General features: G+C 58.0%; 35 protein-coding genes and 1 pseudogene. 16 read left to right on the top strand and 20 right to left on the bottom strand.

Features of this window, described 5'->3' with window-relative positions; all coding sequences use genetic code 11:
- The first annotated feature begins 1,076 nt into the window (after positions 1-1,076).
- The 5 genes and pseudogenes from A3AS_RS0136335 to A3AS_RS0136320 all read left to right on the top strand — a co-directional run bounded on the left by A3AS_RS0136335 (position 1,077) and on the right by A3AS_RS0136320 (position 4,943).
- A complete protein-coding gene (locus A3AS_RS0136335; RefSeq protein WP_049815088.1) occupies positions 1,077-2,228 on the top strand; it encodes a TlpA disulfide reductase family protein in 1,152 nt (383 codons plus the stop codon).
- A gap of 539 nt (positions 2,229-2,767) precedes the next feature.
- Positions 2,768-2,842 (top strand): annotated as a pseudogene (locus A3AS_RS49550) (cobalt transporter); the annotation flags it as partial.
- A 54-nt stretch (positions 2,843-2,896) separates the two neighbouring features.
- Positions 2,897-3,094 carry a hypothetical protein gene (locus A3AS_RS0136330; protein ID WP_018322365.1) on the top strand — a complete coding sequence of 66 codons (198 nt, stop codon included), beginning with the start codon at positions 2,897-2,899 and terminating at the stop codon, positions 3,092-3,094.
- A 714-nt stretch (positions 3,095-3,808) separates the two neighbouring features.
- Positions 3,809-3,985: a hypothetical protein gene (locus A3AS_RS0136325; protein WP_018322364.1), complete on the top strand. Its 177-nt coding sequence runs from the start codon at positions 3,809-3,811 to the stop codon at positions 3,983-3,985.
- 754 nt (positions 3,986-4,739) lie between these two features.
- Complete coding sequence (locus tag A3AS_RS0136320) at positions 4,740-4,943, top strand: helix-turn-helix transcriptional regulator (RefSeq protein ID WP_018322363.1); 204 nt, start codon at positions 4,740-4,742, stop codon at positions 4,941-4,943.
- A 34-nt stretch (positions 4,944-4,977) separates the two neighbouring features.
- On the opposite strand, the gene A3AS_RS50195 is transcribed toward A3AS_RS0136320, so the two are convergent.
- The 17 genes from A3AS_RS50195 to A3AS_RS49540 all read right to left on the bottom strand — a co-directional run bounded on the left by A3AS_RS50195 (position 4,978) and on the right by A3AS_RS49540 (position 24,694).
- The gene (locus tag A3AS_RS50195) at positions 4,978-5,373 is read right to left on the bottom strand and encodes a Ulp1 family isopeptidase (protein WP_371260737.1); all 396 of its coding nucleotides are present in this window, start codon (positions 5,371-5,373) and stop codon (positions 4,978-4,980) included.
- A gap of 435 nt (positions 5,374-5,808) precedes the next feature.
- Positions 5,809-6,486 carry a 2OG-Fe(II) oxygenase gene (locus A3AS_RS0136305; protein WP_018322360.1) on the bottom strand — a complete coding sequence of 226 codons (678 nt, stop codon included), beginning with the start codon at positions 6,484-6,486 and terminating at the stop codon, positions 5,809-5,811.
- A complete protein-coding gene (locus tag A3AS_RS44255; RefSeq protein WP_245283357.1) occupies positions 6,464-7,543 on the bottom strand; it encodes a GFA family protein in 1,080 nt (359 codons plus the stop codon). Before A3AS_RS44255 ends, A3AS_RS0136305 begins: the two co-directional genes overlap by 23 nt.
- 1,381 nt (positions 7,544-8,924) lie before the next feature.
- Complete coding sequence (locus tag A3AS_RS0136295) at positions 8,925-9,767, bottom strand: electron transfer flavoprotein subunit beta/FixA family protein (protein WP_026202730.1); 843 nt, start codon at positions 9,765-9,767, stop codon at positions 8,925-8,927.
- Positions 9,768-10,290: 523 nt separating this feature from the next.
- Positions 10,291-12,114 (bottom strand): nif-specific transcriptional activator NifA, encoded by a 1,824-nt coding sequence (gene nifA, locus A3AS_RS0136290; protein ID WP_018322359.1) that lies wholly within the window; start codon positions 12,112-12,114, stop codon positions 10,291-10,293.
- A 186-nt stretch (positions 12,115-12,300) separates the two neighbouring features.
- A complete protein-coding gene (locus A3AS_RS0136285; protein ID WP_018322358.1) occupies positions 12,301-13,137 on the bottom strand; it encodes an SDR family NAD(P)-dependent oxidoreductase in 837 nt (278 codons plus the stop codon).
- 581 nt (positions 13,138-13,718) lie between these two features.
- Positions 13,719-13,925, bottom strand: coding sequence for a hypothetical protein (locus A3AS_RS0136280; protein ID WP_018322357.1), 207 nt, complete (start codon positions 13,923-13,925; stop codon positions 13,719-13,721).
- On the bottom strand, positions 13,922-15,034 hold the full coding sequence (locus A3AS_RS0136275; protein ID WP_018322356.1) for a nodulation protein NodZ: 1,113 nt from the start codon (positions 15,032-15,034) through the stop codon (positions 13,922-13,924). Before A3AS_RS0136275 ends, A3AS_RS0136280 begins: the two co-directional genes overlap by 4 nt.
- Before the next feature lie 166 nt (positions 15,035-15,200).
- A complete protein-coding gene (locus tag A3AS_RS0136270) occupies positions 15,201-17,228 on the bottom strand; it encodes a carbamoyltransferase (RefSeq protein WP_026202728.1) in 2,028 nt (675 codons plus the stop codon).
- Between the two features lie 319 nt (positions 17,229-17,547).
- A complete protein-coding gene (locus tag A3AS_RS0136265) occupies positions 17,548-18,336 on the bottom strand; it encodes an ABC transporter permease (RefSeq protein WP_018322355.1) in 789 nt (262 codons plus the stop codon).
- A 3-nt stretch (positions 18,337-18,339) separates the two neighbouring features.
- Entirely contained in the window at positions 18,340-19,260 is a 921-nt protein-coding gene (gene nodI / locus A3AS_RS0136260; protein WP_018322354.1) for a nodulation factor ABC transporter ATP-binding protein NodI, read from the bottom strand.
- 2 nt (positions 19,261-19,262) lie between these two features.
- Positions 19,263-20,972, bottom strand: coding sequence for a nodulation protein NodU (gene nodU, locus A3AS_RS0136255; RefSeq protein WP_018322353.1), 1,710 nt, complete (start codon positions 20,970-20,972; stop codon positions 19,263-19,265).
- 14 nt (positions 20,973-20,986) lie between these two features.
- A complete protein-coding gene (gene nodS, locus A3AS_RS0136250; RefSeq protein WP_026202727.1) occupies positions 20,987-21,616 on the bottom strand; it encodes a nodulation methyltransferase NodS in 630 nt (209 codons plus the stop codon).
- An 11-nt stretch (positions 21,617-21,627) separates the two neighbouring features.
- Positions 21,628-23,004, bottom strand: coding sequence for a chitooligosaccharide synthase NodC (gene nodC, locus A3AS_RS0136245; protein ID WP_026202726.1), 1,377 nt, complete (start codon positions 23,002-23,004; stop codon positions 21,628-21,630).
- Between the two features lie 17 nt (positions 23,005-23,021).
- Complete coding sequence (gene nodB, locus A3AS_RS46040) at positions 23,022-23,681, bottom strand: chitooligosaccharide deacetylase NodB (RefSeq protein WP_018322351.1); 660 nt, start codon at positions 23,679-23,681, stop codon at positions 23,022-23,024.
- Positions 23,678-24,310 (bottom strand): NodA family N-acyltransferase, encoded by a 633-nt coding sequence (locus A3AS_RS0136240; protein WP_018322350.1) that lies wholly within the window; start codon positions 24,308-24,310, stop codon positions 23,678-23,680. The genes nodB and A3AS_RS0136240 overlap by 4 nt, the downstream gene beginning before the upstream one ends.
- Before the next feature lie 54 nt (positions 24,311-24,364).
- Entirely contained in the window at positions 24,365-24,694 is a 330-nt protein-coding gene (locus A3AS_RS49540; RefSeq protein ID WP_245283356.1) for a hypothetical protein, read from the bottom strand.
- A gap of 451 nt (positions 24,695-25,145) precedes the next feature.
- On the opposite strand from A3AS_RS49540, the gene nodD1 reads away from it, so the two are divergent.
- From nodD1 to A3AS_RS0136200, 6 genes are all read left to right on the top strand, one after another.
- Positions 25,146-26,090, top strand: coding sequence for a transcriptional regulator NodD1 (nodD1, locus tag A3AS_RS0136230; protein WP_018322349.1), 945 nt, complete (start codon positions 25,146-25,148; stop codon positions 26,088-26,090).
- A 625-nt stretch (positions 26,091-26,715) separates the two neighbouring features.
- A complete protein-coding gene (nodD2, locus tag A3AS_RS0136225) occupies positions 26,716-27,705 on the top strand; it encodes a transcriptional regulator NodD2 (RefSeq protein WP_018322348.1) in 990 nt (329 codons plus the stop codon).
- A 602-nt stretch (positions 27,706-28,307) separates the two neighbouring features.
- Complete coding sequence (locus tag A3AS_RS48820) at positions 28,308-28,499, top strand: hypothetical protein (RefSeq protein WP_085964255.1); 192 nt, start codon at positions 28,308-28,310, stop codon at positions 28,497-28,499.
- A 121-nt stretch (positions 28,500-28,620) separates the two neighbouring features.
- Complete coding sequence (locus A3AS_RS0136220; protein ID WP_018322346.1) at positions 28,621-29,334, top strand: MerR family transcriptional regulator; 714 nt, start codon at positions 28,621-28,623, stop codon at positions 29,332-29,334.
- A 334-nt stretch (positions 29,335-29,668) separates the two neighbouring features.
- Entirely contained in the window at positions 29,669-30,781 is a 1,113-nt protein-coding gene (locus A3AS_RS0136215) for a branched-chain amino acid ABC transporter substrate-binding protein (RefSeq protein WP_018322345.1), read from the top strand.
- A 553-nt stretch (positions 30,782-31,334) separates the two neighbouring features.
- Entirely contained in the window at positions 31,335-32,366 is a 1,032-nt protein-coding gene (locus tag A3AS_RS0136200; protein WP_049815085.1) for an LLM class flavin-dependent oxidoreductase, read from the top strand.
- A 131-nt stretch (positions 32,367-32,497) separates the two neighbouring features.
- On the opposite strand, the gene A3AS_RS47920 is transcribed toward A3AS_RS0136200, so the two are convergent.
- A complete protein-coding gene (locus tag A3AS_RS47920; protein ID WP_018322340.1) occupies positions 32,498-32,659 on the bottom strand; it encodes a hypothetical protein in 162 nt (53 codons plus the stop codon).
- Positions 32,660-34,285: 1,626 nt separating this feature from the next.
- Between A3AS_RS47920 and A3AS_RS0136190 the strand changes: the two genes are divergently transcribed.
- The 4 genes from A3AS_RS0136190 (at position 34,286) to A3AS_RS0136180 (ending at position 37,582) form a co-directional block, all read left to right on the top strand.
- Positions 34,286-34,663 (top strand): hypothetical protein, encoded by a 378-nt coding sequence (locus A3AS_RS0136190; RefSeq protein ID WP_018322339.1) that lies wholly within the window; start codon positions 34,286-34,288, stop codon positions 34,661-34,663.
- A gap of 747 nt (positions 34,664-35,410) precedes the next feature.
- Positions 35,411-35,644 (top strand): hypothetical protein, encoded by a 234-nt coding sequence (locus A3AS_RS47910; RefSeq protein ID WP_157644482.1) that lies wholly within the window; start codon positions 35,411-35,413, stop codon positions 35,642-35,644.
- Positions 35,645-35,731: 87 nt separating this feature from the next.
- Entirely contained in the window at positions 35,732-35,977 is a 246-nt protein-coding gene (locus A3AS_RS44245) for a hypothetical protein (protein WP_018322338.1), read from the top strand.
- An 876-nt stretch (positions 35,978-36,853) separates the two neighbouring features.
- Entirely contained in the window at positions 36,854-37,582 is a 729-nt protein-coding gene (locus A3AS_RS0136180; protein ID WP_026202724.1) for an outer membrane protein, read from the top strand.
- 361 nt (positions 37,583-37,943) lie between these two features.
- On the opposite strand, the gene A3AS_RS46030 is transcribed toward A3AS_RS0136180, so the two are convergent.
- Together A3AS_RS46030 and A3AS_RS44670 are read right to left on the bottom strand one after the other, a co-directional pair.
- The gene (locus A3AS_RS46030; RefSeq protein WP_018322337.1) at positions 37,944-38,669 is read right to left on the bottom strand and encodes a LuxR family transcriptional regulator; all 726 of its coding nucleotides are present in this window, start codon (positions 38,667-38,669) and stop codon (positions 37,944-37,946) included.
- 398 nt (positions 38,670-39,067) lie between these two features.
- Positions 39,068-39,415 carry a hypothetical protein gene (locus A3AS_RS44670; protein ID WP_063707640.1) on the bottom strand — a complete coding sequence of 116 codons (348 nt, stop codon included), beginning with the start codon at positions 39,413-39,415 and terminating at the stop codon, positions 39,068-39,070.
- 674 nt (positions 39,416-40,089) lie between these two features.
- Here A3AS_RS44670 and A3AS_RS0136165 point away from each other — a divergent pair.
- On the top strand, positions 40,090-40,806 hold the full coding sequence (locus A3AS_RS0136165; RefSeq protein ID WP_018322336.1) for a sulfite exporter TauE/SafE family protein: 717 nt from the start codon (positions 40,090-40,092) through the stop codon (positions 40,804-40,806).
- The last annotated feature ends 195 nt before the right edge of the window (positions 40,807-41,001 follow it).

The following is a 41,001-nucleotide window of genomic DNA, read 5'->3' as shown; positions in this document are numbered from 1 at the left end:
TTAAGAAAGCAGCGCCAAGGCTCGCTCGCTGCGGCCCGTCCGTTGTCAAGCGACCTCGGCGACGCTGCTTAGGGCCACACTGTTTAGCTCCGCAGTACCGCGGTTATCGCATATTGCAGGGGCCGCCATCTGCCTATTCGATACCTGTCATCCAGCTGTAGCGCGATGGGTCTTGAAGGTCCGCAGCTTGCGCAAAGAGACGAGGAAGTGATGCGCGCCGCTAACGGGTGGGTCCAGCCGGCCTCCTGGTCAGAAACCTGGAGGTGAACGCCTGTATAAGCCTTCTCCATCGAGGCGATCGGCGGCATCTGTTTCGATCGAGGGCCAACGGTTTTCGAAGTCGATAGGGACGTCAGGGACCCCCTGGTACACGCGGCTGGACAGCAAACTAATCGAAGTACCAGTTTTTGGTGCAGGGACCGCTTGGCGTGATGGCGAGCACTGACAGTTTCAAAGCCTCCCCGATCCGCGGCATCATCTGCAGTGCCGCGAATGGTTCCATCGTCATCGACCAGAACACGTGTCCCCGGTCCACGGGCTTTGGCTCGTTCCAGTCCGATCTACATCGTCGCTCGCCTCTAATCCTATCTGCTAGGGACAGGGATTACCAAGTTTCGTTCGGCGGCTCACAACATCTCAGTTTTCTGGCGACGCGAAGTGCGCAATTCTTGTTCAAAGTCCGACAGCGGCACAAAGCCAGTCGGATTCAAAACACTGGTCGCCGTGAAGTGCCGTTGAGCTATTCATGCGCAATTGGGCACTTAATGCGCGCAGACGATGCTGGCACGGACGTTGCTACTAGGGTGTAGCAGTACTGAAAGTGCTGAGCGCACCCAGAGGCGAAACGAGCGATGCTATCCTTTCTTGAACCGATGTGGCCCGCTTGTGAGAGCAAGAGCTTGTTGCTTGCGAATTTGTGTGTCGTCACGCTTAGCGCGGCGACACCGACATTCGCTGCGGATCTCGCTCGGCAGCCCGCCTACACCAAGGCACCACCCCTCTCGGTCGCGGTCGCGATCGGAGATCAGCTAGCGCAAAACGTCGCGCAACCTCTGACAATAATTTTGGAGAGTAACATGGCGCTGGGCTTAGAATCTCCAGCTCCTCCGATCAAGGTGGAGAACTGGCTGCGTGGTCAGCCCCTCACGAGCTTCCAGCCCGGGAAAGTGTACATCGTCGAATTTTGGGCAACTTGGTGCGCCCCCTGTCTGGCGGCGCTGTCCGATCTGGTACAGCTGCAAGAGAAATACAGATATAGCGGAGTTGAGGTCCTCGGAATAGCAGCTCGTGAACGCGCTCAAACAGCGGACGAGGCCCGAAGTAAGTTGGACGCATGGTTGACCGAAAAGTTGCCGAATCTCAACTATCGGGTCGGGTTCGACTACACACGCGAAATGGACAAGCTTTGGATGGATTCCAGCTTTTCTGTCGGGATCCCCACATCGTTCGTCGTCGACCGTGACGGCCACATCGCCTTTATCGGTTCCCCGACGCAACTCGATGACGTTTTGCCGAAGATTCTGACCGGCAGCTGGCGCATCAGCGATGAAGCGAAAGCCGCCGATGCAGAGCGGATCGCCGAGGGCAAACTCACAATGCCGATCTTCGCCAAACTGACGCCGGCGCTGAAGGCGCAGGATTGGGCGAAGGCGCTTTCGGTGGTCGAAGAAGCCGTCGCTGTTCTGCCGGATGACGTGAACTTCCGCCTGCTCCATGCGGATCTGTTGCTTCACAAAATGCACGACTTGCAAGCCGGCCTGCCGGTGATGCGCCAATTGGTTCGTGACGCGATCAACAAAAACTCCGAGCTGTGGATGGTCGGGGCGATGCGCCAACTCTTTGATCCGGCGAATGACAACTCTCATTTGCCGCAGGCCGAGCGCTTTGCGATGGGCAATGAGTTATCCGAACACATTCTGGCAGTGAATCCTCCGCAACGCGGCGAGGCCCCAAAGTTCCGGTCCTATCCGGCGGTCGCTCAGTACCATTACGAGAGCGGCAACAAGGATCGCGCGATCGAGTTGATCGAGGTGACGCTGAAGTCGCTGGACGGCCCCGCAGCTATCCCGGACAAACTGAAACAGCCGGTTACATCGGTATTGGTCCAAACGTTGGCCAACTACAAGGCTCAAAAGGCTTGCTATGGGTCTCTTTGTGCGACTCCGCAACCCGGCGTCTCGCAAAGTATCAAAGGGCAAGCGCCGGAGAGAAAAGATGAAAAAGGGTAACGATCTGAGCTGCTCACCGGTCAATTCGTCCATTTATCCGGTGGGCCAGCGGCAATTAGCGATCAGCGTGCGCAGCGGTGGATCGTTTGTGGCACGTTGGAGGTTCGGACATGACCTCCGTCCGGATCGACGCGGAGGTGATCTTCCAGGTGAAGTCGCGGCGCGATCCCATAACGCAAAGTCTCTCGCGGTCAAATGCTGAACACTTTCTTGCAAAATGCACCTTTGCGTACAGCCATGGCCGAGGCCGGAGCTAGGTGGTCATCCCCACGATCTGCAGAGGGGCAAATATGAGTGACGGCGATCCCGCATACCTGGCTCACACAAGCTCGGATCGCGCAAGGCTGAGCCGATGTCTCAGATCGATGCTCTCAGCCCGAGGAGCCCGCAAAGCGTGAGGCGCTTCAGCTAAGCGCTTACGCGAAGAGCGGGTGAAATGGGTAGAAGATTTCGCCCGCACCCCCCAGACTCCGGGGCATTTATCGCATCCCTCGGACGGCGCGGCATTGGGCACATAGGGTCTGGATCGAACGGCGGCCGGGGTCTCCGAGGTACACTTCATCCTCGGCTCGACGTTGTTCCTGTTGTTCGGCGCGGCGCCAGCAGCGGCTGGCTCGCGCTCGGCCTCCTGCTGCTCCTCGTGACTGGCGTATCGTGCGGAGGCCCAGATGATGAGCTTCTACAAGAAGCTCGGCCTGCAGTTCGTGATCGGGGCGCCATACGAGAAGCGCGTCGCGGTGCTGGAGCACATGGACACGATCGTGGCTTCAATCAAAATCTGCGACGCCGTCACACAGGCGAGCCAGGAAGGCCTGCTACCTTGCGCTCAAGCTCACGCTGAGCATGTAGCCGAGTGCGTATCCTGAGACGAGTACGACGCCGCCGACCGCTATCGGCACGAACATCAGCAGGAGTGTTGTCTATGCCCGCCGGTTGAGGCGATCAACTTCGCGATTAACGAAAGGGCTTCTCCTAGGAAAACGCCCCTACTGCGACAATCTTCAACATTGAGCTCGTGGCCTAAGAGCGGAGGCTGAGTGGACACGCAACGCTAGAGCGGCATCGCGTCTGCGCGGTCTTTCGGACAGTCGCGATGGAGCATTCGACCCGCGACAGCTGGCAGGCCCCATGCTGAGCGATTTGATACGGCCGGAGACGATGGCGTTGGCTGCCCCTCGGAAACCCTGCCGGTGCGAGCCCAGATTGTCTTGGGCGCGGAGGTATTTCTGAAGGAGGTAGCAGCAAAGTTCGGATAGCCGCAACGACAGTGGCAAGTGGCGCAGGTGCTTTGTGCAGCAGTGGGATTGCGTGCGCGCACTTATCGGACAGGAGTCCTGTCAATTGTCACTACCAGATGTGGGCGTTTTGGAAGCAGTACTTCCATATAAGGTTACGGCAAGGTTGGATGCACATAGGCGAGTGCTCAACCAGCTTCAAAACGCGGAAAAGAATGCCATGGCGAACATCAGCTCCCAATGTATTGCAGATGCACGCGCCCGACAGCGAGCCATCACCGACCGAAACGCACTAAATGGAGAGCACTGGCCCCGAGACGTCGAGGTTTCCAGATGACACGTGGAATGAAGCCGATGGCGCGGATGGGTGTAGCAATAAAGCGCGCGCTCGCCATTTCCGATCTCGACCGGTGCTGCGCAATCTGGTGGCTCTACCGCCTCCATTTCGGAATCACCGGCAACGTGATGTTGGGCCTTACCGCGGTCACGGTCGCCCAGGAGAGATCCCGCTGCGCCATTTAGGAGTCGTGACATCGAGCGCCTTCCATACGGGCTCGGCGCAGCCCTAACGAACCTGCCACAGGTTGCGCGTTTGGCTGGCGGGCAAAAGTTTGAGGCCAACGCCAATCGCCTCAAGTCCCCCCAAGCCCACAAAGGCCGCAATCACATCTAGCACCGACGAACTTCCCGGGGCTGCACAAATGGCGCCGGCACATACGATCAGCAGACCGCAAAACTCGAACTAGAGCATGATCGCCTGAGGCTGAATCGACTGGGGATTCCCAAACCTCACTGCTCATACCTTTTTGTTGTGATGCCGATCAATGACCAGCGTTGGTAGTTGATTGGGACGTAAAAGCTTGCATTATCGCCATAGGATGGGCGCCGAACGCGGGGCTGTTGTGATGGATGGATCGGAGCCGACACGTTGGAAAGGAAAGCTTTGGTGCAAATGAAGGATCTCGGCTCGCGAGCCGGGTGCTACGGCTCTTCACAGAGCATTCACCCCTTGCGGGAGGAGCGCCTGGCCAAAGGGTGATATCCAGCTCACAGATGTTGAGCAAATATCGACTGCTACGGTTGTCGTAAATACTGCTGTTGCGTTTTCGACATATGTCGCAATCCCGTCGATAGGGCTGCAGTTGGATGGCAGTCTCTGGAGAAGTGAACCGGCAATCTCCCAAGATCTTGTCCTGCCGCGAGAGTTTGCGGTGCCACTGACTGGTATGGCATTTGCTGATCTCATTCCACGTGCTCTCGGCTCCAGGAGAAAGTCATGGCGGATGTGCAAGAGGTTGTGCTGTCGGAACGGGAAAGACAGTGCTTGCGATGGACTCAGGAGGGGAAGTCATCCTGCGTCATCGGCGTCATCCTGAAAGTGAGCGAGAACACCGTCAATTTTCACGTCAAGAATGCGATGCGAAAGCTGGAAATGACCAGCCGTACCCAGTGCGTCGTCAAGGCACGGCGTCTTATTTAGTAACTGCCGCGGTTCCGTTGCCGCTGATGCAGATCTAGCGAAATGTAAGGGGCAACTGTGGGTTGCTCCGGCGGAATGCGAAGCGAATTACGCGCCCGCAGCTGTATAGCCATAATACAGGCGCTGTGCCGGCCGATCGGCGATGAGGTGCTCGAGGTGCAGGCCGCTCGCCCTGCGCCAATCGTCCAATCAGCGCTCGCGTCGCGTCTACCACATAGACTCCGCAATCATGGCCGTTCTGCTGCCGGGCCATGCGGGCCGGTTGCAGACGGTAGCCCAGACGTGCTGCGAGCTGTTCTGCAACGGTGCTGTTGCGAGACCGGGCGGAGTCATAGTGATATGCAACCGGCGCGGTGGGCACGCGCCGATCAACCAGCAGAAGCGACCAGTGGGCGCCGCCGCCACTAACGCCACCATCGTTAACAGGCACGAACAGGAAGTTGGTGGTATCGTTGCCATCCTGATCATTGACGATCTGCCGGAAGGTTTGTACGCGATCGCTCTGGCTCGGGATCAAGCGCAGGAGCTGCGCTTGCGAGGGTTGAAGGAACCGGGTCTGGACGGCGAGATCCGGATCTTTCCTCCGCAACTCTTCTTCCACGAGCGCCTAGTCGGCCGTGCCCATCGCGCACGCGCCGACACGCCTCCCGGTTCGGGGCCGCGACGATGACTTGCCACAACTACCCTGAGCAACCTCTGCTCGGATTACGCGTAGTGGCCTTTAGGCATCAAGGCTAGCCGTTCCTTCCGACCGGCATTGTGGCAGCCTTTTGCGAGTGACAGTCTGACCGCGACGTGGCCAAGCTACCAACCTCCCCTGACCCGTTACCTAATTCATTCGAAAACGCATTTCAGCCACCCCACCTCATAGCCCTGCGGTAGAGCTTTCGATGATCCGGCGGTTCGCGCCGCTGCGTTTAGAACAGAAGTAGACCAGCGATCGGCGCTCACCGGTCAGCACAGGCTTCACCTCATGCCGGAGCTTACATGTGGTGACAAGCACGGCGCCAAATGGCGGTCGGAATACCTGGTGTTCGTACCCGCTTGGATATACGACGAACTCACCCCCCTCGAAGTCTCTCGCGAGCTGCACAATCACCGAGTACTCGAAATCCGGGTCGCTCGCAGCATCCAGATGGATGCCAACAAAGGAACCAGGAGGCATCCGATGCATTTGGCATCGACGAATCACGTAATCTGACGTGGCTCCCAAGATCTTTTTTAGCGCGAAGCTGCGGTCTTTCCTTTCAAGTAGTTCCATGATCTGCCCTGGAGCTGCACCACCCACGTTGCTAGGCGCGCGGCCGGGCGGGTCTACCCTCACGCGTTTGACAAAGACATTGTGCGAGTCGCCGGCATCTCCCTCCCTCACTTCTTCTTCGGCAATCTCGTCCTGCAGCTGATCGATCTTGGCCAAGTCATCTTGGGTGAACAATATCTGGGGGCCGATCACGACCGTCCCCTTCACCAACAGCTCTACGCGGTATTTTGTCAGAGCTTCTTCTGAAAGCAGACGGGATTTATCTTTCATTGCATGCGCCATTCGAGTTCACTCCAGGGTTTTGATCTTCGACGCAGGACTCCAGGTCCTGGTGCATCGAGCGGAATGCTTGCTCCCAATGCTCGCCATCGAACTCGCTTATTCTTAGGCCTTCGATGGTCCTTTTATCCAGGCATCGAACATTTACGCTGAATCCGGAGGGGTTCGACCGCGGCTTATAAAATGGCTTTACGCCACAAACCCGGCAAAACGTGTGCCGAGCGATGTTCTTGTTGAACTGGTACACCGTGAGGAATTCTTCGCCGCACTCAATGCCAAGCTTGTCGCCAGGTACGAGCAAGTGCAGAAATCCAGACATTTGGCAGATTGAGCAATTGCATCGAACTGCACAGAGCTCTCGCGGCGCTCGGACGTAGAACTTGACAGAACCACAATGACAACGGCCATGGTGTTCGATCTCCGAGTGACCATCTCCCTCACGTGAGACAATTCGGAGCAGATCGCGGCACCACTGTAAGCTGAGCCGATAGGCTCGATCGAATTCATCCAAAAAGCGACCATTACGGTCAGCCGGGACAAGTTTTTCAATCAGCCGGCTTGTCATTTCTCCATGATACTTCTCCGCGGGATCTTCTCCGCCGACATGGCTGCGGAAGTACTCAAGATCCTCGGACCGAGCCTTAAAGCTATTGACCAGAGTGGTCCATAGCGACTGGATCATGTCCGCAGCATGTAGCTCAAAAGCGACCATGTAGGCGCAACGCACCAAGGGATCTTTCGATGACAATCCGGCATAGAGAGAATGCAGGTAGCGCTGCGTCGTGGCGCTGTAGTTGGGCCGTATTGCTCTGCCGAGCAGTCGCGAAGCATCCTTTCTAAACAGGTTCGAGTGGAAGTTTTCAGTCAACAGAATATCGGGTAGCGCCGCCTTGCCGCCCTGGAGAATTCGGCCATGGCCACCCGTCTCATCCCAACAGATGAAATTTGCGACCACGCTGGTCAGTTCAATGTCCCTCGCAAGGTCTCGATTGTGATGCATTGCATCGAATATGAGATCCCTTTGCGATCCGGCCTGCAGGTACGGGAACGCCTGTGACATCGCCAGGTATTCAGGCAGGAGGCTAGCGACCTGGTCCTGGGACATCTCCGCAGCGAATGGGTGCGGGCCGAACAGGGCTCGCGCTTGCTCCGTCAAATAGTCGCAGGATATCTGCGGAGGCTGATCGGGTGTAAATCGAGACGCTTGAGATGTCATTTGACCCCTGGCATGAGGAGAGAACGGTCCTTGACGAAGCAACTTCGTGTCCGGCCCAACTATTGGCCGCTGCGAGTTCGTTGGTTTCGACGGGCTTATGATCGCGTTCACCATCCAGGCGACTTTCTTCGTGGCCACCTTCGCGGGTAGCAGGCAGCGGCATGCTCAGTCCTGCTCACGCGCATCGAAGGGAACGCGTTCATTAACTGAGCGGCGGCGATCCAGACGGATTCCAGTCCACGAGCAGTCCGATGCCGCGAATGCCCGGCACGGCCAAGATTCCCTTGCAGAGTCATGGTGAGATATTGCGCCGCGCACGCCATCGGGAGGCTAACGTCACATGCGCAAGTGGCGTGTCTGGTCGCCCGGGGCGCTTGCAGCTTTTGCGATCTGTCGTGAATGGATCAAGCCCTCGCGGCTGCTGCTCCTGCCAGTTGATCGAACCGCTATGAGCTTCGTACAGCATTGCAAGGACTATCCGCATCTACCTGGCTCTTGAGGCCTTCGGCCGCAAGCTGCGCAAAATGCCGGCTGCTGGCCGGCACGAGCTTCTCAAAGAGACCGCCGCTAGGTTTCGCGTTCGCGAGCGCCGCCACGCTGTCTTCTTGCACGTTTACGAGCAATCACCGTGCCAACTCGTGCACTCACTCCAGAGATTCTGAATACATTGCCAAAACGCTCGCGACCGCCTCCTCATTGCAAGTGTATTGAACCTGACAGCGCTTGTACGGCCGTCAGAAACCAAACGGGCGAAGAGCCAGCCGCCACTCACAATGGGTATAGGGCTGTCGAATCGCGGAAATTGGTCCAAAAGCCACATACGTGGGCTTCGCGCCCTGAACAGCCCGACAGCGCTTTGGGCGTTCGGGCGCTAACATGGTGATCCCGGTCGCTGACGTATTCCGTCTTCGCTCGTGACAACTACGCGCTAAGCACTGGCCTCAACGCGGTCGAACACGACCATACAGTGGGATCTGGACGCATGCGCAGCCCTTTGTCGATGCGCCTGACAATCACGGCCAACTCCGGGCATCGATCGAGCCATAACGTGGCCTACGAAACACCAGTCCCAGGTGATCGCGAGCAATCGAAGAACGCCATGGACCAGAATGCGCAGGTCGCGGGCTGAGATGCCTAGCTACATCTTGCGCGCTCACTCGACGCGGATGCCTCTTGGTGTTGGTACATCCTTGAACCGTTTCTACCGTTGCCAGGACTTTCCAGATCAAGCGTCACGGACAAGCGCCGCAAGATCGGCTTCGAGCTTCGGTTGATGCTTGAAAATAGCGTCTATCAACGCCTGCGCCGGTTGCTCGGCGGCCTCAACCAGCGCCGCCTTCTCGGCCCGCGCAGAGGGAGCGAACACTCGCTTGACGACGGTCGGCGAGCCCTTGAGGCCGCATTTGGAGACGTCTTCGACACCGGCATCGTGCGCGCTCCATTTCACGATTTGGGCACGCGCGGCACGCAAGGCATCCGCCATCGCGCCCCGCCGAATCTGATTCGTTGCCTCCAGCATGGTGATGAGACACGGCAGCCTCGTGTGCAGCACCTGGACACCACCTTCGGAGCGTCGTTCCGCTTCAATTGTATGGGCGGCGAGATCTAAGGATCTGACCTTCGCAACGTAGGTTAGCTGCAGTACGCCCAGCCGCTTTGCGATGCCGGGCCCAACCTGCGCCGTATCACCATCGATGGTCTGCTTTCCCGTGAAGATGAGGTTTGTCGGGCCATATTCCTTACCAATTTTTCGGATGGCTGTTGCAAGTGCGTACGTTGTGGCCAGGGTGTCGGAGCCCGCAAAGCAGCGATCGGTGAGTAGGACGGCGCGATCGGCGCCATAAGTTAGCGCCTTTCGCAAGGAATCTTCCGCCGATGGCGGTCCCATTGTAAGCACGGTAATTTCGCCGCCGAACCGATCGCGCAGCTCCAGCGCGGCCTCGAGCGCGAATAGGTCATATGGGTTGATGATGGTCGGCACTCCCTGACGCATAATTGTATTGGTCACGGGGTGCACGCGGATCTGCGCCGAGTCCGGAACCTGTTTGATGCAGACGACATTGTGCACGGTGTTGCTCCAAAAGTTGCGACAGCTGCGAAGAGCACAGCAAGTGTTGTACCATCGCCGCCCTTTTGGAATCGGCTTGACATCACAGAAGCTTAGACCGGATGATGCGCCCCTCTAGGCCGCTCTTGTTGACGAACGAATGCCGACACTAGTCAGGGCTGCGACAGCGCTGTTCCGCAAGGCACGCCAGCTGAGTGACGCCAGGAAGCTTGCGATAGATTACTGCCGCTGATCACGAGCGGGCGGTGGACCGGTTGCGGTCAAGAAGCATTGCCGCTCACGAGTCCGAGCGGACAGACATGATAGCTCGTTAGATCTTGAGCAACCGACGGTTCGCGCTTGCATGGCCCGCAGGTGACGATCAGTATGTCATGGCGCGCAAGTCCATCTCTCACCGAACCAGGTGAGCCCTCCTTTCGACCCCGAGGGCGAACCCATTCCCTCCAGATTGCGACGAGATTGCCTATCGGAAATCGTCCTCACATAGCTATTTGGCAGTAGCAGTTCCGACCGATGTCGTCGTTCAGAATCGCTTTATCTCGATTCCGTATTTCCTCAGCGCGTAGCCGATCTGGCGCGGCGTTAGTCCGAGCAGGCGCGCTGCCTTGGCCTGCACCCAGCCAGATTTTTCCATGGCCGCAATGACCCGTTCGCGATCGGCCATCTTCGCGCCACTAACGAGGACTGTGCCGGGAGGTGCCAGTGAGGCCAGTTCGCTGCTGACAGACTGGACCGGCGGGGTCGCTTCAGCTAGCGGAATGATGGACTTTGCGGGCACCGGTGGGATGGGTGCCGGCTGGTCTGTCCTCTCGTCCGATGTGCTTTTCCACAGCATCGCGGAAAGGCACTGGCCGTGGCAGCATGCAAAGTCACTTCTCACGATGGATGATCCAGCGCACAGCGTCGCTGTCCGCTCGATGCAGTTTTCGAGTTCGCGGACATTTCCCGGAAAGCCGCAGTTCATCAGTACATCGATCGCACTCGCCTCCAAAGTCAGCGTACGGCCGTTCTCATTGTTGAAATTCCTGAGGAACTCGCTGGCAAGCAACGGAATATCACTGCGTCTTTCACGCAGCGGCGGCAACAGCAAGGGAACTACGCTGATGCGATAGTAAAGGTCCGCGCGGAACTCGCTCTTTGCCACGGCCTCTTCAAGGTTCTTGTTGGTCGCAGCTATAACACGAACATCGACCTTAATAGTCTGATTGCTGCCGACGCGCTCGAACTCCTGCTCTTGCAGGACGCGCAGCAACTTCGCCTGGAACGGAGCTGAGATCTCGCCGATCTCGTCAAGAAATAGCGTTCCTTTGTCAGCAAGTTCGAAGCGTCCCTTGCGCGAGCTGAACGCACCGGTAAAGGCACCTTTTTCATGGCCAAACAATTCCGATTCCAGGACGGTCTCGGGGAGCGCCGCGCAATTCAGCTTAACGAACGGCCGCTTGGCGCGGGAGGACGATTCGTGAATGGCCTTGGCTACGAGTTCCTTCCCGGTACCGGATTCGCCACGCAGCAGAACCGTGCTGTTCGATTTTGCTACAACTGCAATCTTCTCGAGCAGCCCGCGCAGCGCAGGACTGTCGCCAATGATCCCATGGACGTGTAGCTTCTTGCGCTCCCGAGCGGGCTGCCTGAGCTCATATATCTGCTTTTGGAGACGATCCTTCTCCGCCATCAGTCGTTCGCGATCGGAGGCGAACAAGCGATGTAACTTCACCGTTTGTCCCACCAGGTTGGCGATCATCGCGAGCAGCCGCGCATCGTAATCGAGCCGGAGACTTGACCTATCGTCCCGGATACGGTCGATCGTCAGCGTACCCACGACCTTCGGATCAATGCGGATCGGAACCCCGATGAAGGACACTGGCATATCATCGGAGGCGCCGAGCACTTCCCGCTCCGCAGCGCTGAATGCAGGCTCGGCGGCCACGTTCTCGGCGACAAGCGGCCTGTCTGTCGCGACGATCTGGTCGATTGCCTTCTGCGGCAGGCGCATCCGGTAATGTTCGTCGCTGCCTTCGCTCCAGCCGGCGCCCACTGTAACTTCCGGCATGCCGTCATCGTCGAACAGTGAGACGATGCCGTGTCGCATCTGCACAAACGATTGCAGAAGACCAACAACGTTGGCCAACGTGACTTCGAGCCGACAAGGAGCGGTGAGTATTTTCGATATTTCGAAGATGCCGATCAGCGCGCTCTCACGCAACGGCTCCCCCGAAAACTTACGCTCCGGCTCAGGTTGCGAGGCAGGTCTTTCGCGTGAGGAAGGGATATCCAGCATGAGGCGGTCTCCGTTGTCCTGATCATCCTCCCTCGTACCTTGTTCGGGTCGGCGAGCTTCGTTTTGCATGTCACTCTCGATCTAACGCCAAGTGTTGACGAGATGAGATAGAACAGTAACACCTTTTCATGGCACGACGGTAAACTTACGGTGTGCCTTCATTTCATTTTTTGCGGATTGTGTGCGCGTCGTCAGCGGAGAACATAAGTACCGCTGCTGCAGCTCAAATCAGCTGCGTCGCCAAGGCGGGCCGATTCACAGATGTTGCCCACCATTGATCGGCACCTCGGCCCCCGTGACATAGCTCGCAGCATCCGAGCACAGGAAGAAGATGACCTTGGCCACTTCATCCGGGGTTCCCACTCTGCGCAGCGGGATACTTGGCACGAGGCGCGCTTCTGTGTCGGGCGATAACATGTCCGTCCTGATTTCGCCGGGCGCGATCGCATTCACGCGAATGCCATGCGGCGCATAATCATGCGCCATCTCACGTGTGAGGCTGGCAAGCGCAGCTTTCGAGGTCGCATAGGCGCTGCCGGCAAACGGGTGCACCCGCGAGCCCGCGATCGAAGTCACATTCACGATCGATCCTGACGCGGCTCTTAGCTCGTCAAACATACCCTGCGCCAGCAGGATCGGGGCCACCAGATTGAGATGGAACACCTTCATCCAAGTCTCGGTTGACGTCGTCAACGATGTCATGCGATCGCCAGTTGGCGTTTTCGGCGAGACCCCGGCATTATTCACCAGCGCGTGCAAAGGTGCACCCGCCAAGCGTTTCTTGACCTCGGTGATCGCGCGCGGCAGCATTCGATGATTGCTGAGGTCGATCTGGACATGATCCTCGTTCCCTGCCTCCCAGGGGCATCGCTCGCCGTCGAACGGTTGGCGCGCGCAAGAAATGATGCGCCAGCCCGCCTCCGAGAACAGCTTGGCAGTGGCATGACCAATTCCGCGCGATGCCCCGGTCAGCAACATCGTCTTCTGCTCTCCGCGATGAACACGGGGTTTATCGGCGTGAAACAGGCAGCCCAAATGTGTTTCGGGCACCGGGCCTCTGATCAGATCGTCATTTGGTAGATCGAGACCCACGCCCGCCTCCTCTCCTGTTGCGCCGGCGCACGCGTAGCAGAGTTTGTGCCACTGCGATGCACGTAAATCCGCTTCCGTTTTGCGTCCTAATGTCGCGCAAGCGGAATGCTTGGCGGGTTCAAGACACGGTGCGTGCGCTTTGTGACAGTGATCGTGCATCAGCTACGTAATGTCGCGAGCATACTCTCTCCCGATCGCACAACAGCCAGCGGATGGCCAGCGCCTCGTCGAAACAACGATCGATCAGGATAGCGGCCGCGGCCAGTAGCCGCGTCAACTCGAAAGCTGACGTTACCAGCTTCGCACGTTAGATTCGTCGGCAACTGATGCTGACTTCATCGCGCCCTGCTCTGCTGTGTCCAGCACTGGCACATCGCCGGGCGCATCGATTCCGGACCATGAATGTTCGGCCCCAAATAGTGGATCTCGAGAGCGCCCGTCCGCAAAGCGAGTGCCCGACCGCCAAGACGGAACTCGCCGGCTGAACGGAGAACATTTCGATATGTTCATCCGCGATCAACCACCGACTAGCTTCGACTTGCGGTCCGCCCGAGGCGACGACGAAGACGTGTTCGACCTGTTTAACGCGGCGGCAGCACGTTAAGGCCATTGTTGTCGACGTCCAGCTTCAGCGGAAGACATTCGGCCGCCGCATCGTTCTGTTCTCCGGTGGAAGTCCGCGGCAGAGCATCACTTTGGACCGACAATTGCCGCCTCGAAAAGAACTGCCAGTAATGCTGGATGCAAAGAGCGACAATCAGATCGATCAAGCGGGCTACGACTTTCATGAAGCCACGAGCTCTTGCAAGGTTTCTTCAATCAGGATCAATCGGCTCGGATCGTTCAAATCGAATTCTATAACGCGTGGTGCAAAGAGACGCGCATAGCGCGTGAAGGCGCTCGTCGGGGGAAAACGGATCACGGTGTCGCACCGCGCAAGGAGATACATTTCGATGAGGGCGGAAAAGCCGCCCTCGGCTCCGAGCGCGGCGTTGTGCAATGGGCCGGCCTCAGGCGCCTGGAAGCGTTTTGGGATCGTGAAAACATCGGGAAATATAGTCGAAATCTTCTCAAGGACGAGCGCGCTGTCCGTGCACAGCAACGCCCTCACGGGTTTTGCGTGGGCTAACCCCCTGGCCTTATCAATGGCATTACAGACCTGTCGCAAGGCGCGCTCCGGGTCGGCCCAGTAGGGAGCATGCCCCATAATATCCTCGCCGTTGCCATGCCGGACATGAATGCCGATTACGCTGTACGGCTCAAAGTGCTCGCGGTAGATAGCATCAATCCGAGCCTGAATTTCAGGTCGTGGCTTGATGCTTCGAAAGATTTCTCGTTCGGCCTCCTGATCGCAGCGCCACATTAGGCAGGCGTCACACACAACCGTCTTAGCATCACTATCTTTCTGACTCTGGAACAGTTGATCGAGCTCGTCGCGTTCCCGGAAAATCTGCTCGTCCGGGCGATAGACGCAATCGATGGATGGCTTGTTCCACCATGCCGGGAAGAATGGTCCCGAAAATAAACGCCGATTGATCTCGTCGTCGCAAATCACCCGCACGCCAGCAATGTCTTGAATCGGTTCGAAGAAGACTGGAAAGGCGTTCGTGAATGGCTCATCGAGATAACAAGATCCCCGCCAATCAATGGCTAGCGTCCGTCCTGTCTGCTTTGCGAAACGCCAGGCAGCCGCCAGTGACCACAGGCAGTCGCCGAACCCCGTACGGCGCCGGGAAACTACGAACCGATCATTCCTCGAACCGCTAAGCATCTGCATTGCCTCTTCCCGGGCTCCTGGTTGGACAAGAGACGTCGTTGCAGACATCTCACGTATTATCTTGTCCGGCGTCATGGTCTGAAATCGCGGTGCCGGTGAGCTGCGTCGGTAGAACTTCATAGCAGCACTTTCCGTGATGGGCCGCGTTCTCTCAACACTTTCCGTCTTTCTTCGGCGGTGTTGCGTCGGCGTGCCGATTTCAGTCGGATGGCCGATGAACCTTGTGCGTCGGATGGCCAGGCCTCCTCACATGCAGGCATAAGCATGGCCATGCTCTGAGCTCCGGCTATGTTTCGCTTTGCAGTTTATTGCGGCCGCAAGCCGCGCGCGGCGGATGCAGGCGAACGCCCCGCAGCTCCCACACGAGCCGCAATTCCTTCACGAGATCTTCACGCTTGCCCTGGCCCAGCATGGTTGCGTCGAGAAGCGAGCCGAGCGACGCCTCGCCCTCGATCCGCATCAAGATCTCGAAAAGCTCATATGAGATACGCATACTGTCGCGGCCGGAATGTCCCGTGCGGATCTCGCAGACCGTTTCCTGACGATCTGGCCCCGTGTGGGAGCGAACACGATGAAGGGATGCATACGGCGGCAATGAAACGCCCAGTGCACTCCAATCCTGCAGTGATGCTGCCCGCTTCCTGACGAGGAAAGGCCCAACAACAAGTCCGTCCAGGTCAGTCGTCAAGAACGTGGTGATCGCATCTGAAACGGACTCCACGATCGGCTCGGCATTGTTGTTAAATGACGTATTTAGAAGAAGCGGGATGCCGGTTCGCCTCTTGAACGCATTAATTGCATCCCAATAGGTGGGGTTTGTCTTGCGCGATACTGTCTGCAGCCGAGCGGTCCCATCAACGTGCGTGATCGCACCGAGCACGTTACGCTTGGCTTCACGCACACGAACCACGAAGTTCATGAAGGGGAGCCGCCGCGTGCCGTCCGGGAGCTCAAAGAACTCGCTCGCATCCTCCTCCAGTACAGATGGCGCAAACGGGCGATAGCCCTCGCGCTTCTTGACCATCGCGTTGATGCGGTCCTTGTTTTCCGCAGGCCGCGGGTCCGCAAGAATGCTGCGGTTACCAAGCGCACGTGGGCCGAATTCAGAGCGGCCCTGAACCCAGCCGATTACAGCGCCATTTGCCATCCATTCTGCCGCACTGGATGCTATGTCATCACTTCGTTGAATGTCGAGGTGGCCTGACCATGCGTTGAGCTCATGCTCTACGGCTTGCTCGGTTCCGAGATCGGGCCCCCAATAAACGTCCGGCAGTCGCTCGCGCGGCGCTGGCCTGCCCAGCTCGTTTGACATCATCAATGCAGCGCCGAGTGCGCAACCGGCGTCGTGCGCTGCGGGTTGGACAAAGATGTCGTCAAATAGCCCGGAATAAAGCAGCTTACCGTTCAGCGTGCAATTATGGGCTACACCCCCAGCCAGGCACAAGCGAGTCATGCCCGTCGCTTCGCGATAGTGGCGCAGGATGTGAAACACGATCCGCTCCAGCGCTTCCTGCAGCGAAGCGCTGACATCTCGATGCTGTTGGGTGAATGGCATTCCTTTTCGCCGAACCTCGATGTTGCGGACTAGGGCCGGACCGATTCGATCCAGGTGAACGCGATAGCCACCGTTGTCCAACAACTCGTAGAACCGCGCGAAGAGCTCGCGATAGGGAGCGGGATCACCGTACGGCGCAAGCCCCATCACTTTGTACTCGTCGAATAACCCGTAGCCGAGATACCGGATCGTCTCGAGATAGAACAGTCCCAGGGAGTTATCTTCCGGGAAGGTTGCAAGTTTCGCAATTTCGGTGCCAGACCCCACCGCCAATAAGCCCGAGAGAAGATCGCCACCGCCGTCGATCGTAAAAACGAGACTTTGCTCGAACCCGGACATAGCAAACGCGCTCACGGCATGCGCCTCGTGGTGATTCACGAAGGAAAGCCGGGACGGATCGATCTCGGCGCCGAACTCCCGTGCCAGCAGCTGCCGCAGCAACAATTTGGCGTCCAGCGGAACGGGCTGAAAAACAGAAAGACGCTCGAGCATAGTATTGCAGTAGGCTTCAGTCGCGTAGAACGCGACACGGTCGATCTCGCCGAGCTCAACTCCTGCGATGGAAAGGCAGTATCGGATCGAATTGCTCGGGAGCTTGTTGGAGTGCTTGATGCGATTGAGGCGTTCCTCTTCGACGGCAGCGATCACGCGGCCATCGCGCACAAGGACCGCAGCTCCATCGTGAAGAAATGTATTCGGCAACTCCGGCGAGCTTTCATAGATTCGGTCAAGTCCGCCACTAATTCCCAGGCACAACATCTCAATCTCCATTCGATGATGACGGGAAGGTCAACTGCCGTTCCATCTATCTGTACAGTCACGCTCCGTCGGCTGCACGGGCCAAACAGCACAACCAGGATCTTCAAGTCCGTCTCGGCGGCTAGCGACAGGCGCTCAGAAAATAACGGCGGTGGCGTCCGCACCAATCGACTGAACAGGCGGCCGTAGACCTGGCTCGATCGCGGCGCTCTTAAGGCCATTCAGCATCTGCTGTGACAGACCAGGTCTTCCCGAGCTAGCGCAGAAAGCATCGTGACCTTGCATCTATTTCACTTTCTCCGTTATCGCTCAACTCACGTCAACGCAGCAGGCGGCGCCGAAACAGTACCGTCGACACGAAGAAGGACAATACCGCGTACAAGCAAAGCGCACCGACATGCAGCACAGCGTCGCCGGCGCCGCGCTCAAGCATCACTGGGCGAATAAGGTCGACCGAATGTGCGAGCGGCAACAATCCGGCGAAGTGCTGAAATGAGCCGGGCAGTTGGCTCATCGGAAAGACCGCGCCACACAGAAACACCATAGGGCTAAGGATGAGTGACTGGTAAAACACGAAGTAATCATACGTTGGCGCAAGAGATATGACGACCATTGCCAGGCTGGCAAAGACAAGGCCGGTAAGGGCGACTGTTGGTATCGCACAGAAAATCGACGTCCAGGATGCATAACCCAACGTGGCAGCGACAATCCCAATTGCTGTCCCGGCCAGAACGGACTTACTGGCCGCCCACACCAATTCACCTAGAACGATGTCGCCAAGCGTGAGCTGTGTGAACAGAATTGCTTCCCAGGTGCGCTTGGCATCCATGCGAGCAAAGGCTGCATACAGGGTTTCAAACGTCGCGGATGTCATGGCGCTGATCGCGACCATACCCGCCGCCAGAAAAGCGATGTACGAAGTCCCCTCGACCCGTCCCACGATGAGGCCGAGGCCAAAGCCAAGGCCGAGCAGATTGGTTATGGGATCTGCGAGGTTGCCGAGAAGCGATGCAAGCGCGACTTTCCTCCATGCCAGGAAATTTCGACGCCATACCGCGATCCAGTTGTACGCGTTAGCGGGCATTACCGCCGCATAGCTTTCACCCATCCCTCACTTCTCCATCTCGCGCCCGGTGAGCCGCAAAAACACGTCTTCGAGATTCGGCGGGCGCTGCAGAACGCGAAGGTCCGCTTGCCCGCGCAGGTGCAGGCGTACCTGCTCCGGATATTGCGCATAACAAAAAAGCGTCTCTCCACTCACTTCGATGTGCCGCGCGTAAGGCCTGATCAGCTCGCGGAGCTGATGTGGATCACCGCCATAGATTTCGATCACGTTGCAGCCGATATGCTCGTCGATCAAGGCGGCCGGCTTGCCTTCGGCGATCTTACATCCACTCTCAAGCACGCACAGCCGATCGCATAGGCGTTCGGCCTCTTCCATGAAGTGAGTGGTCAATAGGATCGTCTTGCCACGCGCAAGCAGGACCCGCAGGCGTTCCCAAATCAGGTGGCGTGCATGCGGATCCAGACCAGTCGTCGGCTCGTCCATCACGAGTAGATGGGGATCATTAATCAGGGCACGCGCCAGCGTCAGCCGCCGCTTCATGCCACCGGACAACTTGGAGACGCGCACATCCGCCTTGCTTTCGAGGCGCGCAAACTCGAGCAGCGAGGGCGCGACCGCCTCAATGTTGCGAGCGCTCATGCCGAAATAGCGGCCAAACACAAGCAGATTCTCTCGTACGGTGAACTCGAGTTCAAGGTTATCGAACTGCGGCACTACGCCGATACGCACACGTGCGACACGAGCGCGTGCAGGCACAGGCTCATTGAGGACCGTAATCTTTCCTGCGTCCGGCGAGATCATGCCGAGCAGCATGCGTGCAATCGTGCTCTTGCCAGCTCCATTCGGCCCGAGAAGGCCAAAGCATTCACCGCGCGCGACCGAGAACGACAGCTCATTGACGATGGCCTTGTCGCCAAATGATTTTCTTACGCCGGCAAGGTCAATTGCTAGGGTGGACATGGTCACTCTCAGGCTGACAGAAGTCGCTCAGCCGACGATGGCTTCCTTACGACCGTTTTGGTCCAGAGCAGGCCGTCGCACCACACATGCTCAACGCGTCCCCACTGGCAGGCCGCGGCAGCATCCGGGAAGAATCCACGTCCGTGGAGGTTGGCACTCGTATTACAGAGCAGCGGAATGCCGGTGAGTTGTTCAAATTCGACGAGAAGCTCGGCGATTTTGTGCGGAGAGTTGCGGGAGATTGTCTGCAGCCGAGCCGAACCGTCCAGATGGACGACAGCGGGGATCTTGTCGCGCCATTCCGCCCGGGTCTGATGATCGAACAGCATGTAAGGATCTGGTGTACCAGGACTGAAAATCTCCGGGGCCCGATCCTCCAGACAAATCGGCGCCACCGGTCGGAAGTTCTCGCGACGCTTAATGTCGTTGAGATGATCCTTCATTGCGGGGGAGGTCGGGGCTGCAAGAATGCTTCTGCCGCCCAACGCCCGCGGCCCCAGCTCCGCGCGCCCGGAAAGGAAGATAACCGGCTTGTTGTCGGCGAGAATCGCCGCAAGTTCACGCAGACTGCACGGCGCGGCCTCCCAGTCCGACGGAAGCTCGCTGTCCTGCAGGGCCGGACCACTGTAGACTGACCATTCCAATGGCCCGAATCCATTTTGCGCCGCCATCGCACCGCAAGCAGCGCCGATTGCCGAGCCGCTGTCATTCGGAAACGGCGGCACCCAGACATCATCGAACAGTCCCGTCGCACGGAGCGCGCTGTTCCACTTGATATTGAGACCGCAACCTCCGGCGACACACAGATTTCGCGCTCCCGGAAGCGAGGAGTGCCGCAGCAGAACCATCGCGATCTCCTTGACGAGAAGACGTTCCAGGAACACGTGAAACGACGCGAGGACGTCCTCCGCTCGCTTGGCCGTCAGGCGCACTGCGCTTGCCTCGAAGAAGTCATGCAGAGCTGCAAGAGAGGATTCCGCATTGTTGATGTCCGCGCGGTAGCGACGCGCCTGCTCCGTGTCGGCCGAAAAGCGCTTTTCATAGAGCTCCTGAAACACTGCCACGATGCTTTCGTCGACAGAGCCAAGCGCGATGTAGGCCATCAACTTGCCGGCAATGCCCAGATCCCAACTGGAGCGGTTCGGCTGCCTGTAAGGCCCGAAGTGAAGGCCCGCGGCAGCATAGGCATGGCCGATCATCGGAAACAGGGATCCAATGAGCCGTGCCCCCCGAGGTTCGACATAATAAAGACGTGGAAAGATGCAGCCATCCCATACCAGACAGAACGCGGGTTTCCCCGCGCTGGCAAAGGGACTGGTGCTATATGCTGACGCGACGTGGCCCGTGACGTGCGGGTAGCTCTTATATGGAAACACCTTGCCTCCGAGGATCAGGCCAAATCCGTCGACGGAATCAAGAAGGCCCTCGGCATGGCGCTCGACATATGGCGCCCCTTTAAGCGCGATCGGCACAGCTCCACTTAGGACCTGGAACTGCGACTCAATCTCCCCATCCCAGCCGTCAATGACGAATTGATCGATATCCCGCGGATCCAGGCCATGCTCCGCCAAGGCGACCACGACCGCATCGAGATTGTCGACGGATTGATAGCGTGGACTGTTGCCGCGCTTCTCTTGCTCGGTGCAAAAGACAAGCCGCCCGTCCTCGACGACAGCAATTGCCCCGTCATGTGTTAACTTGATGCCGCAGATGCGCATACGACCCCCTGGCCCTAGTGACCGACGTTTGATTGTTCTGACGAGTGACCCGGCTTCCGGAACCGGACGATCAAGCAGTCTTCGTTGACCGCCTCGGTGCGGCAGTGCAGACGCTCGACCTCCGATAGGCTCTCGTTGAAGAGAGCGATCACCGTTTCGGCACCAGCAGCATGACCCCAGCGTTGACATGTGGCATCACGTGCGGACCCGAAAATCAGAGCTCCATTTGGCGCAAGCATACTCACCAGGTTGCGGATAGCCGCATGCATCTCGACGATGTCCCTGAGGTAGTAAAGAACCTCGGCCACGACGATCAAATCGAACTTGTCAGTGGTCGAGAACCGCTGAATGTCGCAGGTCACCCACGTGATATGCGACCATTTTCCGGTCCGTAGTCGCGCTCGCTCGATCGCCTGCGGCATGACATCGACCACCGTGAGTCGTTCGCAAACCGGCGCCAGCATGTCCGTGAATGCACCGGCTGCACATCCTACTTCGAGGGCATGCGCAACATCTCCGTTGCAGCGAGACATCCGGAGCATTTGCGCGTACCGCTCCTGCTCGAACGCACTACTGTCAAGGCGCCATGGATCGTCGGTAGCCAACTCTCGCTCTAATTGCTGATGCTTTTTGTCCTGGGTCATGAGCCAACCACCTATTTGTAGGCAGTCGAACGATCGCGAGCGCAAACACTCTCAGTCGCCGCAAGGCTTGATGGACGGTGAGAAAATTCCGCCTTACAAATTGCGCCAGATATCTCCCCTATACTTGCATGACTTCGTCCAGCGTTCGGGTGCAGGATGACAGATTGTTTTTCCCCTTCGGCCGGCATGTTGACGACCTTACGCGATAGCCAATCGCTGTTGCTCAATGTACAAAGTGCATAGGCCTTCAAAGGAAGTAAGAGAAAGATATTGATTGGTGTGTGGAGAGAGAAGCCGAGAAAACGCACTTCGCGAGCACGAAGGGCTGCTACACTGCACCGAACCATCGTCATTGCTGCAATCGTCAATCCCGTCCACCAGGGTACCGAGCCGCCGATTGCGAGCTGTGCGAGCGCAGCCAGTGTTGAAAGCGCGAGAAGCAACGGGCCGAGATTTTGCCCGATAACGTCTAGCGTCAGATAGCCATCGAGCTCTGGCAGCAGGCGCAATGCAAGAAACGTGTCCCGAAATGTACTACGCGCCCAGCGGAGTTGCTGACGCAGATATGGCCCGAGGCTGTCCGGGACGACTGTTGCTGCGATCGCATCCGGGACGTATTCGGTTCGAAACCCCGCCTTGAGCATGAGGATCGTTAGATGACGATCCTCGCCGAAATCGCTCGGCTTCCCGCGAAAGAATTGCGCTTCGTATTGATCAAGAAGCAAGGCGAGCGCGGAGCGACGATACATGGCACATGGGCCGCAGCAGCACATGACGGCACCGAAACGAGCCTGTGCCGCGCGCTCTTCATTGCACGCCAACCAGTATTCCATATCGATCAGCCTGGTCAACCAGGTTTCGCTGCGATTGCTCGCTATCAACTGACCCATGGCCGCCCCGATTTCCGGGTCATGCATCTTCAAAACAAGCTTCGTGACAACGTCAGCAGCAAGTATCGTATCCGAATCGACGTTGAGGACCAGGTCTCCGGATGAGCTGCGTATTGCAGCGATCTGCGCCTTGCGCTTTCCAACGTTCTTTTCCAGCAAGAGGATGCTGAATCTCGGATCGTTCGCATAGATCTCGTGTACAGGGGCGACAACCTCGCGATTTGCAGATCCGTCGTCGACCACATAGACCTGTAGCTTTCCGGCGTAGTCTTGACTCGCAAGCGACTCCAGACATTCGGCGAGCGTGTTTGGATCCTCGTTGAAGCACGGCACGATGACGTCCACAGTGGGAAGGACGGCCTCCGATTGTCCCAGGTTGTCCTGCAGCGATGAGTTAATCGTCGGCTGGGCATAAAGCGCTTGCGCGCTCTTGTAGATAGTCGAGAGCAGCGCATAAGACGAAACGGCGACAGCACTGGTTGTAGCGAGCAGGTCCATAAGGTGTCAGTTCTTGTTCAGTGAAGTTGAGGGAGTGGACGGATTACAAACCCGCGCCGTTGTAATGCCGGAATCAGATATGACAGCGCCATCGTGGTCTGATCACGCAGCGTGGCATCGGTGCACAGTCTCTCCTCATCAGGAGGATATCCGTCGTGCAGGAGCACAATTGCACCCGGGCGAACGCTTGCCAGTACTGAACTCACAATTATATCAACCCCGGGGCGGGACCAGTCTCTCGGATCAACCGACCAGTGCACAGCTGTGAGACCAGCGCTCGCTGACATAGCGAGCACCTCTTGTGTCCATATGCCGTAAGGCGCTCGCATGTGCCTGGGCGAGGCCTGCGGGCACGCCAAGCGGATCGCCTCGCTCGCCGTCAGTACTTCATCTTGTACCTCCGCAGGTCCGCATCTGGATAGATCCGGATGCGTCATCGTGTGGTTCGCAACCTCATGCCCTTCCGCGATCATTCGTCGAATGAGTTCAGGTTGGTCGGCCGCGTACGTGCCTATCACGAAGAACGTCGCCGGAGCCCGATGTTGCGCCAGCACATCGAGCACCTCTGGCGTGCAAAATGGATTCGGCCCATCGTCAAAGGTCAAATAGACAGCTCGACTTCCGCTCACGTCAGCATAGTCGCAGCGAACTGCAGATAGGGGGAAAAGCTCTTTCACAGCTCAGGCCCGTTCCGATCGATGATCGTCCCGGCCGGCCACTCGCTTCTCGAGCGTCCAACCGGGAAAACCACCACGATCACGTCTTCGGTGCGGGTCGGCGACAAATTGGGATAGACATCCGAGTGCGTGGAGCGGACGCGAATGCCAGACATGAGGGTGGCGAGCCCCTGCCTTTCGACCAGTCTGGTCATATGTTTCTCAAGCGCAGGCCGAACCGTACCGAAGCCGAATGGAACCCCAAGCTCCCGCAGTATCGGATACGTCACGCGCATTGCGTGGCTGATTCCCAGCCCTTCGAGATCCGGACGCACCGCATACAACCCCAGTTCGGCAACGAGTAGATCGACCCCATCAATCTTGATGAAGCGGCGTAGTAGCCCGACGTGAGCAGCTACCCCGCGCGCGTCGTAACCGATAATGCGGACCTCAGGCCTCGCCCCGGCCCAACTTCGGTTGCCCTCAAATGGCTGCGCATTGAACGCACCGGTCGGTCCGTAACTCTTGCGGAAGAACTCGGCGAGCTCGGCATGATCGGCGAGCCGCAGTTCGTTCTCCCAGCGACGGGTCCACTGCACTTGAGCGCGCGCAGAAGGAGCTTCCGTAGTCCGGGATACAGCAATGTTCATGGCGGGCTTCCTTGCGCCGGTGGAACTAAGAGCGGAGATGGTCACGTGAACTCGCTACTCGGCGAACGGCTGATCAATACTGAAATGCGCTGCCATGCCCCGTCGGAGCTCGGCACCCCTCGCCTGCACCGCGCCGTGCGCCTTCGCCCGCGACGACGCGATCGCATGGTTGGCGCTCGTCATCCGGCCAATGCCCTGCGCGCGATCTGCCGGAAAAGGCCGACGAGGCGATTGGACTAGCCAGAACCTGTCTGCACCACGGAAGTCTTCCGCCTCGTCCAGCATCGCTGTCGACGTTTCGACGTCTGAGGGCAGGCCATCGATGTGCGGGGCCTCATCGATGGCGCATCGGAGCGGCATCAGATCAAACTGGTTCTTATGCATCTTCGACACGCCCCGAATGCGGTGGACAGGCGAGCCATTTGGAGACTCGCCTGAAATGCTTGGCATCCGCAATCTGCGCCTGCCGCTATTTCGCGACACTAGAATGAGGCTGAACGCACTCTCAAGTGTACGCGAGTAAACCTCCAATATGGAAACGGATGGCATGCGCAAACCAAGGTTTATCGGGATCCGCCTGACGTCCGATCGAGCAAGCTTCGCGCTGAGAAGAAGCGACGCGGCCCGCACGGCGCGCCCATCGCCGCCCTCGAAATGGATGCGGCGGGGTGCTCGCACGTCCAGGAGCTTTTCTCTGAGCCCGCGTGAGCGACCAGCAGCCATCGTGGTATGCCTGATTACTTTTCCAAACTGATGTTTGCTATCCAACATCGCGCAGTTTGGTAAAATCGATTGTTTCGATAGAACACATCCACAAGATGGATAGACTCAAAACATGCGGTTCAAGGGACTTGATCTAAATCTTCTCGTTGCGCTCGATGCTCTGATGACGGAGCGCAACCTCACAGCGGCCGCGCGCAAGATTAACCTGAGCCAGCCCGCTATGAGCGCTGCGATCGCGCGGCTGCGCACCTATTTCCGCGATGAGCTATTCACCATGAGAGGTCGCGAGCTCGTCCCTACACCTGGCGCAGAGACGCTTGCAGGTCCGGTTCGCGAGGCCCTGCTGCACATCCAACTCTCGATCATATCACGCGACGTGTTCGACCCGACTCAGTCGAGCCGACGCTTCAGGGTCATTCTGTCCGATTTCATGACAATCGTCTTTTTTCGCAGAGTTGTGGACCGTATTGCACAGGAAGCTCCCGCGGTTCGCTTCGAATTGCTGCCATTTTCCGATGAACCAGATGAGCTGCTCCGCCGGGGCGAAGTCGACTTCCTCATTCTGCCGGAACTGTTCATGTCGAGCGCGCACCCTAAGGCGACGCTGTTCGACGAGACCCTCGTATGTGTCGGATGCCGCGCGAATAAGCAGTTATCGCGGCAGCTTACGTTCGAGAAATACATCTCGATGGGGCACGTTGCGGCCAAGTTCGGACGGGCGCTGAGGCCAAACCTAGAAGAATGGTTTTTGCTTGAGCACGGCCTCAAGAGACGAATTGAGGTCGTTGTGCAGGGCTTTAGCCTGATTCCGCCGATATTGTTAGACACGGGCCGCATCGGCACAATGCCATTACGGCTCGCCAGACACTTTGAAAAGCGGATGCCACTGCGGATCGTCGAGCCACCGCTCCCCCTGCCCACATTCACTGAAGCTGTGCAGTGGCCTGCGTTCCACAATACCGACCCGGCGAGCATTTGGATGCGGCGGATATTGCTTGAAGAGGCATCCAACATGGCATCTGGGCATCAGAAGCCTCCAACTCGCAGGCGCTGCTAGGCTCATCGTAAGCCGCGCTCGAAACGCTTCAAATACGCTATAAATCCTTCGACGCGCTCGGCCCCTTTCGTCTCTTCAACGTCTCTGGGGCGAAGCTGCCAGAGAACGTCGCGAGGCGGCGATCGATTGCGAACTTGCCGAGGGCTGAGGGTGGTGACCTCGCAGGCGTGGTTTGATGCGCTTGCACTGCAAACCGGTGACGCCGGCTCTATCGCGGCAGAACATGCCTCCTCCGGTACAATAATGTTTAGCTTGCCCGATAAAATCGCTTGAACCGCACACTGCGTCAGGTTGTAGGTTAGCTACCGCGACTACGCGGCCGTCGACGGGGCGCTTTGGCGAACTCACGGCGCTGGCCGGACACTGGGGTTGATCTGGCATTAACCAACTGACCGGGTCCAGTTGCGTGGCTCGCGGGAAGCGGCGAACCGATCAGCTTCGGGACTCCTGACGGTTTCCGGCCGCTGCTGATCGGCCGACCGGCTTGCTCTCAGTTTCGCGAGCGTCTTTACGCGATCGCACGATGGAACCGATGTCCATGCGGGCGAGCCGATAGGACCGCTTCAGACGCAGCCGTCGCCGCTCGTTGTATGCGCCGCAAGACATTTGTGCCGGATAAGAAGACATGCGTTTCAAAGGTCTGGATCTAAATCTTCTCGTCGCGCTGGATGCTCTCATGACTGAGCGCAACCTCACTGCAGCGGCACGCAAGATTAACCTCAGTCAGCCGGCCATGAGCGCAGCCGTTGCCCGGCTGCGCTCCTATTTCCGTGATGAGCTGTTTGGGATGAAGGGGCGGGAACTTGTCCCGACGGCACGCGCGGAAGGACTCGCAGCTCCTGTGCGCGAGGCTCTAATGCATATTGATCTCTCAATTATCGCGCGGGAGGAGTTCGACCCAGCTCGATCGAATCGGCGATTCAGGATCGCCCTTTCTGATTTTATAACAGTCGTATTCTTCCGAAATGTCGTGGAGCGCGTCGCGCGAGAGGCACCCGCCGTCAGCTTCGAACTGGTGGCGCTCATCGATGAGCACGATGAGCTTCTCCGCCGCGGCGAAGTCGATTTTGTTATCCTGCCGGAATTATTCATGTCCAGCGCGCACCCCAGGGCGGCCCTATTCGAGGAGAGACTCGTCTGCGTAGGCTGCTGCACGAACAGCCAACTACTACGACGGCTTACATTTGATCGGTATATGTCGATGGGCCACGTTGCGGTTAAGCTCGGAGGTGCATGCAAGAGGCCGGTCGAGGAATCCTTTTTACTCGATCTCGGCCTCAATCGGCGCATCGACATTCTCGTGCACAGCTTCAGCATGATCCCGCCCCTGCTGGTAGGCACGAACCGCATAGGGACGATGCCATTAGGGCTCGTAAAGCACTTCCAAAAAACGATGCACCTTCGGATTGCCGAGCTTCCGCAGCCCTTCCCTGCCTTCACTGAGGCGGTCCAATGGCCCGTGCTTCACAACAGCGACCCGGAAAGCCTCTGGATGCGAGAGATATTGTTGCAGGAGGCTACCCGCATAGCAACTGCACAAGAGCCCTCCATCATCACTTCGGAACGAGCGGATACTGCCGGAGATTTGGCACGATCTGTCTCACCGTTGTCGTAAGGACGTTCGCAAAGTCTGCGAATCTCATATCCCAACGCATGTCTAAACGCCTCGGGCTCGCCTCGCTCGAGCTCATTGTCGCTGGATAACGACCCTCGCAGCGGACGGCTATCATGACGACGTTGTGTAGCTCTTTCCATGTTGGCATTAGGCTCGACGTGCGAGCGGCGGCTCAGACTGTTGGCCTGGTTTTAGAGACAGGAGCGACACGTTCGCTGCCAAGCCAGGCCTTTACGCTGCAACCCCGGCCGCCGGGGGCACCCGCCTCGATACAGCAGGATCGGGACGGGCTGTCGTCAACTCTCCGAATCAGTAGGGCCTCCCGATGAGCGGAGACGATTCGGCTTGTTCGGATAAGTACCACCGCACAGCGAGCGTGATGGTCATCGATCATGCATATGACCACGATCTCTTGCGCTGTCGAGGCAAGCATCTCGCACGCGTGTTGCCCTGTCGCATCACTCTGGAGTACATCGCATCTTCGTCGCTCTGCGCCGCGGGTCTGACTTCTTTTGGCCCTACCGCAGCCAAACGTCTTGACGACGTGCGCTGCCCTGACGCAATGACAAACAAGGAGCTGAACGTTGGAGCAATGCAGCAGGGTGTTCGATCCGGAAGAGCTTTCCGTCCTGGGACGCCTTTATGATGGCGCGGTCACCGCGCTACCCCCATCGATGCGAAATCCGGAAAATCGCACAGCAATCGCCAAACTCATCCTGGAGCGTACAGCGGCTGGCGAGGCTCAAGTGGCATGCCTGACGAACTTGTTGATCACCATTTCCTCTCAGGGTTGATCCCCCGCCATTCTGAGGATAGTCACCATTCTCGCGCTGGAATGGAAGACGATCCAGCTAGAGCTTTGAAATAGCTTGAATCATACGTGACGTCAGGTTGTAGGCTTTGAAATTGAACAACATGAGCAAAGCTACACCACGAAGACGTCGATGGCGCATTGGCGAACTTGCAGAGGCGACCGGAGTAACGGTACGCACGCTGCATCATTATGAACACACGGGGCTCCTAGCAGCCTCAGAGCGTACTGACGGCGGCCACCGGATGTACGACCGCGAAAGCGTGCAGCGGGTTCACCAGATTCGCGCGCTACGTGAGCTTGGCTTCTCCCTTGTCGAGATCCGTAAAGCTATGGAGGGCTCGACCTCACTCATCGACCTGCTGCGCAAACATCTAGAGCGGATAGAACTTCAAGTCGCTCGAGCAACTCTGTTGCGCGACCGTTTGCGCAACATGACCATCGACAGCTCGAGCCAGGTTAGTGTGGATGAGCTGCCTGCCACCCTGAATGCGATGTCGCGGGTCGAGACGCGTAGTCAGTCGTCCCGATGCACCTGCAAGTTAGCTGCAGATCGCGAGGAGCGGTGGCGGCGGATCCGCGACGACCTGCGTGATTGTATGGATAGAGGCGAGCACCCTTGCGGCGAGCGGGCAAAGGCCGTCGCAGCTGCAGCACGCTTGCTGATCAGCGAAATCGCCGGGGCCGATTCACGCGTTTCGATGATCCTGAAGGTACTTGCACGATTAAGCGCCCCCCGTAGTCTGGCTGGTTGGGATCCCTGCCTCATGCAATATCTCGATCTCGCCCTTGGCGGGTTGGAGGATCAGCCGTACTGACGTCCTCATGGCTGGCTCCGCACAGGATTGCCGATCGGCCTTGGCAGCTGAAAAGGCGATGACGCGTGGTTGATCGGCGGCTCTGATGCGGGTCGACAGTTTTACGGTCACCGGCAGGTCGTCATGGCCTCGCCGATCCGCGCTCCCTGACGCATTGATCGACGCTCCCTTCAGAAGGGGCTTGAACCGCACGTAACGTCACATTGTAGGCTCTACCGTGGTCGGATTTGGCCGACTTAACGCACGCTTCGCTTATCAGGCGGCTTCGTACCTGCAGGCACGTCTGATCACAGCTGCTGGCGGTTCACTTCAGGTGAGCATTGGGAGCTCTACAATGTTAAAAGGGCCTTACGCTTCTGCTGCGAGTGCAGCGCTTCTCTTCTGCGCCCTCGCCTCGGCTGCGCGCGGCTCCGAGGTCAATATTGCCGTGGCTGGCCCAATGAGCGGAAGCAGCGCTGCGTTCGGCGCGCAAATGCGCGTTGGTGCGGCTGCGGCGGTCGAGGCATTGAACGCTTCGGGCCTACTTCCCGATACCAAGGTGACATTGAGTGTCGCCGACGACGTCTGCGACCCGAAGCAAGCTGTCGCAGTCGCGAATAAGCTCACAACAGAGCGGGTTCGGATGGTCGTTGGCCATTTTTGTTCCTCTTCGTCGATCCCGGCCTCCGACATCTACGCCGAAGCAGGCATCGTTCAGCTGTCACCTGGCTCGTCCAATCCTCGGCTAACAGAACGCGGTCTCGAGACTGTCTTTCGGATCTGCGGCCGCGACGACCAACAGGGCACCGTTGCCGCTGAGTACATTCACAGGAACTATCCTAACCACAAGATCGCGGTGCTCGACGACAAGAGCACCGCAGGCAAAGGTATTGCCGACGTGGTTGAGGCAGAGCTTCAGAGATTCGGTGAACAAGTCATTCGGCAAAGCTATGTAGCCGGTGAAAAGGATTACAGGGCGCTGGTCTCAAGAATGAAGAAGGATCGGGTGCGCCTTGCCTATATCGGCGGCTATCATACCGAAATCGGATTGTTTGCACGCCAGGCATCAGAAGCAGGAGCGGGACTCATCGTCATGGCGAACGATCCGTTGATGACCTCTGAATTCTGGGCCATTACCAGCAGCGCTGGGAATGACACATTGTTTACCTTCATGCCGGACCCCGCCAGGAATGCCAATGCGGCCGGCGTGGTAGCCGGACTCCAAGCTTCCAACCTGTCCGCTGAAGGCTACACGCTTTACGCCTATGCAGCCGTGCAAGCATGGGCAGAAGCGGTGAACCGGACCGGCTCCTTTAATGCTGCGCGCGTCGCCAGTGCACTTCGTTCACGGCCGATCGATACCGTGATTGGCCCAGTCCGGTTCGATACAAAGGGAGACAACGCGGCTCCTGGTTTTCTGGTTTACCGCTGGCGCGACGGCCGTGTTGAAACTGTCGAGCAGAACTGATTGGCATCAAAGCCGCCCCCCAACTCAAAGTGACACGGATGATGAGACGCCCTCATGACGTTGGAGCAGCGATACTCGCAAGCTCTCTTATACTTGCAGCTTTTGGAGCGTTTCTCGCGTTCGCTGCAGCGCTCGCAGAGCTACCCGATGTCGACCTGAAAGAGGCGTTACGTCTGACGATCGACAAATAGTAGCCGTACCGAGCTGATCTGGCTGGCAGGCAGGCACAGCATTTCTGAAGCGGCCATCTACAATTGTGCCAGGTTTGGCGGCATGGACGTTTCTGCAGCCAAGCGGTCGAATGCGCAGGAAGAGGAGAACGCGAAGCTAATGATGCTTCTGGTCGAGCACATGCTCGGTGTGGAGGCGCTTCGCCAACTTCGATCACAGTAACGGCCCCTGCGCATTCTCGTGACCCGATCACATCTTGCAAGCTCAGATCCACGCACCCAGAGAACGCCATAAGCGGTCAAAGGACGAATGAGACCTCTTTGAGCGCGACGGCATGAAGCAACCAAGACTTGCCACCTAGCCCTAATCGGAGATTGATCGAGTGAAGAGTCGCCTTCCGTCAAGACTAACGTGCGGCATTTTCGACCATTTGGATGACGACGGCCGAGATGCCGCACGACAATATGAAGATCGTCTCAAGCTGGCGGAGGTCTGCGATTCCCTCGGCTTCTACGCTTATCACCTGGCCGAACACCACTGCACACCTCATGGCAGAGGGCCCTCGCCGAACCTGTTTCTTTCAAGCGTCGCGCAGCGCACCCGGCGATTACGCTTCGGTCCGCTCGTCCTGTTGCTCAACCTTTATCATCCATTGCGCGCATTCGAAGAGATCTGCATGCTTGACCAATTGAGCGGCGGCAGGCTCGAGCTCGGGATAGGCCGCGGCTCCCAGCCGATTGAATGGAGCTTTTTCGGCCTCAGTGCAGACGCCGCACCAAGCCGTTATACGGAAGCCAACGAAATCCTGGATATTGCGCTGAAGGGACATACGCTATCTTATCAGGGACACCACTTTGAGCTGAGCGAAATACCCTTGACCTTGAGGCCTCATCAACGTCCATATCCGCCGACCTGGATCGCGAGCAATCGGGCCGAGTCGGCTCAGTGGGCCGCTGCAAATGGCGCCAATCTGGCGTGCATAGGCCCCGCCTCTGTTGTCCGGAAGGTTACGGATGCCTACCGCTCCCATCGAGCCCACAATACAACCACACACGGCCGCGAGCCATTTCTCGGGTTGACCCGCATGGTCGTGATTGCGAAGTCTGACCAGGACGCTCATGCGGCGGCCGAAACTGCGTATCGACGATGGCTAGAGAGCTTTAAGTTTCTTTACGAGCTGAATGCCATTCCGACACCGCCCGCCCTTCCGCTGACCTTCGATGCAGCACTTGAGAGCGAATTGTGCGTCGTCGGAACGCCAGCTTCCGTCCGACAGCTCCTTCTTAACCAGATGGAAGAGGCAGGTGCCAACTACTTGCTTTGCCAGCTTGCATTCGGAAACCTTCCGCTGGAGATTTCCCTGTACACCGCAACCGCAATCAAAACTGAAATTCTCGATAGCTTTGGCGGATAATCTCTACATTGGGGAATCATACACTTGGCAAGTAGACGGGTGCACTGAGGTTGTATCCGAAACTGGTTGCGATTTTGGTTGTCGTTTGCCTTTGACCGCCTGACGCTCCTATTTGGAAGGGAGCTTTTGGCTTAGGCAGTCTTTGCCAAGCGCTTCATCAACTCATCCGCACCCGAACGCACTTCGTCGGCTTCGATCTCGCGGGCCTTTTCAACGAAGGCCCGCGATTGTTCAGGGTCATCCTGCATCTGGCGGAGGCCGGAGCTGGTGGATAGTCGCCGTCGAGATTCCATCGCCTACTCTTCGGCTTGCGGCGATCGAGGTTTTTTTGTGGGAACTTCGTGACATCCGGAGTTGAAGGTATTCGCCAAGGGTCACCGCTGCGACTTTTTGTCTTCTCAATCATGTCCGGTCATCAACGAATCAGCAGGCTCGCCTGAAAGCCCTGAAGCTCACTGAACCAAGACGCGCGGGAAAAAACTAATTACCCCGCTTTTGATGTAGGCGATGAGATGACTCACGTGCGCTATTCACGAACTGGATGCATCCCATCAACACTTTCGATTTTACCAATTTCAGCCAAATACCCATAAGTCGATCGCCGGTTTCCGGAAAGCACATTTCACGAATGTCGTGTCACAATGGATCCTTTTTGCCTTCAGCATAGTCGCAGGCCAATTCAAGCTTCTCGTGGCTGCATCCCCAACGACAGCCCTCAATCTTTGAAATCGACGCACGTGCGGCGCAGATGCGGTCGGATGGCCAGCCGCAACGCCTGGCGCGCAATCTATCGCGTTGTCGCCTCCCCCGTTGCCATCATAGTAAGGCCCTTTAAGAAGATCGGCTCTCACGCACACTGCTTGGCCAAGGTAAATGCGTGCGCTGCATAGAATTCGAGCAGGCGAACTGCCCTCTACACCGGTGCGGGCTGGACTTTTGGCCCTGACCAAGCGGGCAGCGTCGACAATCCGCCGCTGTCGCGCCCTTCAAGCAAAGCAGTGCGGTCAGCTATCTGACTACGCTAAGTGCAAGACACATATCCTCCGACCAGGACGAGGCACCGATGTCGATCCGCGTGATGAGACCAGCCTCGCGATCTTACTGCCCACCCCCCGTACGTCGTGTGATCGTGGATTCTCACTCCGCTCGCGTCCTCAGTCTTCGTCGGCGGGCGGCGCCCACACCCACTTCCTACAGACTGACGTTACCTCATCTCATTCTATGCGCCGGCGCTCTTCGACCATATCCCGGCGCGCTTATGCCTTGTCAGGAATCCTTACATCACCATTGGAACGAGTGGTGGACGTGCGCGATCTGCCGGTCTTGTATCTTAGCGCGCGCAGCTTCCAGGAGCCCATCCGCACCCTCAGCGTGCCAGGGATCGCCTGTCAACGAATGCAGAGAGAACCCGCAGACATATATAGCGGATGTTACTTCTAGGTTGCCTGGCATGGACTGGGACATCATTGTCCGGCACGATGAGGAGACCGGTCTGGACCAGCTAACGGCGCATCTTCAGCAACAGCTTCGTCCAGCGCCAAGCGCTCTGTATGGCATTCTGCCTGGCGAGCCCTCCGGTTACGTCTGGATCGCTATGTCAGGCGGCAAGCAATCCCGCAGCAGTTCGGGCGGCGCTTCTCGACTTGCCATCATCAGCGGTGTCCCCGCTGGCTGGAGTCACTGCCACTGCCCGACGCGCTGGACCGGCTCGACGGTCCCATCAAATGACGGGCCATCTACAACGCTGTTCGCGGCGGCGCGGCACGTGCCTGCCACCCTCTCCCTTCGGCGACCATGCGTGCGCACCTGGCTAGCAGCCACTCGTTGTAGCGCCGCGTCTGCCGTGTCGCGAACGGGGAAGCACGACACAACCGTTACTCAGCCTGCTGCCCTGCATTTAACTACTTTGGAGCAACACCGTGGAACTTGACCCTTCCAATTCACGCAGACAAGACCTCGAGGATCGCATCGACCTGCAACTCGACATCGTGGCCGCGCTTATACGCGAAGAAGGTAACGAGCTCGAAGCGATCCGACTGCTAAACGCACTCACAAACCAAATGATTACGACGGAACTGGAGCTCGGTCAGCTCGGCGATACGAGAACCGGGGGCCGCGCCGGCGACCGACGAACAGCGCGACTGTCGCGGGACCGTGGCGTTTACCACCCAGAAGACCTTCAGGTTTTGGGACGCCTTCTCGATCAGGCCGTGGCGGCATTACCGGAAGTGCTGCGAACTCCCGCCAACCAAATGAAGATCGCCAAACTAATTCTGTCACGTGCAGCAGCGGACTGAGCTTTGATTTGGTTTTTTCTGCGGTTGATGGCGCGCTTATCGAGCGTTTATCGCTGGGCTGACTGCTACGCCCGAGCGCACCAGGGATCGACGGCTTGGCGTTTATGGGTTCACCGTCCGTAAGCGCGCCGGTTCCGCTGGCTTTTCCATATCGCAACTGTTCGCCACCACGCTCGAAAGCAGGCTCGCCCTATTAAACCACCTCGCGCCGGAGATGACACAGTTACATTCGATCCAGCTAGACCTTGCTGCTCTTCGAGTACCTGATAGCTATGGTGTCTTAAACGCCTGCGGCCAACTCCAAGGGCTGATAGCGGGGAAGCGCCCCAACACATGCGTGCGAGACATCGCGCGGCTATCGCCGCTTGTGATCCCTCCATGCGTTCGGCCCTCGTTGCGGCATTGTCTCCTACAAACGCACGACGAATGGCACCCACATTCCTTTGCCGGACGACAGCGAATTCGGTAGGAGAGCATCGCAATTGCCGCGGCATCTCGCTCCCTTCTCTAGTGCGACTCACCTGGAGCAAAAATCGCACCGAGGGCAAGAGGCCACGCGAAGGGTCGAGCAACAGGACGACGGGCCGCGGACACATGTCAGAAAGCAAACAAGCAGCGTTCGGAAAACGCCACACTATTCCAAAAACGACATGACAAGCAGTTGCGATTAGAACGCATCTTAGCTTGAGACTGCGAAAGGAGAGGAACGGTCCATTTTCATCATGTTCAGCTTTAGTCGTGATTGGCATGGCGCCGATCTTCCGATTGCAGGAAGAAGAGGCAAAACTATTGACCGATGCCAAGCAACAAGAGCACTGCGGCAACGAAGCGCGCGAACAACGCGTGCTCGTTTCAACCGTTTCAAAATTTTCGAATTGCGCCTGGCAATACGACGTTCGGTCATCGGAGCTTCAACAAACATCTATAAACTTCATTGCAGCACCGAGAGCAGCTCGATACCCGAGCGGGCTGCGGCCCTGATGTCTTACTTGCTGGGACAAGCCACAGACTCTCGGGTTAGCTTTTGCCAAGGTACTTCCTTGTATCAGGACGTCGTGGAGTGTTGAGATGGATCAGTTCTTATCCAAGCAAGTGCAGGTGCCAGATGCTATCGTGAGCGTCGCATTTGATAAGGCCTGGCGCTTTGTCGAGAAGGATCCGTTGCTGGCGCATAATCTCAAGACCGTCCTTCATAGCCGGTTGCGAACTTTCCTTGAGTGTTCGATAAGGAACGGCGAACGAAATACTTTGAATCTGGCAAACGAGGCGATACGCAATTTGCGCGCTGAACTGGCGCCGTCGACCGAGCAATAAGACGCTTGCACCTCTACTGTCAGATCGGTTTGGCTTCGTTAAGGCTCTTGGGATGCGGCAGGGAAAAGAACCGGGTCAGAACGTGGTCGAGCTGACCTTCCTCCGCTCATGTTCAGCCCCGCTGAAGACGAGCACGTTCGCGACGACTGTTGCCTGTGCAGCTCTTCTGGTGACCCGAGACCAGTAAGCTGGAACCCAGAGCAAATCGGCGACGAGACGGGGACCGCCGCGCTAATATTCGCTGGCGCCAGGAAAAGGCATGCCGTTTGCTCTCCTGACCTTTGGCTCGGCACGAGCTTGCGCAACTTCAAGCAAGAGCCTCGTCGAGCGCAGCCGCATCGGCTTCCTGACGTCCCTCGATCGGTAGGGATCGAGGAACGTTGTGCTACACTTGCAATCGGTCCGGAGCCAAAGCGATCGAGGCCTGTGATCGATCATCACCGGCATCGCTCACGCCCGCAAGTGCCAGCGCGACCGTCCTGCGGGAAGAACGAGCTTGAGCGCCCGAGACGTGTGCTCGATCAGCGGTCTTCATTTGCCGAACTGCCTGAACAGAGAGCATGCATGGAGCGTGTTGGCGCGCCTCGTTTTGGCACTCGTTAGCGACAGAAGGAGGCAAACGCCTGCCAGCATTGCGTCGCATCACAGGCCATCATGAACGGATCGTATTCAAAGAAGGATCTGCGCGAAGCGACCACTGTCCGGCCGCAGCATTTCGGTCGAGACAGCGCATGGCAAGTTGCGCGCTCAACAATCTGACGCAGCGTGCGATTGACCTCATTTCTTTCGAAGACATGTTGTGCCACAGTTACAGCAATTCGGGATCATATTGTTAAACGCACGGCGCCGGGGAGCACCGAAAGGAACGACACTCAAATGAAGAATTTTCTTATTCTGACCGCAAGCATCGGCGCACTCAGTGCGGCCGCTCCCGCATTCGGCGCGGACTTCGCCGCGCAGCCCGTCAAGGTCAAGGCGCCACCGCTGCCGGTCGCAGCCCCGCTTATCGATTGGTCCGGCTACTATATCGGCGTGAATGGCGGCTGGGGAACGAGCCGCAATTGCTGGGATTTCAATGGCGTCACTCCCGAGGGTTGCCATAATTCGAGTGGCGGGACCATCGGCGGCCAGATTGGCTATCGCTGGCACATCTTCAACATGGTCTACGGGATCGAAGGCCAGGGCAACTGGGCCGACTTCAGCGGCTCCAACGTCAGCGCCGCCTTCCCAGCAGACACCATTGCCACCAAGACAGATGCGTTCGGTCTGCTCACCGGCCATATCGGCTACGCGTTCAATGCCGTGCTGCTTTATGGCAAGGGCGGTGCTGCCGTGACCAGCAACACCTATCACGTCAACTCGGTGGCTACTGGCACCGAGATTGCCAAAAACAATGATGTGCGTTGGGGTGGCGCGCTGGGCGCCGGTGCCGAAGTCAGCCTCACGCCGAACTGGTCAGCTGGCGTCGAGTATACCCACTTGTTCATGCAGCGCAGCAACGTAAGCTTCCCAGCGGCCGTTGGCGCCGATCGCGTCCACCAGGACGTCGATCTCATCACGGCACGGCTCAATTACAAGCTCGGCCAGACGTTTCCCAAATATTGATCTCCACGCGCCTGCGTGAATCGGGGGGCCCTGACCACGGTCGGGGCTCTTCTTCAGACGCCCCTCTCCCCCGCGACATCCCTGCCGCAGTTCCGAAGCACCAGGCCCGAGCTCGTCTAAGCCTGGATCACCGGCTGGATGGAACGACGCCGCCTGACTCCAACGCTGGCGCACCAGGTCGGTCGATGCGATAGGTCGTCGATGGTAATGGAGCTCCACAACCTCAGGCCGCGTGAGGTTTGAGATCGCTTGTCTCGATGACCCTTGTATCTGCGATTTGGCCAAAAGTGCCATGCTGAACTTGGCAGAAGCTGGAAACAAAAATTTGGCAGTTGGTGCTCGTCCCATTCGACTGATGAATTCAAAGAACATCGAGGCGAATAGCCGTAACGACCGCTTGAATCCGGCTGGTCGCGTCCAGCTTTCGCATCGCATTCTTAATATGAAAATTGACTGTATTCTCGCTGATTCGTAGGATCTTCCCAATTTCCCATGACGATTTCCCCTCGGACACCCACCGCAGGCAACTGATCTCCCGCTGCGATAGTGCAACTTTTCGGTCGCAATCATTATTAGAGGGACGAGCGATCTCGCCAGAGGCGGTGTGAAAGAGGCAGGCCAGCGCGTTAAGATGACGCATGCGGGCCTGAGGATCAGCATCGTCGGATGGAGATGCAAACGACACCACAGATACCCGACCCAACGGGCCGAACAATGGCACGCTCATACCATGCTTCAGGCCCGCCTCTCTGGCCTCTTCCAGTACGCGTCTCTCGTCTGGTTGAAGTTGATGGCGGTCGGCGAGTTGATCCCACAAAAACGGCCGCGTATGCATCGGCGTCCGCCGCACCACCGGATCAATAGCATGGTACTTGCGGTTGAAGTATCGGTCGCACCAGTCTGGCGGCCACTTCACAGCCACGGTCGGAGGTGGATACTCCGCCAGCCGAAGTGGCTCGACGAAATTGAGAGCGCCGTAAGCGACTTCACTGAACCCTTCTTCGGTGGCACAGCTTACAAGGAGCTCGAACAGCGCTCTGAGCGAATGCGTCTGGTTCGCGCATTCGGTGAAGCTAAAAAGATCCATGATGGGTGCCTCAGAACGCCGATCGAGCTCCCTGTCACTGTGTTCAATTACGCTTGATTCAGGCGGAGCCAAATTCCATTCCATGACCTGAACTCTTGGGTTTGTTCTTCGTGAAGTCTGAGCGCTCGCACGCTGCGTCGGACGCATTCCCGAATGGCCTGCCTGGCTGCGCCGGCATGATCGTCCCATCAAACAGCCGAGATGCCGCCACCATCCCTGATCTGAGGCTGAACGGCACGCCGCAATCGAAGCTCCGCTGCACATACAAAGTGATCGGTCCAGCTTGGGATGGCCAAATCGGGATTACCGCGCCCTCATCCGTGTTGATGGTCTGTGCCATCGACGCTGAACCGCCTTGTTGATGCCGGCAGTGATAGAAGGTCCGGGGGCCTGGCGACTCAGCTGCCGAAGCGAACCAAACAGCACCAGCGGCTGCAGGCTCGGCTCTGTTCAGATTGGATGGCGAGAACACGGGGTCCTGTCCGAACGACGCTCCGCTTTGTCTCAAGGCCGAGCACGAGGAGATCCTGGGCACTGAACTCCGCGATCCAGGTAAGGCAGAGCACGCCGATGCGCTTGGCGGTGCCGGACTCGACCTGCGCGTTGTCGGTATCGATTCCCTGCTTGCCGACGAGGACGTCATCAGGAGCGTCATTTTTCTTCCAAATCCTGCGAATTGCCATCGCTAACCGTTGGCTGATCCTCCGCCCTATGACGGCGTCGTGAACGCGATCGATGAGCAACACGGAACATGCGAGGGAGAAGCCATACTCCTCGCACGATTGCCCGGCGTTTCAGCGGGTCCGTCAGGCAGGTCCGGCGCAAATGAATCGAACGGGCAGAAAATGGCCACGTCAAAGGCGCCACGGGAGATACTCGCAATCGCGAGACCTGCTTGATGCAGAGGACACTTTGCATGCGCATCTCCAGAAGGGAGAGGACCCCGGAGCAGATCAGCAAGTGTCGTACCAACTGTTGATTTCGCGAAAATCAAACGTCGGAACAAGGGCTTGTAAGGCGGACGGCTTGTTTCCGCTGTAAGTGCATTGAAGCAATCATGACATCGGAAGGAAACGCGACAGGGCCATTTGCGCGAGCCGCGGCACGAGTTGACTTAGCCGAAGAAAGGTGGAGCTCCCCTCGGCGGCAGCCTCGAGTCTGTCTTGGACTCCTAGCCGTCGGCGTCCCTAGCGCAGGCCTCTCGCAGCCCAGTCAAGTACCAACCTTGGCAATTGAGGAGGACGGTGACACATGGCAATCGTCAAGGAACTTGAACCGACCGTACCTCCGGCCGCGCGGATCCCCGACTTAGCGCTCGGAATCCGCCCCCTGGAGGAGCGACAATTGCGCCGGCACCTCACGCTCGGATCATGATGCCGTTGGTGCAACCAAGGCGAAGAACTTCGCCAAGATCGGAAGTATGGTTTCTCTGCTCTTCGCGATCACCTCACTGTTCTATGCGACCGTCGGCCAAGCGGGTGGCACCGCATTCCTGTCGCTAATGGCTTTTTCTGGTATGCCATCGACAGAGATGCGCCCGACGGCGCTTGCTCTCAACATTGTTGTGGCGACTTATTCTACGTGGCTCTTCAACCGCAACAAAGTCGTAGACTGGATAATCTTGCGTCCGCTTCTGCTTTCATCGATGCCAACGGCGCTTGCCGGTGGCTTGATTGTGCTCGAGGAACACATTTACAAAACACTGACCGGAATCGCTCTTCTTCTGGCGAGCGCCGTGATGATCATGCGGCGCGGACGAGCTGCCGATCGCATTTGCGAAACTCCGCTCCGGGCAAGCATGGCCATTGGCGCGGTCCTCGGCCTGGCTTCCGGCCTGACCGGCGTGGGCGGCGGAGTGTTCCTGGCCCCGACGCTCGTCGCACTGAATTGGGCATCACCTAAGCAGACCGCCGCGCTATCATCCCCTTTTATCCTGGCTAATTCCACAGTCGGCTTCCTCGGAGCTCTTTTCACCGGCCAATTTCCGTCCTCGGATTTGGCGCTTTACGCAATCTCCGCGCTGGCCGGTGCCGTCGCAGGAACGGTTATCGGTGCTGATTCCGCTCGATGTCGCCCACCATTCCGGAATGATCTCGCCCACCGTTCCGATTTGATCTCGCCCGCCATTCCGAGATGATCTCGCCCACCATTCCGGGATGATGTCGCCCGGGGTGACGAGGCCTCTTCTGGGTCCGATACGGTCCGCCTTTCGGCTTTGCGAAGGGGGACCTGGATGCCGACGGAGAGGTTTGCGATGCGCCATGTGCGCGATGTGATCAGATTGAAGTCGGCCGGGATGCCGACCCGCGAGATTGCGCGGCGGGTGGGGACA

Source organism: Bradyrhizobium sp. WSM2793 (genome assembly GCF_000379585.1).
In the GTDB taxonomy this organism is placed as follows: domain Bacteria; phylum Pseudomonadota; class Alphaproteobacteria; order Rhizobiales; family Xanthobacteraceae; genus Bradyrhizobium.
This window is presented reverse-complemented; position numbering and strand designations above follow the sequence as displayed.

Excerpts from the sequence above, each read along its gene's own strand:
- A3AS_RS0136335 (WP_049815088.1), top strand. The coding sequence starts at position 1,077 with ATGGCGCTGGGCTTAGAATCTCCAGCTCCTCCGATCAAGGTGGAGAAC.
- A3AS_RS0136330 (WP_018322365.1), top strand. The coding sequence starts at position 2,897 with ATGATGAGCTTCTACAAGAAGCTCGGCCTGCAGTTCGTGATCGGGGCG.
- A3AS_RS0136325 (WP_018322364.1), top strand. The coding sequence starts at position 3,809 with ATGAAGCCGATGGCGCGGATGGGTGTAGCAATAAAGCGCGCGCTCGCC.
- A3AS_RS0136320 (WP_018322363.1), top strand. The coding sequence starts at position 4,740 with ATGGCGGATGTGCAAGAGGTTGTGCTGTCGGAACGGGAAAGACAGTGC.
- A3AS_RS0136305 (WP_018322360.1), bottom strand. The coding sequence starts at position 6,486 with ATGGCGCATGCAATGAAAGATAAATCCCGTCTGCTTTCAGAAGAAGCT.
- A3AS_RS44255 (WP_245283357.1), bottom strand. The coding sequence starts at position 7,543 with ATGTCACAGGCGTTCCCGTACCTGCAGGCCGGATCGCAAAGGGATCTC.
- nifA (WP_018322359.1), bottom strand. The coding sequence starts at position 12,114 with ATGCAAAACGAAGCTCGCCGACCCGAACAAGGTACGAGGGAGGATGAT.
- A3AS_RS0136280 (WP_018322357.1), bottom strand. The coding sequence starts at position 13,925 with ATGAAAGTCGTAGCCCGCTTGATCGATCTGATTGTCGCTCTTTGCATC.
- A3AS_RS0136275 (WP_018322356.1), bottom strand. The coding sequence starts at position 15,034 with ATGAAGTTCTACCGACGCAGCTCACCGGCACCGCGATTTCAGACCATG.
- A3AS_RS0136270 (WP_026202728.1), bottom strand. The coding sequence starts at position 17,228 with ATGTTGTGCCTGGGAATTAGTGGCGGACTTGACCGAATCTATGAAAGC.
- A3AS_RS0136265 (WP_018322355.1), bottom strand. The coding sequence starts at position 18,336 with ATGGGTGAAAGCTATGCGGCGGTAATGCCCGCTAACGCGTACAACTGG.
- nodU (WP_018322353.1), bottom strand. The coding sequence starts at position 20,972 with ATGCGCATCTGCGGCATCAAGTTAACACATGACGGGGCAATTGCTGTC.
- nodS (WP_026202727.1), bottom strand. The coding sequence starts at position 21,616 with ATGACCCAGGACAAAAAGCATCAGCAATTAGAGCGAGAGTTGGCTACC.
- nodC (WP_026202726.1), bottom strand. The coding sequence starts at position 23,004 with ATGGACCTGCTCGCTACAACCAGTGCTGTCGCCGTTTCGTCTTATGCG.
- A3AS_RS0136240 (WP_018322350.1), bottom strand. The coding sequence starts at position 24,310 with ATGAACATTGCTGTATCCCGGACTACGGAAGCTCCTTCTGCGCGCGCT.
- A3AS_RS49540 (WP_245283356.1), bottom strand. The coding sequence starts at position 24,694 with ATGCATAAGAACCAGTTTGATCTGATGCCGCTCCGATGCGCCATCGAT.
- nodD1 (WP_018322349.1), top strand. The coding sequence starts at position 25,146 with ATGCGGTTCAAGGGACTTGATCTAAATCTTCTCGTTGCGCTCGATGCT.
- nodD2 (WP_018322348.1), top strand. The coding sequence starts at position 26,716 with ATGCGTTTCAAAGGTCTGGATCTAAATCTTCTCGTCGCGCTGGATGCT.
- A3AS_RS0136220 (WP_018322346.1), top strand. The coding sequence starts at position 28,621 with ATGAGCAAAGCTACACCACGAAGACGTCGATGGCGCATTGGCGAACTT.
- A3AS_RS0136215 (WP_018322345.1), top strand. The coding sequence starts at position 29,669 with ATGTTAAAAGGGCCTTACGCTTCTGCTGCGAGTGCAGCGCTTCTCTTC.
- A3AS_RS47920 (WP_018322340.1), bottom strand. The coding sequence starts at position 32,659 with ATGGAATCTCGACGGCGACTATCCACCAGCTCCGGCCTCCGCCAGATG.
- A3AS_RS47910 (WP_157644482.1), top strand. The coding sequence starts at position 35,411 with ATGGCGCCGATCTTCCGATTGCAGGAAGAAGAGGCAAAACTATTGACC.
- A3AS_RS44245 (WP_018322338.1), top strand. The coding sequence starts at position 35,732 with ATGGATCAGTTCTTATCCAAGCAAGTGCAGGTGCCAGATGCTATCGTG.
- A3AS_RS0136180 (WP_026202724.1), top strand. The coding sequence starts at position 36,854 with ATGAAGAATTTTCTTATTCTGACCGCAAGCATCGGCGCACTCAGTGCG.
- A3AS_RS46030 (WP_018322337.1), bottom strand. The coding sequence starts at position 38,669 with ATGGATCTTTTTAGCTTCACCGAATGCGCGAACCAGACGCATTCGCTC.
- A3AS_RS0136165 (WP_018322336.1), top strand. The coding sequence starts at position 40,090 with ATGGTTTCTCTGCTCTTCGCGATCACCTCACTGTTCTATGCGACCGTC.